Raw genomic sequence first — 55,610 nt, 5'->3', positions numbered from 1 at the left:
CTTTCGCGTCTGCGTCGACCGATTGGGCAGCGACTGGCGCGCTCGTCAACAATGCAGCCGCAACCCCAATGACTAGTCTCATGCTCGCCCCCCCGCTGCAATGTCGCATAACAGCAATACACCGGTTGCGCAGGGGCATCAATCCCGAGTGGAGGAGGCCTACGTCATAGCGCGAAAGCGATCGCGAGCCCGGCGACCACGCCGACCTGAACCATCGCGATGCGTTGAAGCCGCCCGACGAAAGGCTGCTTACGCGTCTTGTGGCGGAAGCGGTGGCGCGCCCAGAACGCCCCCGGGCTGCCGCCGAGCGCTGCGAACCAGAGCAAGCGGGATTCGGGGATGCGCCATGCGCCGGTCGACGATCGCCGCTTGTCGATCGCGAACGCGGCGATCGTGATCAGGTTGACGACCAGGAACAGGACGAATGCCGCGAAGATCGGGAGAAGCATTCTCTACCGGTGCATCAGCAGAGTTAACGCGGCGCCTCCTCGCAACCCGACGACAGATCGGGGGAGAGGCACCGCGCAAAATCAGCAGATCCTCAGATCATTCCCAGTGCCTGGAGGTACACCTCGAGGATCGCCTCTTCCTCCTGATATTCTTCCTTCTTCTTCTTACGGATCGACAGGATCTTGCGGATCGCCTTGGGGTCGTAGCCGCGGCCCTTGGCTTCGGCCATCACGTCCTTGATGTCGTCCGAGATACCCTTCTTCTCTTCTTCGAGACGCTCGGCGCGCTCGATCAGCAGACGCAGTTCGTCTGCGGCGACCGCGCCGCCGCCCATGCCGTGTTGGCGTTCGTCCGTCATGATACTCGTCCCCATTCGCTCGAAACACATACCCGCAGGCGGCGACCGGGGCCCAACGACCGCCGATGAATCACGCCGCTGCGAATGCGGCGCCGCGTCTAGGCGTTAACCGTTCGCGGCTCAAGCGACCCCGGTTCAGTCGACCGCGTTCTTCGCGACGCTCAGCCGCATCCGTTCGAGCTGCTCGGGCGTCGCGTCGCCCTGGTGGTGCGCCTTCCACTGCGCATACGGCATCCCGTACACCGTCTCGCGTGCCGCATCCTTCGACAGGTCGCCGGCGTCTTCGACCCAGTCGGACAGGCAATTGCGACAAAATCCCGCGAGACCCATCAGGTCGACATTCTGTGCATCGTCGCGGTGACGCAGGTGGCGCACGAGGCGGCGGAACGCCTGCGCCGCTACGGTATCGTCCAATGTATCGAGGCGATCGGGGGTCATTTATACGCTCCGTGGTTGATCCAGCGCAGATAGGGGCTAAGGCCCGTCGCGGCAAAGACCTTCCCCAGGAAACGCAAGCATGACCATGGCCATCGCACCCCGTTCGCGGAAAGTCCGCATCCTCGCGACGCTCGGCCCTGCCAGCAGCACGCCCGAGATGATCGCAACGCTGTTCCGCACCGGCGCCGACGCGTTCCGCGTCAACATGAGCCACGGCGACCAACAGTCGAAGATTGCCGTGATCCAGGCGATTCGCGCGCTCGAAAAGGAATATGGTCGCCCCTCGACCATCCTCGCCGATCTGCAGGGCCCGAAGCTGCGCGTCGGCAAGTTCGAGGGCGGGCGCACGGTGCTCGAAACCGGCTCGACCTTCGTGCTCGACCGCGACACGACGCCGGGCGACGCGACCCGCGTCGAGCTGCCGCATGACGAGATCTTCGCCGCGATCGAGCCGGGCGCGCGCCTGCTGCTCGACGACGGCAAGCTCGTGCTGCGCGTGGTGTCCCATAGCCCGCGCGCGATCACGACTCGCGTCGAGGTCGGCGGGGCGCTGTCGAACAGCAAGGGGCTGAACGTGCCCGACGTCGTGCTGCCGATGGCGGCACTGACCGCGAAGGACCGCAGCGACCTGGATTTCGCGGTCGACCAGGGCGTCGACTGGATCGCGCTGTCGTTCGTCCAGCGCCCCGAGGATCTGTGGGAAGCGCGCAAGCTGATCGGCGGCAAGGCGGCGCTGATGGCGAAGATCGAGAAGCCGGCGGCGATCGAGCGGCTGGAGGAGATCGTCGAGGCCTGCGACGGCGTGATGGTCGCGCGCGGCGATCTCGGCGTCGAGATGCCGCCCCAGGCGGTCCCACCGTTGCAGAAGCGGATCGTCGAGGTTTCGCGGCGGATGGGTCGCCCGGTCGTGGTGGCGACGCAGATGCTCGAATCGATGATCACCTCGCCGTCGCCGACGCGCGCCGAAGTGTCCGACGTCGCGACCGCGGTGTATGACGGTGCCGACGCGATCATGCTGTCGGCCGAAAGCGCGGCGGGCGCGTGGCCGGTCGAATCGGTGGCGATGATGGATGCGATCGGCGTGTCGGTCGAGGGCGACCCGGAGCATGGCGACCGCATGCACTTCACCGTGATGAAGCCGGATCCGACGACGGCGGATGCGCTGGCCGAGGCGGCGAAGAACATCGCGGCGACCGTGTCGGCGGTGGCGATCATCTGCTTCACGACCTCGGGCTCGACCGCGCGGCGTATTGCAAGGGAACGTCCGTCGGTGCCGCTGCTGGTGCTGACGCCGAACCAGGATACCGCGCGGCGGCTTGGGCTGCTGTGGGGCACGCATGCGGTCCACACGCGCGACGTCGAGTCGTTCGAGGACATGGTCGCGAAGTCAAAGCGGATGGCGTTGCGTCACGGCATGGCGAAGGCCGGCGATCGCGTCATCGTCCTCGCGGGCGTGCCGTTCCGGACGCCGGGCTCGACCAACGTCCTGCACGTGGTGCGGATCGTTGGCGACGAGCTGAAGGGCCATCACTCGCAGCGCTGAGGCACTGGTTCTGTCGATGTCGCCGGTGTCTTCCGGTCGGCGACGCCGACGCCTATTCGACCAGTGCGAGCTTCGTGCAGTTTCGACCGCCGGCCTTGGCCGCGTAGAGCGCCGCGTCGGCCTGCTCGATCCAGGTCGCGACCGAGGTCATAGCGGGCGCCAGCTCGGCGACACCGAAACTGGCCGTGACATTGAGCGGCGCACCATTCGATAGCTGCATCGCGTATCCGGCCATGGCTTCGCGGAGGCGCTCGGCGACGATCAGCGCCTCGTCCGCGGTGGTCTCGGGCAGCAGGATCCCGAACTCCTCGCCCCCTAGCCGGCCGAATACGTCGATCGGGCGGAGCGTGGCCTCGGCCAGCTTGGCGAGCTGGTGCAGCACCTGGTCGCCGATCGTGTGCCCATAGGTGTCGTTGACCGACTTGAAGTGATCGACATCGAGCATCACCAGCGCGCTCGGCCGCTCGTAACGACGCGACCGCGCCATCTCACGTTCGGCCTGTTCGACGAACCCGCGCCGGGTAAGCGCACCGGTCAGGTGATCGACCTGCGCAATCAGCCGCAACTCGAGTTCGTCGCAGACGATGTTGGCGAAATTCGAGAGGATGGCGATGTCCGCGGGGCTGAATCGCCGTTCGCGCGTGTCCATCGCGCAGAGCGAGCCGACGTTATAGCCCTCGGGCGTGCGCAACGGAATGCCGGCATAGCTGCGGATATGCGGCGGTCCGACGACCATCGGGCTGCCAGCGAAGCGCGGATCGAGATGCGCGTCCTCGACGACCAGCGGCTCGCGCTGCTGGATGGTGTGCGTACAGAACGAGATCGCGCGCGGAGTCTCCTGTTGGTCGAGCCCGCGTTGGGCCTTGAACCACTGTCGATCGCGATCAACCAACGTCACCGTGGCGATCGGCACGGCCAGCACCGTGCGCACGAGCGTCACGATCTTCTCGAACGGCTTCTCCGCGGCGGTATCGAGTACGTTGAGACGGTGCAGCGCCGCGATCCGCGCATCGTCGTCGTACAGCCGGGTGTCATGCATGCGGCGGTGCCTTCATCAGGCCGCGGACGGCGACGGTCAGTTCCTCGGCATAGCTGTCGACGAGCGTACGCACGCTCGCATCGACCATGTCCTCGGACAGGCCAGCGGCGCGCAGGCTCGCGACGAGGCTCGCCAGATGGCTTTGATGACGCCGCACGCTGTCGAGCAACTCTGCCGGTATATCGAGCGGTTCGGCGTCGGTAGGGGTGGGATGAAGTTCGGTAATGCGCACGGATCATCCTCTGGGTGACAGGCAATTCTAGTATAGCGCGGACTGGTTAATAGAACTCTCCGCAGACCAAGACGGCCCCGAATCTTCGACGCTCCCGGCCGAAGTTGTAAAGAGTCGTCAAGGGCAACCACGTCTCCCGCCCCCGGCGAACGCCGGAACCCGATTGGCGGACGGTGATGAAGACGCTCGGCGCTCCGTTACGACCAACCTTCCCATTGGGGCTTGGCATTCGACGGGGTGGAGCGCAGTCGAGACGCGACCGCGGGGGGGGGCTAGCGCTCACGTCGCGAATACGCGATGTCGCTCACAAGACAGCACGGGGGCAAACGCATGACATTACGCGAGAAGATCGGTTGGGGCGCACTTGCCTTGCTCGCGGCCTGCGCGCTTGCGGTCGTCGCGTTCGAGCGCGGGGAGCATGTCAACGCGCTGTGGATCGTCACCGCCGCCGTCTCGGTCCAGCTGATCGCATACCGCTTCTACGCACGGTATATCGCTCGCCACGTTATGCAGCTTGATCCGTCGCGCGTGACCCCAGCGCTGCGCCGCGCCGATGGACTCGATTACGTCGCGACCGACCGCAACGTGCTCTTCGGCCACCATTTCGCTGCGATCGCCGGTGCGGGACCACTCGTCGGGCCGGTGCTCGCCGCGCAGATGGGCTATCTTCCCGGCACGCTCTGGATACTCGCCGGCGTCGTGCTCGCCGGCGCGGTGCAGGATTTCATGATCCTGTTCATCTCGATGCGCCGCGACGGGCGGTCGCTCGGCGAACTGATCCGCATGGAAATGGGCGCGATCCCCGGCGTGATCGCGCTGATCGGTGCGTTCGCGATCATGGTCATCATCCTCGCCGTGCTCGCGCTGATCGTCGTCCGCGCGCTCGCCGGTAGCCCGTGGGGGCTGTTCACGGTCGCCGCGACGATCCCGCTGGCGTTCATGATGGGGATCTACACGCGCTGGATCCGCCCCGGTAAGGTCGGCGAGGTCTCCGCTCTCGGTGTGATCGGGCTGCTCGCGGCGATCGTCTACGGCGGCACCGTGGCCGCGTCGCCAACGCTCGCGCCACTGTTCACGCTGACCCCGGTGCAGCTCTGCGTGCTGATGGTCGGCTATGGCGCGGTCGCCTCCGTCCTCCCGGTGTGGCTGCTGCTGGCACCGCGCGATTACCTTTCGACCTTCCTCAAGATCGGCGCGATCGTCGCGCTCGCGATCGGCATCGCGGTCGTCGCGCCGCCGCTCAAGATGCCAGCGCTGACCCCGTTCATCGACGGCAGCGGCCCGGTCTGGTCCGGTGGCCTCTTCCCGTTCCTGTTCATCACGATCGCGTGCGGCGCGGTGTCCGGCTTCCACGCGCTGATCGCGAGCGGGACGACGCCGAAGCTCATCGCCAGCGAAGGCGACGCGCAGTTCATCGGTTACGGCGCGATGCTGATGGAGAGCTTCGTCGCGATCATGGCGCTGGTGGGTGCGTCGATCCTCGATCCCGGCGTGTATTTCGCGATGAACAGCCCGGCGGCGGTGGTCGGCACCGATTTCGCCTCGGCCGCCACCGCGGTCACCGCGATGGGCTTCCCGATCACCCCTGAACTGCTCGCGCAGACCGCCAGGGACGTCGGCGAGACGACGATCGTATCGCGCACCGGTGGCGCGCCGACGCTGGCGGTGGCGATGTCGGAGATCTTCAGCCACCTCGTCGGCGGGCCGGCGATGAAGGCGTTCTGGTATCATTTCGCGATCCTGTTCGAGGCGCTGTTCATCCTCACCGCGGTCGATGCGGGGACGCGTGCCGGGCGGTTCATGTTGCAGGACCTGATCGGACTGGCGGTGCCGTCGTTCCGGAATGCCTCGGCGATCGTGCCGGGGCTGATCGCGACCGCGCTATGTGTCGTTGCCTGGGGCTTCTTCTTGTATCAGGGCGTCACCGATCCGCTTGGCGGCGTGAACACGCTATGGCCGCTGTTCGGGATCTCGAACCAGATGCTCGCCGCGGTCGCACTCGTACTCGCAACCGTCGTGCTGTTCCGGATGAAGCGCCAGCGTTACGCGTGGGTGACGATCCTGCCCGCCGCATGGCTGTGCCTGTGCACGATCACCGCCGGGCTGATGAAGCTGTTCGCGAGCGACCCGAAGATCGGCTTCCTTGCGCATGCCTCGAAGTTCGCGGACGCGGCGGCGCGGGGCGAAGTGCTCGCGCCCGCCAAGACGATGGCGGAGATGCAGCGGATCGTGCTGAACGACCGGATCGACGCGGGGCTTTGTGCGCTGTTCCTGGCGGTGGTGCTGTCCATCGTGTTCTTCGGGATTCGGACGTGCCTCGCGGCGCTGAAGATCGATCGGCCGACGGTGACGGAAGTCCCGCCGCAGCTGGTGGCGGCAGAATGATCCGCGCGCTGTACGCGAAAGCGCGCGAGACCGCGTTGCTGATGGTCGGCGTGCCGTCCTACACCGCCTATTGCCAGCACATGGCAGAGCGGCATCCGGACCACCCGCCGATGGATGAGCGCACCTTCTTTCGCGATCGGCAGGAGGCGCGCTACGGCAGCAAGGGCGGGGGGCGCTGCTGTTGACCGACACCGGATCGACCGTCGCACGGCTGCGGGACGCGACGGCGAGCGATCACGACGCGGTCGATGCCGGGTTCGGCCGCTATGATTTGCGCGATGCGGACGATTACCGCGCGTTCCTGATCGCGCACGCCAGGGCGCTGCCTGCGGTCGAGGCCTGGCTGGACGGCATTCCCGGTCTTTCGGTGGTCCGATCGCGAGTCGAGGCGCTTGCCGCCGATCTCGCCGCTTTGGGTGAGGAGATGCCCGTGCCTATGAATTTTGACCTGGCGCCGAGCGAGGCGGCCGGATGGGGCGCGATGTACGTGGTCGAGGGGTCGCGCCTCGGCGGCATCATGTTGTCGCGGTCGGTGCGCGACGGGATGCCCTCGGCCTATCTCGGCGCCAGGCATTTGTCGGGCGAATGGCGTACGCTGCTGGCCGCGATCGACCGGCAGCCTGCCGACGAAGCGTGGATTGCGGATGCGGTCGCAGGCGCGAAGGCTGCGTTTGCGCTCTATCGGCGCGCGCCGGAGGCCTGATTCGCCCCCGGCGTACTGCATGGCTCAGCGCAGGAGCTTGGGCGCTTCCTTGCGGATCACGTCCTGAATCTTGCTGGCGAACAGCCCGAGGATGCCGGGCAGGTCGACGACCGCGTGGACGTTGGTTTCGAACACGGTAACGGCGCTGGCGATCGTCTGGCCCATCGCCTGGATGGTGAAGTGCAGCGTATCGCCGTCCCAGCGATGATCGGTCACCGAGCCGCCGGGGATGCTGGCGCTGATCTTGTCGATGCCGCCGTCGAGCCGCGCGCGGACTGCCGCCTTGCCGAGCTGATGGGGAACGTCGACGGTGATGGGGTTGGCCATGTGGGATCCTTGAATTGGGTGTTGGCCTTACGTGGCGAAAAGCATGTCGTCGTTGGCGAACGCCTTGAACTCGAGAGCGTTGCCGCTGGGATCGCAAAAGAACATCGTCGCCTGCTCGCCGGGCTGGCCCTTGAAGCGGACATAGGGCGCGATCCCGAATTTGACGCCGGCCGCGGTGACGCGCTCGGACAGCGTGGTCCAGTCGTCCATCGTCAGGACGACGCCGAAATGCGGCACGGGGACGGCGTGGCCATCGACCGCATTGGCGACCGCGACGGGCTTGGCCAAGGGGTCGAGATGCGCGACGATCTGGTGGCCGAACAGGTCGAAATCGATCCACTGGTCGCTGGAGCGACCTTCGCGACAGCCGAGCGTCGCGCCGTAGAAGCTGCGCGTGGCGGCGAGGTCGTGGACCGGGAAGGCGAGGTGGAAGGGGCGTAGGGTCATGCGGCAGAGGATAGGTTGGGATGGCGGGTTCGTCGACCCGGGGGATTGCGGGGGGGTTTTCACCCACCACAATAATCGAGGGTCGCCCTTCGGTGTTCTCCCGCGAAGGCGGGAGCCCAGTCTGGGTCCCCGCCTTCGCGGGGAAACAGGGCCGGGACGGCACACCTCGCCCAACCATACCGCACCGCCCCGGCGGAGGCCGGGGCCCAGGTGGAAAGGTGGTAGTAATGGAGCGCTCCGCTCAGTGAGCAACGTCCCCTAACTGGACCCCGGCCCCCGCCGGGGTGGTGCTGGAGGCTGGGGCAGCTTTTCAGGACTGGAGCCCCCCATCCCACCGAAAACATTGCCCGCCTCTCCCCGCCACGCCATAGCGCCAGCGTGACCCGTTTCCCCGCCCTCGCCTGCCTCATCCTCGGCGCGATCGCCGCCACCGGCTTCGCCCCGCTCGATCTCTGGCCGCTGACGCTGATCGCGTTCGCGGTGTGGATGAAGCTCGTCCACGATGCTCCGACCCTGCGCAATACCCTCTGGCGCGGGTGGATGTTCGGGCTCGGGCACTTCACCGTGAACAACAACTGGTTCCAGCACGCGTTCGACTTCCAGGACGCGATGCCGCCGGTACTGGGCTATTTCGCGGCGGTCGGGCTGGCGCTGTATCTGGCGCTGTTCCCGATGCTGGCGGCCGGACTCGTGTGGCGGATCGCACGGCGCCCCGGCACCCCCGATGCGACGTTCGTGCTGGTCTTCGGCGCCGCCTGGATCGCGACCGAGTGGCTGCGCGCGACGCTGTTCACGGGCTATGCCTGGGATCCGCTGAGCGTCGTCTGGTTGCCCGCGATTGGCGTCGCGCGGCTGTCGGCCTGGATCGGCACCTACGCCTTGTCGGGAGTAACGATAGTCGCCGCGGGGGCGCTGCTGATGCTGGCCGCCCGCCGTTGGAGCCTGCCGGCGGTCGCCATCCCCGCGTTGAGCCTTGCCGGACTATCCGCGTTGTGGACCAATGCCCCCCCACCCCTGCCCAACGCGCCACTGGTCCGCGTGGTCCAGCCCGATATCGGCCAGGAAGACCGCAGCGAAACGGACGGCGAACGCGTTCTCTCCGCGCTGGAGAAACTATCCGGCCAGGGCGGCGCCACGCCCCGCCTCGTCGTCTGGCCGGAAGGCGTCGTCCGCGATTACGTCGAGGATGGCTATCCGTTCTACGCCTATGGCTGGTCGAGCCCGCTCTACCTCCGCCGGCGCATGGCGCGGCTGCTGGGCCCAGAGGATATCCTGCTGATCGGCGGCACCGCACTCGAGTTCAACGCCAAGGATCAGATTTCCGGCGCGGCCAATTCGGTGTTCGCGCTCGACGCACAGGCGCGGCTGCGGGGGCGGTACGACAAGGCGCACCTCGTGCCATATGGCGAGTATCTGCCGATGCCGTGGCTGCTGAAGCCGCTCGGGCTCGCGCGCCTGGTGCCCGGCGATATCGACTTCACCTCGGGCGAGGGCCCCGCAAACCTGACGCTGCCCGGCTTCGGCTCGATCGGCATGCAGATCTGCTACGAGATCATCTTCTCAGGCGAGGTCGTCGATCGCGCACACCGGCCACGCATCCTGTTCAATCCCTCCAATGACGCGTGGTTCGGCAAGTGGGGCCCACCGCAGCACCTGGCCCAAGCCCGGATGCGCGCGATCGAGGAAGGGTTGCCGATCCTGCGCGCAACGCCGACCGGAATCTCCGCGATCATCGCCGCCGATGGCCGATTGGTCGCGACCGTACCGCATGAGACCGCCGGGGCGATCGAGCGACCGATGCCGTCCGCGCTGCCCCCCACGCTGTTCTCACGCGTCGGCAACGCGATGGCGGCGATCGTCGCTGCATTGATGCTTGCAAGCGCGGTTGCCCTGCGCCGTCGCCAACGCTAGAAGCGTCATATAAAGCTTTCCTTATATGACGCTCTACCGGCAGTTCGTCGGCGGGCATGACCAAGAGGCCTTCATGCGCAAATCCTTCCTTTTCACTTCCGAATCGGTCTCTGAAGGCCATCCCGACAAGGTCGCCGACCAGATCAGCGACACGATCGTCGACCTGTTCCTCGCCAAGGACCCGGAGGCGCGGATCGCCTGCGAGACGCTGACGACCACGCAGCTCGTCGTCCTCGCCGGTGAAATCCGCGGCAAGGGCATCTACGAGAACGACCAGTGGGCCGATGGCGTTCTGGAAGAGATCGAGGCTGCGGTGCGCAACACCGTCAAGGAAATCGGCTACGCGCAGACCGGCTTCCACTGGGAGACGTTCCGTTTCGAGAACAACCTCCACGGCCAGTCCGCGCATATCGCGATGGGCGTCGACGAGAGCGGCAACAAGGACGAGGGCGCCGGCGACCAGGGCATCATGTTCGGGTACGCGACCGACGAGACCCCGGGCCTGATGCCCGCGACGCTGTATTACAGCCACAAGATCCTCGCCAAGATGGCCGAAGACCGCCATTCGGGTGCCGCGCCGTTCCTCGAGCCCGACGCGAAGAGCCAGGTCACGCTGTCCTACGAGAACGAAGTGCCGGTCGGCGCGACCGCACTGGTCGTCTCGACGCAGCACGCACCGGGCTATTGCGAGAAGGGTGACAACGCCGATTCCGCCAAGTACGCGGTGCTGCGCGACTATGTGATGGGCGTGTTCAAGGACGTTCTGCCCGACGGCTTCATCACCGACGAGACCGCGATCTACATCAACCCGACCGGCCAGTTCGAAATTGGCGGCCCAGACGGCGACGCCGGTGTCACCGGTCGTAAGATCATCGTCGACACCTACGGCGGCGCAGCCCCGCATGGCGGCGGCGCATTCTCGGGCAAGGATCCGACGAAGGTCGATCGCTCGGCTGCGTATGTCGCCCGCTATCTGGCGAAGAACGTCGTCGCGGCCGGCCTCGCCCGTCGCTGCACGATCCAGCTGAGCTACGCGATCGGCATCGCCGAGCCGCTGTCGGTGTATGTCGACACGCATGGCACCGGTACCGTCGAGGAAGCCAAGCTCGAGGCGGTCCTGCCGAAGCTCGTTCGCCTGACGCCGAAGGGCATCCGCGAGCACCTCAAGCTCAACGCGCCGATCTACAAGAAGACTGCGGCCTATGGTCACTTCGGTCGCGAGCCACAGGGTGAAACGTTCACCTGGGAGAAGACCGATCTGGTCGATGCGCTGAAGGCTGCTGTCGCCTGATAGCGACGCCCCTTTGGGGATACGAAAAAGCCTCCCGCGGACCAGTCCGCGGGAGGCTTTTTTATGTTGTTGCGAACTGAGCTTAACCCAGTTCCTCGCCCCGTCGGGGAGAGGCGCCGCTTGGCAACGGAAGGGTGAGAGGCTTTGGGGAAAAGCACCGAGCCTCGCTCACCCTCACCCTCCCACCCGGCTTCGCCGTGCGGGTCCCTGCCTCTCCCCGAGGGGAGAGGGTTATAGAGCGAGGCTCATGTCGAAGCTGCACGACAACCCTCCTTCGATACGCCGCTTCGACAAGCTCAGCAGCTACTCAGGACGAACGGGGTCGGTGGAGTGCGAAGGAATGAGTGCCGGCTCGCTCCGCTGAGCGTGCCGCTGCTCGGTCAGGATCTGCCAGGCCGTCAGGAACAGCGCCGCGACGAGCGGGCCAACGACGATGCCGCTGAGACCGACCATCTCGATCCCGCCAAGCGTCGTCACCAGCACGACGTAATCCGGGATGCCCGTGTCGCGGCCGACCAGGATCGGACGCAGGATGTTGTCAGCGAGGCCGATCACCACCACGCCCGAGACGATCACCACCACGCCCTGCCAGATCGCACCCGTTGCCAGCAGGTACACCGCGACCGGCACCCACACGATCGCGGGGCCCAGAGCCGGCAACAGCGACGTCAGCGCCATCAGCAGGCCCCAGAGCAACGCGGCCGGTACGCCGACGAGCCAGAACGTCAGGCCGCCGAGCGCACCCTGGACGAGCCCGACGATCACCGATCCCTTGATCGTGGCGCGGACCACCGCGACGAACTTGTCGACCAGTTTCTCCGCCACCGAATGCTCGAACGGCAGCGCGCGGCGGATCGCCGGCCCCACCTTGTCACCATCACGAAGCAGGAAGAAGGTCACGTACAGACCGACGCCGAACGACAGCAAAAACGCCGCCGCATTGCGACCGATCGACAGAGCCTGCCCTGCGATCGACCGGACGCTGTTGCCAAGGATGGTCGACACGCGCGATTGCGCCTGTTCGAAACTGTTCAGCCCGGCCTTGTCGAGCGCACCCTGGATCCGGTTCGGCATCGCGTCGTGAATCTGCTGGAAATATGCGCCGAAGTTGATCTGCCCGCTCTGCAACTTGGCATAGACCGAGGCGGACTGGTCGACCACCAGGCTGCCGATGAACAACGTCGGGACGATGACTGCGACGAAGATGATCAGCAACGTCAGCGCGGCGGCGAGATTGCGGCGTTCCGGCCAGCGCTTGAGCAGCCACTGATATAGCGACTGGAACAGGATCGCCGCCAGCGCGCTCCACAGCAAGGCCGCCGCGAACGACGAGACGACGACGCACAACGCTATAGTGATCGCCACCAGGAAGGTGATGAAGCCCCCCGTTTCCAGCCGACGCCTGTCGATCATTGCCGTGTTCCTCGTCGTCGTATCGACCGGTCGAGCCGGGCCATTTAAATCCAGCCATTCCAAACGTCAAAGCCGCCCCCCGGCGTTTACCGGAAGGCGGCCCCGACGCTGGCGCGACTGTGCGCCTAGAAGATCAGCGGAGCTTTTCGCTGCCGTTGACCAGGGCGTCCTTCTGCGCCTGTGGCATCGCCTGTGCGTTCACGTCGGCATCGTCGATCGCGTCCGACTGGCGCTCCGCGTTGTCGCGGACCTCTTCGGCACGATCTTCGAGGTTGTCTGCGGTAGCTTCGAGCGCATCGGCGCGGTTCTCACCGGCGGCCTCGACCTGGCTGCCAAGCTTGTCGTCACCCTTGCCGCCGCAGGCTGCGAGCGGGAGTGCGATGGCGGCGATCAGCGTGGCGATGGCGAGTTTCTTCATGATACGGACTTCCCTGTTATGACGAGGTCGCAAACCGTCACGGCCTCGTAACGGTTCCATGCTCAACCATGTCCGACGAAAAAAATCCTGTGTAATCAGCCCCTAGCTGGAGCGTCGAGCAGGGGCAGCGTCTCCGTCGCGGCGTTTTCGATCACCGGGGCGACGCGATCGAACACCGCGCTGACCAATGCTTCGGCGATCCAGCCGACCGCCGCGCCGACGACGAGGTCCGAAAGGTAATGCTTGCCGTTGAGCGGTTGCGCCGCGGCGACCACGCCGGTGACCAACGCGGCGGGCGCCCCGGCCCCGTCGATGTCGCGCGCGGCAGCCCGGGCGACCGCGACTGCGCCGGCGGTGTGGCCCGACGGGAACGAGGTCTGCTCGTGGTCGTCGCTGTCGCCGGTCTCGAACCGCGCCTTGCCATCCTCGATCGCCTTTTCGGGGCGCGTACGATCGATCGAACTCTTGATCGCCGATTTTACGAAAGTCGCGGCCGCATGCGCCGCGAACATCCGCACGCCGCCGCGGATCATGTCGGGACGGCGCGCGACCAAGCCGATCACGACCGTGCCGAGCGAGGTTGCGACGAGCTGTGGCTGGTCGCCGATCTCGGCCAGGAAGCCGGTCGCCTTGACGATCGGCTCGTCGCGGTGCGCGGCGGCCTTGTGCGTCAGGGCGCGATCCGCCTTTTCCACGGACTTTGCCGCCTGCTTGATCTCACCCATCAGCTCTTCTCCCGCCCCGGTTTGTGGCTGCTCATTTCACCGCGCACCTGTGCATGCGCCAGCAGGGCGAACAACCCCGCACCGCCCAGCAAGTTGCCGAGGATCGCCGGTACCATGAGGCCGCCGAGCGCCTGGACGATGGCCACCTTCCCGGAAAACAGCAGCAGCCATGCCTCCACCGATCCGACGACCGAATGGCTGAACGCGCCGATCGCGACGACGTAGGTGATCGCAAAGATCACGAGGAACGACTGGTCGCGCGCATTGGGCAGCGACCAGGCGAGGATTGCGATCATGAACCCGGCGGGGATCGCATTGACGAACGTCGCGCCGGCCGAGAGTTTGGTGATGTCCATCGACACCTCGATCATCGCGGTGCGGAGCTCGCTGCCGCCGAGCAGACCCGCTGCGATCATACCCGCGGCCAGCGCCGTCCCGACCAGGTTGGCGCCCAGCACGACGCCCCATAGTCTCAGTGTCCGTCGCAATGCCCAGCCCGAGGGCTTGGTCACCAGTGGCAGCATCGCGGTGATCGTGCTCTCGGTGAACAGCTGCATCCGGCCCAGCACCACGACGAGAAATCCGATCGGATAGCCGAACGACACGATCATCGATCGCCACGGTGTGTCGGGGAGTGCTGCATGAAGCGCGCCCTCCGCGATCAACGAGCTGGCGATCGCCATGCCCGCCGCGAGCCCCGAGAAGAACAATGACGAGATCGGTCGATCGAGTTCGTCTTCGCCCTCCTCGCGGACAGCCTGGTGGAGGTCCTTGGCATCGGCGGACTTGAGCGCGTCGACGTCGTCCTCTTTGGATCCGGTGGGATCGGGCGTTGCGGAGGGGTGTGTTTGGGCCATTACGGACATGCAACGGCTCGCAAGGGACTTTGCTCCGGCGTCCCGCACCGCTAGGGCACGCGGCGATGAACGATCCTTCTGTTATCCGCCGCCTCTATGGCCGTCGCCAGGGCCACAAGCTGCGTCTGGGCCAAGCCGCGCTCGTCGAAGAAACGCTCGCCGACCTGTCCGTGCCCGAGGAAGGCCCGATCGACGCCATGACGCTGTTCGGCGAAGACCGTCCGCTGCACGTCGAGATCGGTTTTGGCGCGGGCGAGCATCTTGCAGGACAGGCCGCGGCAAACCCGGACGTCGGCTTCATCGGCTGCGAACCGTTCCTGAACGGCGTCGTGGGCGCGCTCGCGCACATCCGCGACGGCGAACTGACCAACGTGCGGCTGCACATGGGCGATGCGCTGGAAGTGATCGAGCGCCTGCCCGACTCGAGCCTCGACCGACTGTACCTGCTGCATCCCGATCCATGGCGGAAGGCGCGCCATGCCAAGCGCCGCATGGTCAACCACGGTCCGCTCGATACGATCGCCGCCAAGCTGAAACCGGGCGCCGAGTTCCGGCTAGGGACCGACGATCCGACCTATTGCCGCTGGTCGATGATGATCATGAACGCGCGCCGCGATTTCGAATGGCAGGCGCGGACCCCGCACGACTTCCTGACGCGCCCCGACGACTGGCCCGAGACGCGGTACGAACGCAAGGCAAGGCGGCAGGGCCACGAGGTCTGGTATTACCGCTATTTGCGTGTCTGATCGGAACGCGCCGCCCTCGATTGCGGTCGAGGGCGTCGCGGTTTGTTGTTATTCGGGGTTCGCCGCGGCGTTTACCTTGGCGAGCAGCGTGTCCATCTGCTCGTCGCGCTCGGCGAAGCGTAGCGGGCGAACGCGCTGGACCAGAATCTCGGCGGGGGTCGGTTCTGCCTCGAACAGCGCGAGCACCTCGTCCGCAAACTCCTCGAGCGGCTGATAGCCGGGCCGCGTCGCCTGGCCCGGCGTCAGTTCGGTCTGCACGCCCGGTGGCGCGAGTTCGATGACCTCGACCTTGCCCTTCAGCACCTCCCGCAACGAGATCGTGTAGGAATGCACCGCCGCCTTGGTTGCCGAATAGGTCGGCGCGACGGTCAACGGCACGAAGCTCAGCCCCGACGTGACGTTGACGATCACGGAATCCGGACGCGCCACGAGATGATCGACCAGCGCGTCGATCATCCGGATCGGCCCCAACACGTTGGTGACGATCATCGCCTCCGCATCCGCGAGATCGCGCGCGGTATCGACCGTCTCGCGTCGCATGATGCCGGCATTGTTGATCAGCACGTTCAGCGCGGGAAAACGCTCGGTCACCGTCCTGGCGAAGGCGGTGATCGCCGCGGGGTCCTCGACATCGACGGTCACCGCATGCATGCCGACGCGCCCTTCGATCGCCGTGTCGAGCGCGTCCTGTCGACGCCCAGCGATGATGACGGTGTTGCCGAGATCGTGGAACCGCTGGGCGAGCGCTTCGCCGATGCCCGAGCCGCCGCCGGTGATGAGAATGGTGTTACCGGTCCGCTTCATGCGCTCGCTCCTGTATCTGTCGGTGCCCATGTAGGCGGCCATGGGCCTGAGGAAAGGTGGGCGGCAAAAGATCGGCGCGTCACCGAAGGGGGCAACCCGTGCATTGTCGGCGAGACGGATTGGTGATTACCCCGCTCGCCGATCCGCCTTAAAGAACGCCGTCTGCGGGGCGAGCACCGTCCCCGTGCTGAGGAAATGCCATGCTATCGGGATTTGGCCTGCGTACGTTCTGGGCGATCGTCGTCGTCGTCGTCGCGGCCGTGGCGGTGTTCGTCATAACGCGCGACGTACAGGGGGCGATCGTGGCGCTGGTCGGCGGAATCGCGGCGGCGCTGGTCGCGGCGGGAACGGGCGATGAGGCCCCTGCCCCGACCGATACGACTACCGCGACGTCCTCGGTGCTCGACGACGTGCTCGATGCGATCGTCGCGCCGGTGCTGCTGGTCCAGGACGGGCGGGTAACGCTCGCCAACCGCGCCGCGCGGACGTTGCTCGGCGCGCATATCCTGGGTGAGGACGCCCGCGTCGCGATCCGCCATCCGGCCGCCGCCGAGCGACTCGGCACGCCCGGGCCGATCGACGGCGAGCGACCGATCGAACTGGTCGGGCTCGGCACGCGCGATCAGCGCTGGGAGATGCGGCTCGGCGAGGCGTCGGACGGCCAGCGGATCGTCCACCTGATTGACCAGACCGGCAATTACGCCGCCGAGCGGATGCGGATCGATTTCGTCGCCAATGCCAGCCACGAACTGCGCACGCCGCTGGCGTCCATCCTCGGCTTTATCGAGACGCTTCGCGAGGAGGCGGGCGAAGATGCCGAGGTCCGCGCGCGCTTCCTGAAGGTGATGGACGACGAGGCGCGGCGGATGCTGCGGCTGGTCGAGGACCTCATCTCGCTCAGCCGGATCGAGGCGGAAAAGTTCCGGTTGCCCGACAGCGCGGTCGATCTCGCGCAACTCGTCGAGGATACCTGCGAGGAGCTGGCGGAGGCGGCGGTCGTTCGCGGACGCGATCTGGCGGCGACGATCGCCGACGATCTGGCCCCGGTGTCGGGCGACCGAGTCCAGCTGTCGCAGATGCTCCACAACCTGATCGGCAACGCGATGAAATACGGGCGCGCGGGAACACCCGTGACGGTCGAGCTGAAGCGCGACGAGGCCGGGATGATCCGGCTGTCGATCCGCGACGAGGGCGACGGCATCGCCGCCGTGCATATCCCCCGCCTGACCGAGCGCTTCTACCGCGCCGACGCCGGCCGCAGCCGGTCGCTCGGCGGTACCGGGCTCGGCCTCGCGATCGTCAAGCATATCGTCGAACGCCACCGGGGCCGGCTCGACATCGCCAGCCAGGTCGGCGTCGGGACCACTGTGTCCGTCATTCTCCCCCCGAGCGGACTCGCGCCAAAAGCCGGTGTCATAAAAGGGTAACCGTACTGTCACACAGGATCGTCTTAGCGCCGCTATGGGCGGTGGATGACGGGAATTCGGGTGCAGCGTTACGCTCTTCTAGGACTGATGGTGGTGGTGCCGGGCGCGCTGGCGGGGTGCGTCGATCAGGCGAACGGCGGCGGCGCGGGCTCGCGCGACCAGATCACCGCGGTCGGATCGTCGACGGTCTATCCCTTCACGACGATGATCGCCGAGCAGCTCGTCGCGAACGACCCCGATGCGAAGGCGCCGGTGATCGAATCGACCGGCACCGGCGCGGGGATGAAGCTGTTCTGTGCCGGGATCGGCGCGGGGCATCCCGATATCGAGGACGCGTCGCGACGGATGAAGGCGAGCGAGTATAAGGATTGCGCGAAGAACGGCGTCCGCGACATCCTCGAAATCCAGGTCGGGATCGACGGCATTGCTTTTGCCGAGGCGAAGAACGGCCCCAAGATGCAGCTGACGCCGACCGATCTCTACAAGGCGCTGGCCGCCAATCCGGGCGGCAAGCCGAACACCGCGCGCGTCTGGCGCGACGTGAACCCGACGCTGCCGGCGGTGCCGATCCAGGTCTACGGCCCGCCGGCGACCAGCGGGACGCGCGACGCGCTCGCCGAGCTGATCCTGACCAAGGGATGCGAGGACAGCGATTCCACCGCGAAGCTGCTCGCCAAATCGGATCCGGATGCGCACAAGGCGCTCTGCACGCGGGTCCGCGAGGACGGGGTCTATGTCGATGCGGGCGAGAACGACAATCTGATCGTCCAGAAATTGCAGTCCAACCCGAACGCGATCGGCGTGTTCGGCTACAGCTATCTCGAAGAGAATAAGGACGACGTGAACGGCGTGTCGATCTCGGGCGTCGCGCCGACCTACGCGTCGATCGCGGACAATGCGTATCCGGGGTCCCGGCCGCTGTATATCTATGTGAAGAAGGCGCATCTGACGGCCATTCCGGGTCTGCGGAATCTGCTGAAGCTGTACGCGGCGAACTGGGGCGTGACCGGGCCGCTGGTCAAGCGCGGGCTGATTGCGGCGCCGGCTGAGATCCAGGCGCGCTCGGCGGCGATCATCGCCAACGAGACGGTGCTGGATCCGGCGGTGTTGTCGTGATGGGTTTCTCGTCCACCCTTTTCGCAGCTCCCCTGCAAACGCGGAATACCACGTATTTTGCAATGAAGTCCGCGCAGCAAATCACCACCACCCCGGCGAAGGCCGGGGCCCAATTGGGCAACGCTCCATTGGCTGATGCTGCGCTCCCCTACCTCAACCTCTCCAATTGGGCCCCGGCCTCCGCCGGGGTGGTGTTTATGGACGGACAAACGTCTTAATGTCCGCCATCGCGCTCCTCTTCCTCGTCGCCGGCCTCGGCCTCATCGGCTGGCTCACCGCACGCGTTCGCGCCACCCGTTTCCGTGCGCTCAGCACCGCGCGGTTCAGTTCGCTCCCTGCGCACCACGGCTGGCACGTCGCGCTGTGGACCGCGATCCCGCCGCTCGTGTTCCTCGTGGTGTGGTCGATGACAGCCCCCGCGCTCGTCACCGACGCGGTCCTCGCGACCCCAGCGGCGATGCAGCTCCCCCCGCCCGGCTTCGACCGCGCCTCGATCCTGTCCGAAGCGCGCAGCCTCGCCGAGGGACGCAGCTTCGGCGCGTTCCACGGGCTCGCGCGCACGCTCGCGCCGTCCTACGCCGCCGCGCAGTCACGCTACGACTGGATCGCGACCGCGCTCGCGTTGCTGCTTGCGTTCGCCGGCGGCGCGTTCGCGTTCACCCGCGTCAAACCCGGCTTCGGCGCCCGCACGCAGATCGAGCGCGTCGTGATGCTCGCGCTGCTCGGCGCGTCGCTGATCGCGATCCTCACCACGGTCGGCATCGTCGCGTCGCTGCTGTACGAGTCGGTGCGGTTCTTCTCGGTCGTGCCGATCACCGACTTCCTGTTCGGCACGCATTGGAGCCCGCAGGTGATCGACGCGCGCGATCCGGGTGCGTCGCTCGGTGCGGTGCCGCTGTTCTGGGGGACGTTCTTCATCGGCGCGGTGATCGCGATGATCGTCGCTATTCCCTTTGGTTTGATGAGCGCGATCTACCTTACGCAATATGCCAAGCCGACCACGCGTAAGTGGATGAAGCCGATCCTCGAGATGCTCGCGGGCGTGCCGACCGTCGTCTACGGCTATTTCGCCGCGCTGACGGTCGCGCCTGCAGTGCGCGACCTCGCGGTGTCGATCGGGATCAGCTGGGCGTCGTCCGAAAGCGCACTGGCCGCAGGGCTGGTGATGGGCATCATGATCATCCCGTTCGTTTCCTCGATGGCCGACGATTCGATCGCCGCGGTCCCCTCGTCGATGCGCGACGGCAGTCTGGCGATGGGGGCGACCTCGTCCGAGACGATCCGCCGCGTGCTGCTGCCCGCTGCGCTGCCCGGGGTCGTCGGCGGCGTGCTGCTCGCCGTATCGCGCGCGATCGGCGAGACGATGATCGTCGTGATGGCGGCGTCAGGTGTCGCGACGCTGACGCTCAACCCGTTCGCCAGCACCACCACCGTCACCAAGCAGATCGTCGACCTGCTGACCGGCGAGGCGGAGTTCGACAGCCCCAAGACGCTCGCCGCATTCGCGCTGGGCTTGACCCTGTTCGTCGTTACCCTGCTCCTCAACATCGTCGCGCTCCGCGTCGTCAAACGGTACCGCGAAGCCTATGACTGACACGCTCGTTCCCACATTGCCGACCAGCGGCGCGGAGCCGGTGCGCCGCGTGCCGACCGACTGGACGACGCAGGCGATGCAGTCGCGCATCCGCCGGCGTTACGCGTCCGAGCGCCGCTTCCGTTTCGCCGGTCTCGCCGCGGTATGGCTGTCCGCCGCCTTCCTCGCCTTCCTGCTGTTCTCGATGCTCAGCCAGGGCGCGAGCGGCTTTGTCGAGACGCGCGTCGCGCTCCCGGTCGATCTCGCCGCCGCGAAGCTGCCGATCGAGCCCGCGCGGCTGGCCGGACGCGGCGCCGATCTCGCGCTCGCTGGCGCCGGTCTCGAAGGCACCGTCCTGGCCGCCGCGAGCACCGCCTACGGCAAGGATGGCGCAGACCTGTTGTCCGACGGCGCCTGGGCGGTGGTGCGCGACGCGATCAAGGCCGATCCGTCGCTGCTCCAGCGCAAGACCGTGTTCGAGGTGCCCGTGTCGAGCCCGATCGACATCGCCGCCAAGGGTGTCGGCACGAACGAAGCCGAGGCGATCTATGCGCGCCTGACCGCGCGCGGCGTGCTGTCGCGCGGGTTCAACACCGGCTTCCTGACATCCGCCGATTCGACCGACGCCACCCGCGTCGGCATCTGGGGTGCGTTCAAGGGATCGTTGTTGACGATGATCGTCACGCTGTTGCTCGCCTTCCCGATCGGCGTGCTCTCGGCGCTGTATCTCGAGGAATATGCGCCGAAGAACCGCTGGACCGACCTGATCGAGGTGTCGATCAACAACCTCGCGGCGGTCCCCTCGATCATCTTCGGCCTGCTCGGGCTCGCGGTGTTCCTCGGCACGTTCGGCATGCCGCGCTCCGCCCCCATCGTCGGTGGGCTAACGCTCGCGTTGATGACGATGCCGGTGATCGTGATCGCCGGACGCAACGCGATCAAGGCAGTACCGCCGTCGATCCGCGATGCAGCCCTCGGCGTTGGCGCATCGCCGGTCCAGGTCGTGTTCCACCACGTCCTGCCGCTCGCGCTGCCCGGCATCCTCACCGGCACGATCATCGGCATGGCGCGCGCGCTGGGCGAGACCGCGCCGCTGCTGATGATCGGCATGCGCGCGTTCATCGCCGCGCCGCCCTCGGGCCTGAACGATCCGGCGACCGTGCTGCCGGTGCAGATCTTCCTATGGTCCGACCAGGTCAGCCGCGGCTTCGTCGAGAAGACGTCCGCCGCGATCATCGTCCTGCTCGTCTTCCTGCTCGCGATGAACGGCGTCGCGATCTACCTCCGTAACCGATTCGAGACACGCTGGTGATGAATTCCAAACCGAAGACGCCGGTCCTGAAAATGACCGCGCGCAACGTCTCCGTCGCGTACGGCAGCAAGCTGGCGATCGATAACGTGTCGATCGACGTCGACCAGGACGAGGTGGTCGCGTTCATCGGTCCGTCGGGCTGCGGCAAGTCGACCTTCCTGCGCACGCTCAACCGCATGAACGACACTGTTGCCAGCGCGCGCGTGACCGGCGAGATCAAGCTCGACGGCCAGGATATCTATTCCCCTGACATGGACGTGGTGCAGCTCCGCGCCCGCGTCGGCATGGTATTCCAGAAGCCGAACCCGTTCCCGAAGTCGATCTACGAGAACGTCGCCTACGGCCCGCGCATCCACGGGCTGGCGGGCGCGAAGGCCGATCTCGACCGGATCGTCGAGAAGTCGCTGCGCCGAGCGGGCCTGTGGGACGAGGTCAAGGACCGGCTGACCGACAGCGGCACCGCGTTGTCGGGCGGCCAGCAGCAGCGGCTGTGCATCGCCCGCGCGATCGCGGTCGATCCCGAAGTCATCCTGATGGACGAACCGTGTTCGGCACTCGATCCGATCGCGACCGCCAAGATCGAGGAGCTGATCCACGAACTGCGCGGCCGCTATGCGATGGTGATCGTCACGCACAACATGCAGCAGGCCGCGCGCGTCAGCCAGAAGACCGCGTTCTTCCACCTCGGCACGCTGGTCGAATACGGCAACACCTCCGACATCTTCACCAATCCCCGCGAAGAGCGGACCAAGGATTACATCACCGGCCGCTACGGCTGAGTGGAGGACCACGCATGAACACGCATACGGTCAAGGCCTTCGACAACGATATCGGCGAGCTGCGCGGGTTGATCTCGCAGATGGGCGGGCTCGCCGAGGACGCGATCGACAAGGCGATGCAGGCGCTGCAACGCAACGATCTCGCGCTCGCCGAACAGGTGCGCGCGGCCGACAAGCAGATCGACATGATCGAGGCGGAGGTCGAGCGCCTCGCGGTGCGGATCATCGCGTTGCGCGCACCGATGGCAGTCGACCTGCGCGAGGTCGTCGCCGCGCTGAAGATCGCCGGCGTCGTCGAGCGGATCGGCGATTACGCCAAGAACATCGCCAAGCGCGTGCCGATGATCGAGAGCGAACACCGGATCGAGCCGATCTCGATCCTGCCCGCGATGGGCCGGATGGCGAGCGAGATGGTCCACGACGTGCTCGACGCGTTCGCCGCGCGCGATGCCGAGGAAGCCGTCCGCGTGGTCGAGAGCGACAATGCGCTGGACGATTTCTACGACAGCATCTTCCGCACGCTCGTGACCTACATGGTCGAGAATCCGCGGACGATCGGCCAGGTCGCCCACCTGCTGTTCGTCGCCAAAAACCTCGAACGGATTGGCGATCACGCGACCAACGTCGCCGAGATGGTGTATTTCGCCGCGACCGGCACGCAGATGGTCGACCGCGAACGCGGCATCAAGCAGGAGCAAGCATAATGGCACGCGCGAAAATGCTGCTGGTCGAGGACGACGCCGCCCTCGCCGAATTGCTGGTCTGGCATTTCAAGCGCGAGGATTTCGAGATCGCGCACACTCCCGACGGCGAGGAAGCTTTGCTGCTCGCCAAGGAGAAGGTGCCCGATATCGTCCTGCTCGACTGGATGGTCGAGGGGCTGTCGGGGATCGAGGTCTGCCGTCGCCTGCGCCGCGCACCCGAGACGCAGAACGTGCCGATCATCATGCTGACCGCACGCGGTGAGGAAGAAGACCGGGTCCGCGGGCTCGAAACCGGTGCGGACGACTACGTGACCAAGCCCTTCTCGCCGCGCGAACTCGTCGCCCGCGTCGGCGCGGTGTTGCGCCGCGTCCGCCCTGCCCTCGCTGGTGAGGCGCTCAGCTACGCCGACATCGAGATGGACACGGTCGGCCACAAGGTCCGCCGCTCGGGCGAGGTCGTGTCGCTCGGACCGACCGAATTCCGCCTGCTCAAGCATTTCCTCGAGCATCCGGGCTGGGTGTTCTCGCGCGAGCGACTGCTCGACGCGGTATGGGGCCACGACTCCGATATCGAGAGCCGCACGGTCGACGTCCACATCCGGCGTCTGCGCAAGGCGATCAACGTGGGCGAGCGTCCGGACATCATCCGCACCGTCCGTTCGGCCGGCTATTCGCTCGATACGGGCGGATAAAGACTCCGTCCCGCGACAGGGCGAATGGAATCGGATGCGAAACGAAGGACCCAAGCACGACTTAGTGCGTTCAGACGTCGCGCTACCAAAATGGTGCACCCATTTAGGAGATTCGTATGAAGACCATTCTTCTCGCCGCCGCAGCTTTCCTCGCGACGCCCGTGATCGCACAGACCACGCCAGCGCCTGCTGACCCCGCGATGCAGGCGGCTCCCGCCGATCCGGCCATGCAGACTGCGCCGGCCGACCCCGCAATGCCGGCACCGCCCGCAGATCCGGCAATGGCACCCGCCGACCCGTCGGCAGCGCCGATGGCACCGCCAGCCGCACCGATGGCGGCACCCGCGGGTGGCGTGACGTTCGGTCAGCCAACGGTAACCCCGCCGACGCCAGCACCGGCCGAATATCCGGTCTGCTCGAAGACGGTCACGGACGGCTGCCGCAACCGCGGCGGCAAGTAATCTGAACGGTGCGGCGGTGGTATGATCCGCCGCTTGCACCTTCCGCTTTACGTTCTAGGAAAGGCGCTCCAACTATAAGAGAGGGGCGCCTTTTCCATGTCTGAAACCTTTGGATCTATATCCTTCGAAGGCCGCGTTGCGATCGTCACCGGCGCCGGCGGTGGCCTCGGCCGCGAATATGCGCTCGAACTCGCCCGTCGCGGCGCGAAGGTGGTCGTCAACGATCTCGGCGCCTCGCGCGATGGCACCGGCCATTCCGACGCCGCACTGAAAGTCGTCGAGGAAATCGAAGCAGCCGGCGGCGAGGCGATGGCGAACAGTGGCAGCGTCACCGATTACGACCAGATGGTCGAGATGGTCGCCCATGCCACCGAGAAATGGGGCGGCGTCCACATCCTGATCAACAATGCCGGCGTGTTGCGCGACAAAAGCTTCGCCAAGATGGAGCCCGCCGACTTCAAGTTCGTCGTCGACGTCCACCTCAATGGCTCGGCGAACGCCACCAAGGCCGTGTGGGACACGATGCGCGGGCAGAATTACGGCCGCATCCTGATGACCGCGTCGTCGACGGGGCTCTACGGCAATTTCGGCCAGGCGAACTACGGCGCCGCCAAGCTCGGCCTCGCCGGACTGACCAAGACGCTCGCGATCGAGGGTGCGAAGAACAACATCAAGGTCAACACGATCGCCCCGACCGCAGGCACGCGCATGACGCAGGACATCTTCCCCGAGGAAGCGTTCAAGGCCTTCTCCCCCGACAAGGTTGCCCCCGCCGCGGTGTTCCTCGTCTCGGAGGACGCGCCGACCAACATGATCGTCGGCGCCGGTGCCGGCGTGTTCCAGGCGGCCTATGTGACGCTGACGCAGGGCACCTTGCTGACGGGTGACGATCTGTCGGTCGAAGGCGTCGCCGCAAACTGGGACGCGATCATCGACCGCACGGGCGAGATCGTGCCACAATCGGGCTCGGAACAGTCGATGAGTATCCTGGGCAAGCTTCAGGGCCGCTGAGCCTCCCGTTCCCCCGCGAAAGCGGGGGGCTAGGACCTCGAGTGCCACCGCCCGTAACCCTGGGCTCCTGCGTCCGTAGGAGAACAGGTAAGCAACGAACACATGCCGCGCGCCGTCCTACCGCGGCTCGCGCATCTGCCACACGACGCGGCCGATCACGACGATCGCGCCCTCCGCCACCGCCGCCGCGTCCGGATTGTCGCTGGTTGCCACCAGCGCCCCATCGACCGACGCCACGCGCTTCACCATCACCGCGTCGTCGATCCGGATCACGAAAACGCAGCCCTTCGCGCGCGGCGTCCGGTTCGCGGTGTCGACCACGATGTGATCCCCGTCGAACAGCCCCGGCTCCATCGAACTGCCGCGAACGCGGATGATGGCCGCCTGCCCGTCCTTCAATCCCAACCGCCGCGCCAGACCGGGATCCAGAGTGTCGGTGCCGAGCGCGATCTCGCCGTCGACCAGTGCGCCTGGTCCTGCGGAGGCCGCGACGTCTAGCTTCGGGACCCGGAACCCCGCCGCGCGCGCCGGCGGCGCGCCAAGAACGATCTCGCTCACCCCGAGATAGTCCGACAGCAACCGCCGATCGCGTTCGCCTAGCAATCTGGGCGAGCCGCGTTGGACATATTGCTGGAGATACGCCGGATTGCGCCCGAGCATCGCCGACAGCGCGGCCAGACTGTCGCCACGCGCCGCAGCAAGCGTCGCCAGTGCGCGTCTCGGATCGGAATCGGATACGGTTCTGGACACCCCCGGACCCTAGCGTAGGAAATTTCCTAGACAAGTAGGATTTCGCAGAACAGATCAGGAACACAGGCCGAGGACTCGGGCGAAGGACTCGAGCCAGGACCCGGAAGGAGCGACCATGTCCGTTCTCATGAAGATCGATCGATATCTGCGGCAGACCGGCATGCCGATGACAAAGTTCGGGCGGCTGTCGGTCGGCGATCCGCGGCTGGTCCATGACCTGCGCCGCGGTCGCCAGCCGCGTGCGCCGATGGTCGCCAGAATCGAGTCGTTCATCGCGGCGGACAGGGCATGAGGATGGACGCGCTCCGCGGTCCCGATGCCGGCACGCTGCTGATCCGCGCGCTGCGGACCTGCGCGACCGCGGCGAACGTGACGATCCACGTCGAGTCGATCGTGTGCACGCCCTGGGCCAGCGCGACGTTCGTCGGCACGCAGCACCGGCTGACGATCGCCGCCGATCCCGTACCCGGTCTTCGAGAGTGGATCGACGCGTTGCCCGATGCCGAGTTCATGATGCGCGGTCACTTCGTGGCGGATCTGGCCGTCGATCGGGTCGAGACGGTCGACGGCCGGACGCATGTCGCGTTCGCGGTGTTGACGCTGATCGATGCGTAATCCGCGCGCGCCATGGCCGTGGGGGGTGGACTTTCGGCCCCCGAGACACGAAGTCGGCGGTCAACGAAGGAGATGACGATGGCCGGCATGGGCAAGTTCGACTGGGCGGATCCGTTTTTGCTCGACGATCAGTTGAGCGAAGACGAACGCATGATCCGTGACAGCGCGAAGGCCTATGCCGACGACAAGCTGGCGCCGCGGATCATCGACGCGTTCCAGAACGAGCATACCGATCCCGCGATTTTCCGCGAGATGGGCGAGCTTGGCCTGCTCGGGCCGACGATCCCCGAGGAATATGGCGGCGTCGGCGCCTCCTATGTCGCCTACGGTCTGGTCGCGCGCGAGGTCGAGCGGATCGACTCCGGCTATCGCTCGATGATGTCGGTGCAGTCGAGCCTCGTCATGTACCCGATCAACGCGTTCGGGTCCGAGGACCAGAAGCGCAAGTTCCTGCCCAAGCTCGCGACCGGCGAATGGATCGGCTGTTTCGGGCTGACCGAACCCGATGCCGGCTCCGATCCCGGCGGCATGACGACGCGCGCGAAGAAGACCGCCAATGGCTATGTCATCTCGGGCGCGAAGACGTGGATTTCCAATTCGCCGATCGCCGACGTGTTCGTGATCTGGGCGAAGTCCGACGAGCATGGCGGCGCCATCCGCGGCTTTATCCTGGAACGCGGGATGAAGGGGCTCGAGACGCCCAAGATCGAGGGCAAGCTTTCGCTCCGCGCGTCGATCACCGGCATGATCATGATGGACGAAGTCGAGGTCGGCGACGACGCGTTGCTGCCCGACGTGCAGGGTTTGAAGGGTCCGTTCGGCTGCCTCAACCGTGCGCGCTATGGGATTTCGTGGGGTGCGCTCGGCGCGGCGGAGTTCTGTTTCCACGCCGCGCGGCAATACGGCCTCGATCGCAACCAGTTCGGCACGCCGCTCGCCGGACGCCAGCTGTACCAGAAGAAGCTGGCCGACATGGAAACCGAGATCGCGCTCGGGCTGCAGGCGAGTCTGCGCGTCGGTCGCCTGATGGACGAGGGCCGGTTCGCGCCGGAGATGGTTTCGATCGTCAAGCGCAACAATGTCGGCAAGGCACTCGATATCGCGAGGATGAGCCGCGACATGCATGGCGGCAACGGGATTTCAGGGGAATATCAGGTGATGCGTCACATGATGAACCTCGAGACGGTCAACACCTACGAGGGCGCGCATGATGTGCATGCGCTGATCCTTGGCCGTGCGATCACGGGTATCGCTGCGTTTTGATCGACGGCAAAAGCTTGTTTCCCCGCGAAGGCGGGGACCCAGACTGGGCTCCCGCCTTCGCGGGAGAACAAGGTTGAAAGATACCCCCCTCACCGGCCTGAAGGTCGTCGAACTCGCGCGCATCCTCGCCGGCCCCTGGGCGGGGCAGGTGCTCGCCGATCTCGGCGCCGACGTCGTCAAGATCGAAAGCCCCGCCGGCGACGACACCCGCAGTTGGGGCCCGCCGTTCATCGACAACCCCGACGGCACCCGCGATGCCGCCTATTTCCACGCCGCCAACCGCGGGAAGCGATCGGTCGTCGCCGACTTCACCACTCCCGAGGGCCAAGCGACCGTCCGCGCGCTGATCGCCGATGCCGACGTCGTCATCGAGAATTTCAAGGTCGGCGGCTTAGCCAAATACGGGCTCGACTACGCCACGCTCGCGGCAACCAACCCGCGGCTGGTGTATTGCTCGATCACCGGCTTTGGTCAGGACGGACCGTACGCGCCTCGCGCCGGCTACGACTTCATCGTCCAGGGGATGAGCGGGATCATGGATCTCACCGGCGAGCCCGACGGAGCGCCGCAAAAGATCGGCGTCGCCTTCGCTGACATCATGACCGGGCTCTATGCGGTCATCGCGATCCAGGCGGCGCTGGCGATGCGCGAACGCACCGGCCGCGGTCAGCACATCGACATGGCGTTGCTCGACACGATGACCGGTGTGCTCGCGAACCAGGCGATGAACTGGTTCGCGAGCGGCGTGTCGCCGACGCGCGTCGGCAATGGCCATATGAACGTGTGTCCGTATGCGGTTTTCCCGACGAGCGATGGGTGGTTCATCCTCGCGGTCGGCAATGACGGCCAGTTCCGGCGCTTCTGCGATGCGCTGGGCTTGCCCGGGATGCGCGACGATCCGCGCTTCGCGACCAACGCCGGGCGCTTGGCGTTCAAGGACATCCTGTTCGCCGGGATCGAAGCGGCGACGTCTCTGGTGCCCAAGCTGGAGTTGCTCGCGCGGCTGGAGGCGGTGGGGGTGCCGGCAGGGCCGATCAACACCGTCGCACAGGCTTTCGAGGATCCGCAGGTCGTCGCGCGGGGGATGCAGATCGACGCGGAGAGGCCTGACGGGTCGACCGTCCCCGGCCTGCGCACGCCGATCCGCTTCTCCGATGCCGACCTGGCGACCGGCCGCGCCGCGCCGATGCTCGGGTCTACCGGCTAGGCATGTGTCCCTGCGAAGGCGGGGACCCAGTCTGGCCCCCCCGCCTTCGCGGGGGCAGCAGTCTTCTTGCTACGCGACCGCCACCACCGGCTTCCGCGCATACAAGCCATAGGCCAGGATTAGCGCATAGCAGATCGCCGGGAGCAGCAGCGCGAAGTGCAGGCTGCCCGAGCTGTCCGCCAACACGCCCGTCAGATACGGAATGATCGCGCCACCGACGATCGCCGTTGCGATCACGCCCGACCCTTCGGCCGCGCGCTTGCCGAGACCTTCGGACGCCAGCGAGAAGATCGTCGGGAACATCACCGCGTTCATCAACCCGATCGCCAGCAACGCCCAGCCCGATACCGCGCCCTCGGTATTCGCGGAGATCAGGATCAGCGCCAGCGTCCCCGTCGCGACACCCGCGAGCACCTTGCCCGGCGACACCTTGTTCAACACGTACGCACCGATGAACCGGCCAACGAGCGCGCCGCCCCAGTAGAACGGCACATGCTTGCCCGCCGCGACGTCGCTGAGGCCCATCACGCTCGGCTGCATCAGGTAATTGACGATCAGCGAACCGACCGCGACCTCGGCGCCGACGTACAGGAAGATGCACGCCGTCCCCATCGCGAAGCGCGGGCGCTTGAGCAGCGTGAACGCATGGAAGATGCTGCCGGTCTGGTCCTGCTCTTCCTGCAGGCGGTTGCGACGCGTCCACACGACCGCGGCGACGATCAGCAGTGCGATCGCGAGGCCGATATAGGTGTGCACGACCGTGCGCGAAGACTCGGTCCGGTACGCGTCGAGCGCGGCGCCGGTGAGCTTCGAGGAATCGACCGTCGCCAGCCCGCCGAGGATCAGCGCCGAGCCGACATACGGGAAGATGGTGGTGCCCAGCGAGTTGAACGCCTGCGCGAAGGTCAGCCGGCTCGACGCCGACTTCGGGTGGCCGAGCGCCGAAATCAGCGGGTTGGCGACGACCTGAACCACAGTGATGCCCGCGCCGAGCACGAACAGCGCAAACAGGAACATCTCGAAGCTCGCCTGCCCCGCCGCCGGGATGAACAACAGGCACCCAGCGGTCATCGTCACGAGGCCGATCGACGCGGTGCGCATGTAGCCCGCTTTCCGCACGATCGCCGCGGCGGGGATCGAGAACAGCGCATAAGCGAGGAAGAACGCCGACTGGACCAGCATCGACGTCGCGTGATCGAGCGTGAACAGCTCCTTCATCTTCGGGATGATGATGTCGTTCAGCGAGGTGATGCCGCCGAAGATGAAGAACAGCGCGAACACGAACACGCGCAGGTCGGGCGCGTCATAGCCGTGGCTGGCGTCGCCCCCGGCTGCTGCGGTGGATTTGGTATCGACGTGCATCGTGTAGCGCCCTCTCGCGGTATTATTGCGCGCGACATAAGCCGCCGCGCTGCTGCGTGGCAATGCTGCTTGGTGCGATCCGCGCGGACACGCTAGGACGCCGCCCATGAGCCGCTTTACCGTCAACAACGCGCCGATCGAATACAAGCTCGACAAGGAGACCCCCTTGCTCTGGGCGTTGCGCGATGCGTCGAACCTGACGGGCACCAAATATGGCTGCGGGACGGGGCATTGCGGCGCGTGCACCGTCGATATCGACGGACGCGCGGTGCGCAGCTGCCGCGTGCCGATCGGCTCGATCGAGGGCAGCTACGTCACGACGATCGAAGGCCTGTCGCGCGAACGCAACCACCCGGTGCAGTTGGCCTTCATCGCCGAGGCCGTCCCGCAATGCGGCTTCTGCATTCCCGGCATGGTGATGGCCGCCGCCGCGTTGCTGAAGCGCAATGCCGACCCGAGCGAGGCGGTGATCCGCGAACAGATCACCAATCTGTGCCGGTGCGGGGTGTATCCGCGGGTGGTGGAGGCGATCCAGCGCGCCGGGCGGGCGATGCGGGGGGAAGAGGTGATCCCTGCCGGGCCGCGTCCTGGGATCGATCCGGCGGACTCGGCACGGCTCGTGCCAGCACTGGTGCCGCCGCCGGCGCGATGATCGCGTGGTATTCTGTTCTCCCGCGAAGGCGGGAGAACAGGGAGGGGCGCGAGACGTGGACCACCGCATCCTACACCCTCTCTCACCGCCCCGGCGGAGGCCGGGGCCCAGTTGGAGAGGTGGCAATAATGACGCGCCGACTTCCGTTAGCGACGTCCCCAAACTGGGCCCCGGCCTCCGCCGGGAGGTGCCAAAATCGAGCGCGCTTGAAACCCGAGCCCCCCAATCCTGTCGGATCGCTGACGAACCCATTCAGCGTCCCCACACGCCGCACCGCCTAGACACGATCCATCATAGGAGCCGGCTCGTGCGCCGGCAGTCGAGGACCACGGCGATGACGGGCAAGTTTCTGAAACTGTTGATGGCGGCCTCGGCCTTGGTGCCGGCGACGCTCATGGCGAGCACCGCCAGCGCACAGCAGGTCGAGCGGGATCGCGGCGACCGTGGCGATCGCGGCCCGCGCGATGGCCTGCGTCAGGAGCGTGCCCCACGCCCCGATCGCGGTGACCGCGGCGATCGTGGCCCGCGTCAGAACGGCCAGGCGTTCCAGCAACAGCGTCCGGTCGCTCCCGATCAGGCCCAGCGCCCGCAGCGCGCGGACCCGGGGCAGCAGGCCCAGGTCCGCGGTGACCGTCCCGACTGGAACGGCCAGAATCGCAACGGCCAAGGCTGGAACGGCCAGAACCGGCCCGACCAGAACAGGGCCGACCAGAATCGCGGCGACTGGAACCGCGGCCAGGGTCGCCCCGGTTTCGGCCCGGGCGGCGATCGCGGTAACCAGCAGGCGGACCGCGGCCAGTTCGACCGCAACGATCGCCAGCGCGACTGGCGGAATGATGGACGCACCGACAACCGCGGCGACTGGCGTGGAGGTCGTGACGGCTACCAGAACCGCCAGCCGAACCGTACGTACGGCACCGCGCAAGGCTATGGCCGCGGCGGCTACGACAGGGGGCGCTTCAATCAGGGCCGCTTCAATCAGGGCGGGGCCTGGAACCGCGGCTGGCGCACCGACAACCGCTACGCCTGGAGCAACTACCGCGCGTCGAACCGCGGCGCCTATCGCCTCCCCCGCTATTACGCGCCGAGCGGCTGGGGGTCGGGCTATCGTCGCTTCGGAGTCGGCTTCTCGCTGAACAGCATCCTCTACAACCAGAATTACTGGATTCAGGACCCGTATACCTATCGCCTGCCCGACGCGTACGGCCCGTATCGCTGGGTGCGCTATTACAACGACGCGCTGCTGGTCGATCTCGACAGCGGGCGCGTGGTCGACACGGTGTACGACATCTTCTGGTAGACTTAACGCCAAGATCGGCGGAGCCCCGCGGCGACATCCGTCGCTGCGGGGCTCTTGCGTTTCGGGTCGAGTTCGCCAAATCCTGCGGTGTGGGTATCTTTTCAAAAACCAAGAAGGTCGATCCGGCCGCGGCGCTCCGCCAAGCCTTCGGATCGCAGGTCGCCGCGCGCCTCGACGCCAATCCCGCGGTGCAGCGCATCGCGATGGACACGGTGCAATTCTATTATCAGGCACCGTTTCTCGATCCCGCGACGTGCAAGCGGCTGATCGCGGTAATCGATTCGAAGCGGCGCCCGTCGACGCTCCTCTCCGATCGCCCGAACAGCAATTTCCGCACCTCGGAAAGCTGCGACATGGATCGCTGGTCACCCGACGTACAACCGACCGACGAGGCGATCGCGACTTTGCTCGGCATCGACTTGGTCCACGGCGAGACGATGCAGGGCCAGCGCTACGCCCCCGGTCAGCAATTCCGCGCGCACCATGATTATTTCCACGAATCCGAAAGCTATTGGGCCCGGATGCAGGAGCAGGGTGGCCAGCGCACCTGGACCGCGATGGTGTTCCTCAACGACGTCCCCGAAGGCGGGGCGACGTGGTTCCCGCAAGCGGGCATAAAGATCGCTCCGAAGCGCGGCATGCTGCTGGCGTGGAACAACATGAACCCGGACGGGTCGCCCAACGGGCTGACGCTGCACGAGGGCATGCCGGTGATGGAAGGCGTGAAGTATATTGTGACCAAGTGGTTCCGGGAGCGGCCCTGGATCAAGTGACGGCGCCCCCCGATCCTCCCCCGCCAGGGGGAGGTGGCGCCGAAGGCGACGGAGGGGGCGGATACGGAACAGAGGTGATCACTTACCGCCCCCTCCGTCAGGCTGACGCCTGCCACCTCCCCCTGGCGGGGGAGGATCGCGCCGGCGCCTCCGTGGCCCCGCGCACGCCGCCCCGCCCCCGTTCGTCCTGAGTAGCCGTCGAGTAGCTGCAAAGCAGCGTATCGAGACGGCGTATCGAAGGACAGGTTGGCGCACGGAACGCACCCCACCCACCCGGTCATCCTGACAAAAGTCAGGATCCAGAGCCACGAATGACGCCACTCGTTACTCAGCCCTCCCGTTCGTCAGGATGACAGCATGCGAGATGGCAAGCCCATCCGGGCCCACCACGCTCGACAATCCCCCCACAACCACTACCCCGGCCGCATGACAGTTCTCGGCGTAACCTCCTCGATCCTCGGCCAACCCTGGCGCTGGCGAGCCCTATCGGCTGATCAACGCGACGGCTTCGGCATCAACGGCTCGGGCGACGACCTCGTCACCCAGCTCCTCCTCGCCCGCGGCTGCCCGCGCGACGCACTCGACGCGCACCGCACGCCGTCGATCCGCGCGTTCATGCCCGACCCCTCGATCTTCCGCGACATGGACCGCGCCGCCGAGCGCCTCGCCGACGCGGTCCAAGCGGGCGAACAGGTCGCGATCTTCGGCGATTACGACGTCGACGGCGCCACCTCCGCGGCGCTGATGATCCTCACCTTACGCGATCTCGGCATCGAGGCCCGCCCCTACATCCCCGACCGCCTGCTCGAAGGCTATGGCCCCTCGGGCGAAGCGCTCGTCCGCCTCGCCGGCGAAGGCGCGACGCTGATCGTCACGGTCGATTGCGGCGCGCAAGCCTTCGACGCGCTCGACGCCGCGCGCGACGCGAAGGTCGACGTGATCGTCATCGACCACCATAAATGCTCGACCGCGCTCCCCCACGCGCTGGCGCTCGTAAACCCCAACCGCCTCGACGAGACCGAGGGCGCCGCGCATGGCCACCTCGCCGCGGTCGGCATGTGCTTCCTCGCCGCCGCCGCGCTCGTCCGCACGCTCCGCGCCCGCGGATTCTTCAAGGACCGCGCCGAGCCGAAACTGATCGACCTGCTCGACATCGTCGCGCTCGGCACCGTCGCCGACGTCGCCCAACTCCGCGGGCTCAACCGCGCGTTCGTGTCACAGGGCCTCAAAGTCATGGGCGCGCGCAAGAACATCGGCGTCGCCGCGCTAATCGAGGCGTCGCGCCTCACCCGCAACCCGACCTGCACCGACCTCGGCTTCGCGCTGGGCCCGCGCATCAACGCCGGCGGCCGCGTCGGTCGCGCCGATCTGGGCGTCCGCCTGCTCACCACGCAGGACGCCGACGAAGCGCGCACGATCGCCATCGAACTCGACCGCCTCAACGAGGAACGCCGCGCGATCGAGACCGCGGTGCAGGACGCCGCCGACCTGCTGGCGTCGCGTGATCGCGCGGTCGCGGTGGTCTCGGGGCATGGCTGGCACCCCGGCGTGATCGGCATCGTCGCCGGCCGCCTCAAGGAAAAGCTCAGCCGCCCCGCGATCGTCATCGCGATCGACGAGCACGGCGTCGGCAAGGGGTCGGGCCGCTCGATCCCCGGCGTCGATCTCGGCGCGGCGGTGATGGCCGCGCGCGAACACGGCCTGCTGGTCTCGGGCGGCGGCCATGCGATGGCTGCCGGCCTGACGATCGACGCCACCGCGATTCCCGCCTTCACCGACTTCCTCGAAGAGCGCCTCGCCGCCGCGGTCGAGCGCTCCAACGGCGACCGCGCGCTCCTGCTCGACGCCGTGCTGGCGGCGGGCGGCGTCAACCCCGGCCTCGTCGAATCGATGGAGGCCGGCGGGCCCTACGGCATGGGCTGGCCTGCCCCCCGCGTGGCGATGGGCCCGGTCCGCGTGATCAAGGCGGACGTGGTCGGCAACGGCCATGTCCGCACGATCGTGGCCGGCGACGACGGCCGCAGCATCAAGGCGATGGCCTTCCGCGCTGCGGAGAGCGCGCTTGGCCAGGCCCTGCTAGGCGCCGCCCCTCATCGCAAACTTTGGCTGGCCGGCCGCGCCAAGATCGACGACTGGTCCTCCCGCCCGTCCGCCGAATTGCACGTCGAGGATGCGGCATGGGCCGATTGAGGGGTTGACGCATCAGCGGCTTCCTTTTAGGCGCCTCCAACCACGCAGGCCCCTTCGTCTAGCGGTTAGGACGCGGCCCTTTCACGGCTGAAGCACGGGTTCGATTCCCGTAGGGGTCACCATCGTTACGTCAAGTGACAGATTTGTGCGGGTTCTGGGATCTGCAGACGCTTTTTCATCCTTGTGTTCAAAAGCCATGCGAATTGCCGGCTCTTTGAAAATTCTAGTCCTGGCAACTCCCACTTCCGCCGAATCGTCCCCGCGGTGCTCCGCCCCTTTCGCGACAACGCTGCGAGCGCGCGGCCTTCGGCAGACCAGCATGATCATCGCACCAGATCAGCCGATCATAGGCCTCTTCCAAATCCACCTTCGCAATGTCGATCGAGCCAAAGCGCGGGCGCGACGAGCGAATTGACGCCAGCCTCGGCACCTGTCCCTATGGGTATCGAAGCTGTCCACCAGCATTCTTTCGTTCTTTCAAACAGATATGGGGGTGTGCCGTCGGCCGACCTGCCCAGCTAAGATCGATCGGACACGTTGGATCGCTCAGGCGAGACAGATCGGGTGCGTCGATCAGTTCGGCGTGGCGATGCAGGGCGATACGAACAGGTTTCCGCGCCAGCCACCCGCGACCGTCTTGGCGCCTACCAGCAGCCACATCGCGGCTAGCGCGATCGTCAGGACCGTGCCGACGATCCCGAAAAAGCCGAGGTCCAGCGTCGTGCCGAGCCTGAAGGTGGCGACCGTGTAGACGCCGAGCGGGAAGGTATAGCCCCACCAGCCAAGGTTGAACGGGATGCCCGCGCGCCAGTAGCGGATCGTGATCAGCGTCGCGAGCGCCAGCCACCACAGCCCGAAGCCCCAGAGCAGCAGCCCGCCGATCGTGCCGATCCCCTGCGCGACGACGCCGATCGCGCCGAGGCCGTTGGCGGCGAGGATCGCCGGCGCGTCGCTGCCGAGTACCAGCATGCCGAGCGCACCGGTGCCGATCGGGCCGAGCGCGAGCCAGCTCGATGCGGCCATGCTCTCGTGCGGCAGCTTGTGCAGCGCCATCCGCAGGATCAGGATCGCGAGAATGCCGAACGCGACCGGCACCGAATAGGCCCACAAGACATACGACGTCGCCAGCACGACGAACTGCTGGTGCGCGTCCGCCAGATGCGGCGCGAGCAGTCCGCCGCTCGCGCCTGCCACTTCCGCCGCGACGACCGGGAGCAGCCACACCGCGGTCATACCGTCGAGGGTATGCTCGTGGCGCGTGAACATGAGGTAGGGGATCGCCACCCCGCAGACGAGCGACATCGCGACGTCGACCCACCAAAGGGTCTCGGCGACCGGGATCACGCCCGCGCCGAACCGCGGCAGGCCGAACGCCAGACAGCCGTTGACGATCGTCGCAAGGCCCATCGGGATCGTGCCGATAAACATCGACACGGTGTTGTGGCCGAAGATCCGCCGCGCCTCATGCCCGAACATCGCCCAGCGCGCAGCATAGAGCCCGGTGAACAGCGTGAAGAGTGCGATGTTGAAAAACCAGAGCGCCTCGCCGACCGGGTGCAGCGACGCGCCGATCCCGGGCACCTGCGGCAAGGCGAGCGCTAGGATGCCAGTGCCCATCGTCGCCGCGAACCAGTTGGGCGTGAACTGGCGGATCATCTCGCGCGGGGAGTCGAGCCGGCTGAGCGGCTTGAGCCCGTCGAGGACGGGCTTCAGATCGGCGGTCACTTGCCATTCTCCCTGATGAGATCGGTCAGCGCGTCGGCTGCGCGGGTTCGGTAGCGTTCCATGTGACGGAGCGCGTGAAAGGGCCGTTCGGGCAATTCGAGCGGCAGCGCGTGAAGATCGCCCGCCGCCACCGCGCGCGCGACGACGAGCGCCGAAAGGACGGCGACGCCGGCCCCGGCCTCGACCGCGGTCCGAACAGCCTCGTTCGATGGCAGCGTCATCGCGATGGCGAGTGCGGCCGGATCGATGCAGCGGTGGCGCAACGTGTCCTCGAAGGTGGAGCGCGTCCCCGACCCCTGCTCGCGCACGATCCAGCGGGCGTTGAGAATCCAGTCCTCGTCGATGATGTCGCCGGGCGCCGCCCCCGGCTTCGCGCTGACCAGCAGCATGCGGTCGCGCGCTACGGTCCACTGCGCCAGCGCCGGCTCGTCGACGGCGCCCTCGACGAACCCAAGTTCGGCCGCGCCGTCGCGCACGCGGGCGGCGGCGCCTTCGGTGTTGTCGATCGCGAGTTCGACCGCGATCTCCGGAAAGCGCGCATGAAACGCCGCCAGCCGTGCGGGCAGCCAGTAACTCGCGATCGTCTGGCTCGCGACCAGCTTCAGCGTGCCGCGCTTGAGACCGCCATATTCGGCGAGCGCGAGTTCGGCATGCGCCGCGCGGCCGAGCACCGCGCGCGCCTCGTCGAGGAACATGCGACCCGCCTCGGTCAGCTCGATCCCGCGTCCGACGCGGTTGAACAACGGCACGCCGTGACGCGCCTCCAGTGCCGCGATCGCTGCGCTGGCCGCGGACTGCGTGACGTTCACCGCCTCCGCTGCGCGCGTCATGTGTTCGCGTTCCGCCACGGCGACGAAGATGCGAAGTTGTTCGAGCGTCACGATATCTTCTCCTTGGAGCAGGAGATGGGACATCTCGACCGATCAAACCAACGGTATGTTGTTCTAGAACCGATCTTCAAATGCGATCGATCGGCAATGTAGGAGCCACCCATCTGATCGGTGCATTGGACGATGGCTGTCGGATCTTGCAGAACTGGCGGTTCGGGCGAATTCCGACCGAGACGATGAAGGCCGCCATTCTGGGCGCGGTGACACCCGCGCGGTCGACGGCGGCGTTCGCGCAGGCCGATGGCTTTGCGGCGGCGATGACGCGCATGCACGGCGCGATGATGACCGGCCAGTCGGGCGATCCGGACCGCGACTTCGCGACGATGATGATCCCGCACCATCAGGGCGCGATCGACATGGCGGAGATCGAATTGCGCTACGGCAAGGACGAACGGCTGCGTCGGCTCGCGCAGGCCATCATCGTCGAACAGCGGCAGGAGATCGCGGTCATGCAACGCATCCTGGACTCCGGTGGTGCGTTACCACCGCGAAACGAACCGACGGCGAACGGTTACCCCATCACGGGGAATGTCCATGAAACGATCCCGCGTATTCCCGACGATGGACAAGCACGGCATCAAGATGTCGTCGTTCATGATCGGGCACGCGATCGAGAAGGCGCCGGATCTGGCAAAAGAGATCGTGCGACGCGGCCATGAGGTGGCGGCGCACGGCCGAACCTGGCAGAACAGCTATGCGATGACGCCGGACGAGGAACGCCGCTTCATCGCCGACCGTGCCGCCTCGATCGAACGGATCACTGGCACCAGGCCGCTCGGCTGGAATGCCTATTGGCTGCGTAATTCAGCTTACACGCTCGACATCCTCCAGGACCTCGGCTTCCTCTATCATATCGACCAGCCCTACAAGGAGGGCGCGACGCAGGGGCGGATGATGGTGGTGTCGCTGCACGATCGCATCTCCGGCCACGCCAACCGCGGGGCGCGTTCTCGTCATCGGCGCGAGCGGAGGCATTGGCGGGGCGGCCGCTGATGCATTCGAGCGCGCGGGAGCCACGGTATCGCGCCCTGATCGATGACGCGCGGGCGGCGATGAACAGCAAGTTCTTCGATGCCTACCGCGTCGCGCGCGCGGTGAAGGTCAACGACGGCGGCTCGATCACCTTCGTCTCGGGCTTCTTGTCGCAGCGCCCCAGCGCCGCGTCGGTTCTGCAAGGTGCGATCAACGCGGCACTCGAGGCGCTGGCCCGCGGCCTGGCACTCGAACGCGCATCGGTTCGCGTCAATACGGAGTCGCCGGGGCTGGTCGACACGCCGCTCCATGCCGCGATGGTCGACGCCGACCGCCAGGCGATGTTCGACAAGGCTGACCGCCCGGCTGGCCGATTTTCATGATGACCGCATCCGGCTGTTCGGCGGCATCGATCTCCTTTTGCTTCGCGACCTGGGCCTTGCGACGGTAATCCTCGTCGTCTGCGATAGTCCCGGCGGCGGCCCGCACCGAATTGGCGCGGAGGTTAGTCTTGAGCCAGACCGGCTCGACCATGCTGACCTTGATGTTGATGTCGTTCAATTCGAACCGCAGCGACTTGAAAATAGCCCTCCACGGTATGCTTCGATGCGGCGTGACAGCAGAGGTTCGGCGGCCCGATCAGGGCGATGATCTTGCCGGACCGCTGGCGCCGGAGATGCGGCAGGATCGCGTTGGTGACCTTCATGGTCCCCCAGAAATTGGTCTCGAACGGCTGGCGGACGGCGTCTAGCGGCGCTTCCTCGGCGACGCCGGTCAGCACGTCGCCAGCACGTCGCCAGCACGTCGAGTGTATCGGCCGTCGCGAACACCTCCGCCGCAAAGGCCGAAATCTAGTCATCGTACCCGATATCCAGCCGCAGCAGCTTGAACGGGAAACGACCGGCATAGCGCTCGTGATTGCGGCTGGTGCCGATCACGGTGTGGCCCTGGCGGTGCAATGTGTTCGCGAGCATCAGGCCGAAGCCCGACGACGCGCCGGTAATCAGATGGTCTTCTTCCTGGTGCAGCACTTTGGCGCGATCCGTCATTGAAGTGGCATGTCTCGCAAACTCGACCTGACGGATCTGCCAGGATGGACAAAACAGGACCAGTCCGAGCCGACCCAAATTCGGACGCTCGGGAGGCGTTGCCATTTCTCCAAACTCGGACGCTTGTTCAAATCCGTAGTGCAACGCCAAACTCCCGGCATCGTGGCGGCGACTGCACAGATTTCCTAGCAAGATCTGACAGGTTCGGCAGGGACTTACCCCAAAACGAGGGGCTACCCAGACCCGTCTTCGATAACTCCGCCCATCAATAGTTGCGATGACGCATCGTTCAACCGTCAGGTCGTACGGGAGGAAGGCGCGTCACTATGCAAGATCAAGCTGCTTTACATCGGCAATACACCTGTTAGCTTGCTCCTAACGGGGGACTATCGATGCTCGAACTTACCAATGTCACGCATGTCTATGCCAACGGCACGCGCGCGCTCGACGATGTGACGCTAAGCGTGCCGAATGGCATGTTCGGGCTGCTCGGGCCCAACGGCGCGGGCAAGTCGACGCTGATGCGGACGATCGCCACATTGCAGACGCCGACGACCGGCAAAATCCGCTTCGGCGATATCGACGTGATCGCGAACCCCGAAGCGCTGCGCGAGACGCTTGGGTATCTACCGCAGGATTTCGGCGTGTACCCGCGCGTGTCCGCCTATGACATGCTCGACCACATGGCCGTTCTGAAGGGAATCGCCTCGGCGCGCGAGCGCAAGGAGACGGTCGAGACGCTGCTCAACCAGACCAATCTCTGGAACGTGCGCAAAAAGGCGATTGCGGGTTTTTCGGGCGGCATGCGGCAGCGTTTCGGCATCGCGCAGGCGCTGATCGGCAACCCCGCGCTGATCATCGTCGACGAACCGACCGCGGGGCTCGATCCCGAGGAGCGCAATCGTTTCCTCAACCTCCTCGCGGAGATCGGCGAGAACGTCGTCGTGATCCTGTCGACGCATATCGTCGAGGACGTTGCCGACCTGTGTCCGCGCATGGCCGTGCTCGCGGCGGGACGGATCCAGCTCGAAGGCGCGCCGCTCGACCTGATCGACCGGACGCGCGGCAATGTCTGGGCAAAGACGATCGATCGTGACGAACTCGACGAGAGCCGGCTGCGCTACGAGGTTATCTCGACGCGACTGTTCGCCGGCCGGACGATCATCCACATCCTGTCCCCGGACGATCCCGGTGAGGGCTTCACGGCTGCCCGCGGTGGTCTGGAAGACGTGTATTTTTCCACGCTCGCGCGCTCCAGGCGCGTGCCGGCGGCGGACGCCCCCTCCTCCACCGTCGCGGCCTGAGCACCATGTTCGGCCAGATCGCCCGCTTCGAACTCCGCTATCAGTTGCGCAACCCGGTCTTCTGGACCGTCGCGATCCTGTTCTTCCTGCTGACCTTCGGGTCGATGACGATCGACCAGATCAAGATCGGCAGCGGCGCCAACATTCACAAGAATGCGCCGGTCGCGATCGCGCAGGTCCACCAGATCATGTCGATCTTCTTCATGTTCGTGACGACCGCGTTCGTCGCCAACGTGATCGTGCGCGACGACGAAAGCGGGTTCGGACCGATGGTGCGATCGACGCGCGTCGCCAAGTTCGACTATCTGATGGCGCGCTTCCTCGGTGCGTTCGCGGCGGCGGCGCTGGCCTTTGCCGCGATCCCGCTGGCGATCTGGCTCGGGTCACTGATGCCGTGGGTCGATCACGAGACGCTGGGGCCGAACCGGCTGCGCGACTTCGCCTATGCCTATTTCCTGCTGGCGCTGCCCAACGTCTTCCTGACCTCGGGGATCTTCTTCGCGGTGGCGACGATGACGCGGTCGATGATGTATTCCTATCTCGGCGTCGTCGTGTTCCTGATGCTGTATCTGGCGCTGACCTCGATCCTGCGGGTAAAGCCGGAATGGCGTCCGACCGGCAGCTATGTCGAGCTGTTCGGCGTCGGCGCGTTCAGCACGACGACGCGGTACTGGACCGCGAGCGAGGCCAATGCCGGGATGCCCGCCTTTACCGGCGTGCTGCTGTGGAACCGCGTGATCACGATCGGCGTCGGGCTGGTGGCGATCGCCGTCGCCTATGCCCGCTTCTCCTTTACCGAGCGGGGCATGTCCAAGCGCAGGCTGCGCAAACAGCAGCGCGCCACCACGAAGCTGGCGGCAACTGCACCTCTGATCGTCGATCGCCTGCCTGCCGCTCGGTCCGCCGAGGCGAACTGGACGCGAATGATCGCACGCTGCCGGTTCGAAATGGCGCTGGTGTTCCGCAGCCCCGCGTTCGTCGTGCTGTTGCTGATCGGGGTGTTCAACACGCTGGGCGGGCTGCTGTTCGCCAACGAGATGTTCGGCGCTCCGATCCGGCAGCTGACGTTCGCGGTGATCGCCACGCTGGAGGGGACGTTCAGCATCATCCCGTTGATCATCGCGATCTATTATTCGGGCGAACTCGTCTGGCGCGACCGCGAACGCGGCATGCACGAGATCGTCGATGCGACCTCGCTGCCGAACTGGGCCTATCTGGTGCCCAAGGTGCTGGCCATTACCGGCGTCCTGTTCGCAACCGCGGTGATCGCAGTGATCACCGCCTGCGTCGTACAGCTCGCACGCGGGCAGACCGATCTCGCGCTCGGCCATTATTTCGCCTGGTGGGTCCTGCCGATGACGGCGGACGCGGTGATCCTGGCGGTCCTCGCGGTGTTCGTGCAGGCGCTGAGCCCCAACAAATATGTCGGCTGGGCGATCATGGTCGTCTATCTCGTCGGCACGATCACGCTGACCAGCATGGGCTTCGAACACCCGCTCTATCAATATGGCAGCACGGGCACCGTCCAGCTATCGGACATGAACGGCGCGCAGATCGGCGGCACGCGCGCGTGGTGGCTCAGGCTCTATTGGGGCTCGGTCGCGCTGGCACTCTGCGTGTTTGCGCACCTGCTCTGGCGGCGCGGTACGGAGACACGGCTCAGGGTCCGTCTCGCGCAGCTTCCCCGCCGGTTGCTCGGCGCACCCGGCGCGGTGCTGGCCGGCGCGTTGATCGCGACGGCAGCGAGCGGCGCCTATCTGTATCACGACATGAACGTCATCAACCGCTATCGCACCACGCAGGAGGGCGAGGCGCGGCTGGCTGCCTATGAGAGGAAATATCTGAGATACGCCACGCTGAAACAGCCGGCGGTCACCGACATGCGGCTGAACGTCGCGCTCTATCCTGACCAGCGTCGGATGGAGTCGAGCGGTACTTATGTCTTCGTCAACGATACCGGCGCGCCGGTGTCCGACCTGCACGTCCGGTTGATGAACGACCAGACGCATCTGGGCAAGATCGTCATTCCCGGCGCCCGGCTGGTGATGGACGACGCCGACCTGCAATACCGCATCTACCGGTTCGCGACGCCGCTCGCGCCGGGCGCACGCGGCACGATGGCGTTCCAGGCGACGCGGTGGCAGCGTGGGCTGGTCGCCAACAACGACGACACGCGCGTCGTCGGCAACGGGACGTTCCTGGAAAACAGCGAGTTCGCGCCACAGTTCGGCATGAGCCAGAACGGCCTGCTGCAGGACCGTGCCAAGCGCCGCAAATACGGCCTGACCCCGGAACTGCGCCCCGCCAAGCTAGAGGACCGTTCGGCCCAGTCGCGGAACCTGATCAACAACGCACCGTGGGTCCGATCCGACATCACCGTCTCGACGATCGCCGGCCAGGTCCCGGTGGCGCCCGGTCGCAAGGTCGCCGACATGACGGCGAGCGGGCGCCGCACCGCACGGTTCGTATCGACCACGCCGATCCTCGCCTTCTTCTCGGTCCAGTCCGCGGCCTATGCCGAGCGATCGCGGACCGTCGACGGCACCCACCTGACGGTGTTCTACGATCCGCAACACGCGTTCAACGTCGATCGCATGCTCGACGCGATGCAGCGCTCGCTCGCCTATTACCGAGCCAATTTCGGGCCCTACCAGTTCGACTATGCGCGCATCCTCGAATATCCGGGCTATGCGAGCTATGCGCAGGCCCTCGCCGGGACGATCCCCTATTCGGAACGCATCGGTTTCCTCGCGGACAACCGCGACCCCGACAAGATCGATTATGTCAGCTACGTCACCGCACACGAGCTGGGCCATCAATATTGGGGCCATCAACTGGTCAGCGCCGACATGCAGGGCGGATCGATGCTGGTCGAGACCATGGCGCAATATTCCGCGCTGATGGTGATGAAGCACCAATATGGCGACGACAAGATCCGCCGCTTCCTGAAATACGAACTCGACAGCTACCTGCGCTCGCGCGGCGGGGACGTCGTCGAGGAAGTGCCGCTCGATCGGGTCGAGAACCAGGGCTATATCCACTACCGCAAGGGGTCGCTGGTCATGTACCTGTTGCAGGACCGACTGGGCGAGGCGCGCGTCAACGCGATGCTGCGCGACCTGCTCGCCCGCTATCGGTTCAAGGGGAAGCCGTTCCCGCGCTCGCTCGATCTCGTCGCCGGCTTCCTGTCGCTGGCCCGCACGCCCGCCGAACGGCAGCTCGTACTCGACCTGCTCGATCGCATCACCGTCTACGACCTGAAGACGACCGGTGCGAGCACACGCAAGCTGCCGGACGGTACGTATGAAACGATGCTGACGATCGATGCCGCCAAATTCTACGCGAACGGCACCGGCGCCGAGAAGGCCGCGCCGCTTGCCGACACGATCGACGTCGGCGTGTTCGACCAGCGCCCGGGTCTCGGCAGCTTCGCCGCCCGCGACGTGATCCTCAAGGAACGCCGACCGATCGTCTCGGGCGTGCAGACGATCCGCATCGTCACGCGCCGCAAGCCGGCCTTTGCCGGGATCGACCCTTACAACATGTATGTGGATCGTAACGGCGACGACAACGTGGTGGCCGTTACATCTTCGTGATGCGCGGCTCGACCGGATCGATCATGAACAGTCGGGAATAGCCGGAATGACGGCGGGCGGTCATTCGTTCATGTCGAGACAAGGCGCGTAGCAGTCACCACGGGCGCTCGCGCCGATGTCGCGAAAGACGAGCGGCGGTTTCTAGATCGGCTGCCGGTCACCGTATTTGCATGAAGAGCGCGAGTGCGTTGCGGACGCTATCCGCAAAGCGGTCGTAGATCACGCGGGCGACCTCGGCGATGACGGGCTGGCGATCGCGGCCACCGCGCGCGAAGATGGCGACGGCCACGCGGCGGCCATCGGGCATGGTGATGAACCCGACATCGTTGGTGATACCGTCCAGCGTGCCGGTCTTGTCCTCTACCCGAGTCCCTGCGGGGAGCAGCGCGCGAATCCGCCGGGTTCCCGTCGCGCACCGGCTCATCAGTTCGAGCAGAAAGGCACGGCTTTGCGCCGTCAGAACGGTGCCGTTGTCGAGCTTGTTCAACAGCGTGACCATCGCAACCGGCGTGGCAACATCCTTGCTGTCGGCAAGGTGGCCGCGCTCGCGCAGCAACTGGGCAATAGTCCGGTCCATCCGGATGCCGGGTATCTGGTGGGACGACAGCCATTGCTGGATCGCGACGGGGCCGCCAAGCGTGGCGAGCAACTGGTCGGTTGCCTGGTTGTCGCTGCGGATGATCATCAGCTCCATGACTTTCGCCGCGGGTCGGCCAACAATCATGTCGCGGAGGCTGCGTCGCCCTTGATCGACGTCGGCGAGATAGGCAGCCGCGATGGCGAGCTTGACCGTGCTCGCCATCGGGAACGGGGTGTCGCCGTTGATGGAGACCGTCGAGCCATCGCGAAGGTCGAGCGCCGCAATGCCGTAGTCTCCCGGGCGTTCCGCGACCAGCTTGCTCAGCGCGCGCTCAAGCCCGATGAGTTCGGGCGAACTTGCAGCCGCCGGTGCCGGTACGAGGATGCTGGCGCCGATACCGGAGAGAAGCAGGCGGAAAAGCAGGGGCGCGCGCATCGATCGTCCTCGAATGTTGTCCTTCAGCGACATACTGATGGTAAACCGAAAGCCTGAACAGTTCGTGTCACATCCCGGGGAAGTCCGGACAACGGCAGGCCGCGAGGCCCGCCCATTGCGCCTACGGCCCGGCGGCTTTTCGGGCAAGGCGCGCTGAGCCGACCCGGGCCAAGATCGGGGCACTGCCGTCCTGCCGCTTCGAGGCGGGCAGGCGTCGATATCTGCCGCTCCCGGACTGCCGCCGCCTCGCCCCCTTCGTGACCACGCAACCCGCCCTTTCCCGCGTTGCGACCTGCAACCCTGAACGTCGTGGATTGACGACGCTCACGGCATGGGCTTCGTACGAGGACACGCGGCTTTGCGAGGACAGGATGACGCAGCAAATCGACCGACGTTCGCTGCTTGCGGGCGCTGCCTTGGGTGGCGCGACCCTTGCGGGTGCCGACGCGCGAGCCCAGCTCGGGACTGCGCCAGCATCCCGCGAGATCTACGAACTTCGGACCTACCATCTGGTCAACGGCCCGATGAAGAAGCGCCTGGACGCTTATCTTCAAAACGCCTTCATCCCAGCCGCGCGCCGCGCAGGCTGTGGGCCGGTAGGAGTATTTACGGTGACCATCGGACCTGGAAGCCCGAGCGTCCATGTTCTCGTCCCTCATCCCTCGATCGCGGACTTCATCGCCCTGCCCGACAGGCTGGCCACCGACCCGAGCTACGCAAAGGCGGCCGCACCGTTCTCCAACGCCACGCCGGACGGGCCGCCTTACGCCTCGCTGGACGTGAAGTTGATGCGTGCGTTCCCGCACTTTCCTCGCGTCGAGCTTCCAGACGCGTCAGGGGGCAACAAGGCTCGCATTTTCGAACTTCGGACGTATTTCAGCCATAGCGACAAGGCGGGAACGACGAAGATTGGAATGTTCGACACCGGAGGCGAGATCGAGATATTCCGCCGCACTGGCCTGAAGCCGGTCTTCTTCGCGCAGGATCTGACCGGGTCTCGTCTGCCAAGCCTGACGTACCTGCTGACCTTTCCAGATCTTGCGACACGCGAACGAAACTGGAGCACGTTTGCCGCCGATCCGGCCTGGCGCCAGCTGATCGCGACACCGGGGCTTACCGACCCCGAAATCACCACAGGGATAGAAAATCAGATACTCAGTCCAACAGCCTATTCGCAGATCTGAACTTTTGAGAAACCAATCGGGCGATTACCGCGGGCGGCCGACGGCGTGATTGCCCAGGGCAGCGGCTGTCGCTGGCCCTTCCACCAAAAGACCCAATCCCAGCCATTCGCGGCGCCGTCTCCGCTCTCCAACTCCGGCCATTCGTTTATCGTGAACCGCCCCGGGGTTTGCCGGAGGCGATGGGTCGTAGGTCACGCCGCCATATCGGTGTTATCCACGGCGGCATGATATTGCTCCCCGGGCTCGGCGGGCGCGATCCCGGTGGTCGTGAGCAGATCACGCGCCGGTACAGAGCCCAACCTAACCGCCCTAGGACCGTGGCCGCTTCACCTCTACCGCCGCTCCGCGATACGTCACCGTCGCATCCACCGCGCTGTCCAGATCGATCGGACGGCCCGCTGTCATCCACTTCACCCGCACCGACCGGCTCGCGGGCATCGTCTTGTACCCCTGCCCTTCCCGCGCACCGAGCGTCACCACGCCGGTCGCGTCGTCGTACGTCACCGGGATACGGCTATACGCGCCGCCGCGATATTGCTCGCTGGTGCCGTCGTCCTCGTAGAGACCGAAGCTGCCGTTCGCGCCCGGATAGATCGCCAGCGTCAGCGGTGCGTCGGGCTTCTGGTCGACATATTGCGTGACCAGACCCATCGGCACGATCGCCCCGGCCTTCACGAACAACGGCATCCGTTCGTACGGCGCCGCGACCGTCACGCTCTGGCCACCGCGATACGCCTGTCCGGTGTTGAAGTCGTACCAGACGGTCGCGCCGGGCAGGTACACGCTCCGCGAGCGCGCCTTGTATTCGGTGACCGGCGCGACGAGGAAGCTGTCGCCGAACAGATATTCGTCGTTCACCTTCCGCGCATGGACGTCGTTCGGATAATCCATGACGAGGCCGCGCATGATGCTGCCGTCCTTGAACCACGTGTCTGCCGCGACCGTGTAGATATACGGCATCAGGCGGTAGCGAAGCTGGTCGTACCACACCATCGCGTTGCGCATCGGCGACCCGTCGGGCGAAATCTCGTAGATCTCGCGGTACGGGCTTTCGCCGTGGCTGCGGAACAGCGGGCTGAACGCGCCGAACTGGAACCAGCGCAGGTTCAATTCGCGCCACTCGTCCAGATTGGCCGCGGTCGGCGTCTTGCTCGCATAGCGATCCTCCAGCGCGAACCCGCCGATATCGTGCGTCCAGTTGGGGATGCCCGACATCGAGATGTTCACGCCCGCCGAGATCTGCGCGCGCAGATCGTACCAGCGGCTCGCCACGTCGCCGGACCACACCGCGGCACCTTCGCGCTGCAACCCGCCAAAGCCCGACCGCGTCAGGATGAAGGGCCGGACGTCCGGTTTGAACTGACGCCAGCCGTCATAGACCGCGCCGACATGCACCAGCGGATAGCTGTTGAAATACTGCGCGCCCGGCCCCGCCGCGGTCGGCCCCATCGTCGCGATCCGCTCGGGGATCGACAGGTTCGAGTGGATATCCGGCTCGCTCGCATCGAGCCACCATGCATCCGTCCCGATTTTCGCAAGGCTGTCCTTGATCTGCCGCCAGTAGATCGTCCGCGCTTCGGGCGCATAGGGATCATAGTCGGTGTTGAGGTAGCCCGGCCCGACCCAGTCCTTGTTTCCGTAATCGAGATTGCCACGATAGGTGTAGCCCTTGGCCGTCAGTTCCTTGTAATTCTCCGTCGTCGGATAGAATTTCGGCCAGACCGAGATCATGAAGCGCGCATTCATGTCGTGGATCTTGTCGATCATCTTCTCCGGCTCGGGGAAGCGCGCCTTGTCGAACTGGTGGCTGCCCCACGCATTCTCGGGCCAGTAGAACCAGTCCTGGACGATATTATCGAGCGGGATCTTCAGGTCGCGGTACTTCTTGACGACGTCGACGACCTCGTCCTGCGTATTGTAACGCTGGCGCGACTGCCAGAAGCCGTACGCCCATTTCGGCATCATCACGGCCTTGCCGGTCAGCGAGCGATAGCCGGCGACGACCTCGTCCATGCTCTTACCCGGCACGTACCAATAATTGACCGACTTCGCGATGTCGCTGGTGAACCACACCGAATGGCGATCGGGCGCGGCGAGCGGGTTATTGTGGAGCAGCGCGATGTAACCCGCATTGGGCTCCCACTCGATCCGCACCGCCACGCGCTTGCCCTTGGTCATCGGCAGGTCGAAGTTCGCGTACCAGGGGTTCCAGTTCTGGCGCCAGCGGTTCAGCACCTCCTTGCCGTCCGCGAACACCTTGAAATAGCTCGAGCCATAGAGCTGGAACTTGTGCACGCCGCTCACGTCCGGGATCACGTCGCCGGTCCACACGACCTTCTGAGTCTCGACCGCATTGCCCGCGGTGTTCTGGCCACCCGTCGCGGCGACCGTCTGCGCCTTGGCTGCGGCGGGCCACTTCGCCTGATCCTTGATATACTGGTAGTTGATCGACGCTTCCTGCTGCGTCACCGCCAGCCGGTCGCCCAGATAATATTGCGCGGTGAAGCCCGGCTTGCCACCACTGGTGACCTTCAAGCCATCGGTGCCGACCAGCGAATAGGGTCGCGGATTGCCGAAGCGGGTGATGCCGTCATTGTCCCACAACAACCCGTAGTTCTTCGTCGAGACGACGAACGGCACGGCGATGTCCATGTTGTGCTGCGCGAGTTCGACATCCTCGCCGTTGTAATCCATCTGCGCATTCTGGTGCTGGCCGAGGCCGTACAGCCCCTCGTCCGTCCCGCGATTGAACTGCTGCGAGGCGACGACGAACAGCTTGCCGTCCGCGGTGGTGGGCGAGAATGCGGGCGCAGCCGCCTGACCGAGCACGACCTTGCCCGCCGTGTCGAGGAAGCGGACGCGGCCGGTCTTCAGATCGACCTCGGCGGTGTCGCGTGCGGTCGCGATTAGCGCCCTCTTGCCCTGCTGCGTGACGGTGTACTGGCCCGCGATCGGCGGGGTCGGCACCATCAGGCTCGGCGCCGTCGTCACGCGCGTCGGGCTGGCGACGACGTGGATGATCCCGTCGCGTTCAAATACCTCGCAAACCTCGGCGATCGCGAGTTGCCGACATCGGACAATCAGAGCATCGCTGCGTTGAAGGACGGAACGGTGCAGGTGCTGGCTTGGCGAGAGGCATTGCCGGATCAGCCCGTCAGCAACCGGCCATTCTTTACCAAGTTGCGGCAACCAGCTCAAACCACGCCGCTCACCCTCGACCTGGCCGGTCTGAAGCCCGGATAATACCAGCTACGGGTGCGGCGTACGGGATTTAAGCAGAACGACGCGTATTCCACCTATCTGGAAATGGGCCGACCCGCGAAATTGACCGATAAGCAGCTGCAAACGCTGCAAGATGTTACGACCGACACTCCGGTGGTCAGCACGATCAACGTACGAGCAGGAAAGCCCTATCGACTGACCCTTCCGATGCGCGAGCAAGACGTTGTGATGGTCGAACTCCGCCACCGGTGATCATACTCTGAGGATGCAAGCCGCGGTGCCGATGGTCGGAAATCGGGGTATGCGACCGCCCCCGGTCCCAGGGTGGAAACGATGACAAATACCCGACACGATCGCCCTTTTGCAGCAACGGCTAGGTCGAGGGTCTCGCCAACCGCTCGACCTTACTTTCCAGCGACGACGATTCTTGGAAGCGTTCTGATCGATTCGACCGTGATCGCCCGAAACCATGTCTCGGCGCCTTCGGATTGGAGCTGGATATGGCCGTGTGTCAGCGGTTGCCGGGTGCCGTTGGAGGCGATCGTCGCCAAGCCGTGGACTTCGCCAACCGGTACGCCGTTGACGACATGCACCGCGCGATCGCCGACGACGTACAGGTCGAGCGTGTTCCATTCGCCGATCGGGCGCTCGGCGTCGGTCGCTGCCTCGACGTTCCAGGTCGGCGTGCCGTTGACGATCTCGATGTCGCGGCCCCCCACGCGGAAGCGAAGATGGGGTTCGACCAACGACGGATCGGACGTCACGCTGGTGCGTCCCCGCAGCTTGCCACCCACCGCGACGATCATGCCGGTCGATCCGGTCATGATCTCGAACTCGACCGATGGCCGCCAGGTGCCGAAGACTTCGCCAGCCGCGCCGTGGGTATGATACAGCAGTCCATTGTTGCGCGGCATCGTGGCGCGCGGCGCCCAGGTCCTTGCTCCCCATTTGAACTGCAACCGCAAGTGATAGTCGCGCAGGTCGGCACGGTTGACCAGGCTGCCCCAGGTTTGGCCCTTCACCCAGATCGCCGGCGCGCCGTCCACGGTGCGCACCGCAAAGTCGCCGCTGGTGTTCCGGCTGGTACCGATCGGCGGCGTGCCCGGATTCGATTTGTACGTGATCGCGGGGTCGGCATAACCGAGCCAAGGCGCCCAGCCCGTCAGGCTGCGTCCGTCGAACAACGCGGTCGGCTTGCTCGTCGGCACCGGTATGTCCGTCAGCGTGAGCCGCTGCGGGGTGGCCGCCGGCTCGCCCGCAATCGCGCGTGCCCGTTCCTTTGACATCTGCGCGGTCGCGGGGGCGGACAGCACCAGTAGCGCCACCAATGCTCGATCAAACCACATAAACATTCGCCCTGAACCATCGCCCGACCAGCGTTCATCGACGAGCCTAGCGCTTTATCGGTACCAGTTGAACGTCGGTTTACGGGCACTCGGACCATAGCGGCGCTCGCCGCGGTCTTGACCCGCCTTGCACCGTTACCGGTGTTTGCTCGCATAGCCCGATCATTCGGACTAACGATCGCGCGGGAGATTGAACGATGCACAAGATGCTGGCGCTGCTCGCACTACTGACGATGGCGCAAGCCGCGCCCAATCCGCATATGCCGTCGGCCACGTACGACACCGTCGCTCCCGTGCTTCCCAAGGGATTGCGCCACGCGGTCCTGATCGTTTCGAAGACCAATGGCTGGCGACACATCGAGCACATTCCGCACTCGAACATCGTGCTCGCCGATATCGCGCAAAGCTTGGGCCGCGCGAGCTATGCCACCGAGAACGCAGCAGTCTTCAACGACGAACAGTTACGGCACTTCTCCGTCGTCGTGCTCAACAGCGCCAGTGGCGATTTCCTCACGCGCGACCAACGCGCTGCATTCGCTCGGTTCGTGGCGCGAGGCGGCGGCGTCGTGGCCTTGCATGCTGCCGGTGACGATAGTCATACCGATGCCTGGTATACCGACACGGTGATCGGCACCACGTTCATCGGGCATCCGGGCGGGGACGATCAGTTTCAGCCGGCGCGGGTCATCGTCGATCGACCGGACCATCCCGTCATGGCCGGCGTGACGTCGCCTTGGTCGCCGGTCGATGAATGGTATTCCTTCGACGCGAACCCAGCGGCCCGCGGCATGACCGTACTCGCGCGGATCGACGAGACCAGTTACCGCTCCGGTGCGAAGCTGGCGATGGGCGATCACCCCGTCATCTGGAGCAACCCATCGACGAAAGGCCGGGTCGTCTATTCCGCATTGGGCCATGCGCCGGAGGCCTATGACGATCCGAACTATCGGCGCATTCTCGTCAATGCGATCCGCTGGGCGGGGAGCCGGTAGAACGGGGCCGGGCGGACGGGCGACGCGCAGGGTTCTCCATGATTGCCGCCTACCGCAACGTCGCTGGAGCATTCCTGCTCGGGTTCGCGCCGGTGTTGGTGTAGCGGACCGGTCAGGCTGCCCGGATGGCAGTGCAGATCAGGGAAGTCGACGCGTGGCCCGTAAACATTCGAAACATGGTCCCTATGAAGACCCGCAGCAGGACGAAGAGGCTCCGGTCGCGATCGTGGCCTGCTGGCTCTGCGGCCGTCCCACCGGCAAGACGATCGTCTGGCATCATCCGGTCCCCAAGAGCCGGGGCGGACGCGATGTCGTGCCGATGCATCCGATCTGCCAGCAGACGCTCACCGCGAATTTCACCAATTCCGAACTGCAACGCCACGGGATGGATGTCGAAGGCCTGCTCGCCAACCCCGCCGTGCGCAAGTTCGTCGATTGGGTCGCGAACAAGGATCCGGATTTCACCGCGACCACCACAAAGAAGCAACGCTGACCCCGCGCGCTCGTTCGGGGAGCCCGAACGACGCTGCCGTCGATGCCTAACCGGCGCCGTCGGCGGCTCAGTCGCCGCACGCCGGCAGCGCGGTCATCGACTGTTCGCGGCGACGATCGCGCGGGTCACGTCGCCCATCAACCGCATCCGTACCGGGATGGGCTGGCGGGTACTGGCGATCATGACGGCGACGGCATAGCGATGGCCGCTCGGTGCGACGAGCAGTCCGACATCGTTATAGCCGGTCGAGAGGCTGCCGAGATCCTGGCCGGTTCCGGTCTTGTGCGCGAGGGTCCATCCAGGCCGGAGCCCGGATTTGAGACGCAGCGGACCGGTCTTGCTGGACCGCATCAACGTGAGCAGCGACGCGGTCGACCGTGTGCTCAGCAGCTTGCCCTGCGACAGCAACGACAGCCCGAGCGTGATTCCGTTGGCCGACGCCCCATCGATCGGCGCAGCGAGATAACGGGTGAGCGCCCGATCGCGCGCTTCGTAACTCATCGCTGCCCGGGCTTTCAGGAAGCCCCAGCCCCCCGCCCATTCCGGGCGCCATTCCAGTCCTGCGGTACGCGCCTGCAACTGCCGCTCGCCGGGGCCGAACTTGACGCCGACAACGCCCTTGTCCGCGAGCATCCGGTTGACCGCAGCCGGCCCCCCGACCCGCCAGAGAAGCACGTCGTTGCACGTATTGTCGCTGCGCGTCATCGCGCCGCGCAGCAGTTCCCCGATGGTTGCCTTGTAACCGTCCTTTCCGACCAGCGCCCGAATGGGCTGATGGAAGAGGGTGAGATCGGCGCGGGTGATCGTCACGGGATCGGTCAGCGACAGCCGGCCTCGATCCACTGCATCCATGACGGTGATCGCGACCCATAGCTTGCTGACGCTCTGCTGCGGTCGGGGACGGTCGCCGTCCCATGCCACGACCCAACCCTCGTCGATATCGCGCACGCTGATACCGACCTGCCCCTTGAACCCCGCCCCCAGGGCCTGCACCGCGTTGAGCAGGTCGGCCGATGGCTGAGGCCGCCCCACTGGTCGTATCGGCGGTCGTATCGGCGACCGCGGGGCCGGCGCCGTGGTCTGCACGGTGATCGGCACCGACGACGGCGGCAGCGGCTGGCGTCCGGCGGGCACACAGGCAGCGAGGGCGGACACACCGGCAACGGCGCCAATGCCACGGTAAAACGATACAACCGACAACTATACTTCCCTTTTCCACTGTGTAGCGCCCCGACCACCGGGCGAAACCCGTGGCTGGGGTCTTCGACGCGATTAGAGGTCGATCCGACGCAAGCGCCGCAGTTTCCCAATGCCCGCGTTTTGGCCATGCCCGCGTTTTGCAGTCAGGGATGCCGACGGCGCCCCGCCCGCTCCGCCCGCTCCGCGCGCGCCTCCCGCAACGTCGCGTTCGGCATGAGGCCGTCCGTCGGCGTCTTCGCCACGGCAACGCGCTGCGAGAGGTAGATGCCGCTGTGCCCGGAGCAGAGATACGCCACGAAACACGCGACTGCCATCGGGACTGCATAGGTCGCGCCGAACAGTTCGATGCCCATGAAGGTGCAGGCGAGCGGCGTATTGGCAGCACCGGCGAACAGCGCGACGAACCCGATCGCCGCGAACACCCCGGTCGGCACGCCGAACAGCGGCGCCAGCGCGCTACCGAGGGCCGCGCCGATGAAGAATAGCGGCGTCACTTCCCCGCCCTTGAAGCCGGCACTCAGCGTGACAACGGTGAACACGAACTTGAGCGCCCAACTCCACGGATGCGGGTCCGGCCCGAAAAAGCTGGCGATGGTGAGGCCATCCGGCGTGGCTGCCAGCGTCCCGAGCCCCAGATAGTCGCGTGTGCCGACGAGGAAGACGAGCGCGATCACGGCGATCCCGCCGATCACCGGGCGAAGCGGACCATAGGGCACGATCCGCTTGAGCCACCCGCCGAGCAGATGGTTGGCCTCGGCGAAGGCGAGCCCCACCAATCCGAACGCGACGCCGGCGATGCCCGCCTTGACGACGAGCAGCGCATCCACGGCGACCACCGCATCGATCCGGTAGATGCCGTGATGGATGCCCCAGGCAAGGCACGTCCAGTCGCCAACGAGCGCGGCGCCGAGGCACGGCACCAGCGCACGATATTCGACGCGCCCGATCGCCAGCACCTCGAGCGCGAACACCGCGCCAGCGATCGGCGTACCGAACACCGCCCCGAACCCGGCCGCGATCCCGGTCATCAACAGGATGCGCGTGCCGTCCGCATCGAGCCGGAGCGCGCGGCCGAAACCGCTGGCGAGGCTGCCGCCCAGCTGGACGGCGGTGCCTTCACGACCGGCCGACCCACCGAACAGATGCGTCACCACCGTGCCCAAGAAGATCAGCGGCGCCATCCGCAGCGGCACCCCGCCGCCCGGTTCGTGGATCTGCTCGACGATGAGGTTGTTGCCGCCCTCCACCGAGCGCCCCGCGAGATGGTAGAGCAACCCGACCCCGAAGCCGCCGAGCGGCAGGCCATAGAGCAGCCAGGGCTCGGCGAAACGCAGCCTCGTCACCGCGT

General features: G+C 66.0%; 59 protein-coding genes and 1 tRNA gene (2 of these 60 only partly in view). 35 read left to right on the top strand and 25 right to left on the bottom strand.

Features of this window, described 5'->3' with window-relative positions:
* The 4 genes from EQZ23_RS16230 to EQZ23_RS16215 all read right to left on the bottom strand — a co-directional run.
* A protein-coding gene (locus EQZ23_RS16230; protein WP_164913471.1) for a nuclear transport factor 2 family protein crosses the window boundary here: on the bottom strand, nt 1-82 show its 5' end (the start). 362 nt of this gene lie to the left of the window's left edge; only the first 82 of its 444 coding nucleotides appear in the window; it begins with the start codon at nt 80-82; the stop codon falls past the left edge of the window.
* Between the two features lie 82 nt (nt 83-164).
* Entirely contained in the window at nt 165-449 is a 285-nt protein-coding gene (locus EQZ23_RS16225) for a DUF1294 domain-containing protein (protein WP_128455424.1), read from the bottom strand.
* A gap of 92 nt (nt 450-541) precedes the next feature.
* Nucleotides 542-784, bottom strand: a complete 243-nt coding sequence (locus EQZ23_RS16220; protein WP_197942503.1) for a DUF2312 domain-containing protein — start codon at nt 782-784, stop codon at nt 542-544.
* A 159-nt stretch (nt 785-943) separates the two neighbouring features.
* Nucleotides 944-1,246: a DUF1244 domain-containing protein gene (locus tag EQZ23_RS16215; RefSeq protein ID WP_128455422.1), complete on the bottom strand. Its 303-nt coding sequence runs from the start codon at nt 1,244-1,246 to the stop codon at nt 944-946.
* A 79-nt stretch (nt 1,247-1,325) separates the two neighbouring features.
* Here EQZ23_RS16215 and pyk point away from each other — a divergent pair, with 79 nt between their 5' ends.
* Complete coding sequence (pyk, locus tag EQZ23_RS16210; RefSeq protein ID WP_128455421.1) at nt 1,326-2,789, top strand: pyruvate kinase; 1,464 nt, start codon at nt 1,326-1,328, stop codon at nt 2,787-2,789.
* A 52-nt stretch (nt 2,790-2,841) separates the two neighbouring features.
* On the opposite strand, the gene EQZ23_RS16205 is transcribed toward pyk, so the two are convergent.
* A complete protein-coding gene (locus EQZ23_RS16205) occupies nt 2,842-3,828 on the bottom strand; it encodes a sensor domain-containing diguanylate cyclase (RefSeq protein ID WP_128455420.1) in 987 nt (328 codons plus the stop codon).
* The gene (locus EQZ23_RS16200; protein ID WP_128455419.1) at nt 3,821-4,060 is read right to left on the bottom strand and encodes a hypothetical protein; all 240 of its coding nucleotides are present in this window, start codon (nt 4,058-4,060) and stop codon (nt 3,821-3,823) included. Before EQZ23_RS16200 ends, EQZ23_RS16205 begins: the two co-directional genes overlap by 8 nt.
* A gap of 330 nt (nt 4,061-4,390) precedes the next feature.
* Here EQZ23_RS16200 and EQZ23_RS16195 point away from each other — a divergent pair, with 330 nt between their 5' ends.
* The 3 genes from EQZ23_RS16195 to EQZ23_RS16185 are packed head-to-tail and all read left to right on the top strand — an operon-like array spanning nt 4,391 to nt 7,148.
* Nucleotides 4,391-6,445, top strand: coding sequence for a carbon starvation CstA family protein (locus EQZ23_RS16195; protein ID WP_128455418.1), 2,055 nt, complete (start codon nt 4,391-4,393; stop codon nt 6,443-6,445).
* Entirely contained in the window at nt 6,442-6,630 is a 189-nt protein-coding gene (locus EQZ23_RS16190) for a CstA-like transporter-associated (seleno)protein (protein WP_128455417.1), read from the top strand. Before EQZ23_RS16195 ends, EQZ23_RS16190 begins: the two co-directional genes overlap by 4 nt.
* On the top strand, nt 6,627-7,148 hold the full coding sequence (locus tag EQZ23_RS16185; RefSeq protein ID WP_128455416.1) for a biliverdin-producing heme oxygenase: 522 nt from the start codon (nt 6,627-6,629) through the stop codon (nt 7,146-7,148). Before EQZ23_RS16190 ends, EQZ23_RS16185 begins: the two co-directional genes overlap by 4 nt.
* Before the next feature lie 24 nt (nt 7,149-7,172).
* Here EQZ23_RS16185 and EQZ23_RS16180 read toward each other — a convergent pair whose 3' ends face one another.
* The gene (locus EQZ23_RS16180) at nt 7,173-7,475 is read right to left on the bottom strand and encodes a polyhydroxyalkanoic acid system family protein (protein ID WP_128455415.1); all 303 of its coding nucleotides are present in this window, start codon (nt 7,473-7,475) and stop codon (nt 7,173-7,175) included.
* Nucleotides 7,476-7,502: 27 nt separating this feature from the next.
* Nucleotides 7,503-7,922, bottom strand: coding sequence for a VOC family protein (locus tag EQZ23_RS16175; RefSeq protein ID WP_128455414.1), 420 nt, complete (start codon nt 7,920-7,922; stop codon nt 7,503-7,505).
* Nucleotides 7,923-8,300: 378 nt separating this feature from the next.
* Between EQZ23_RS16175 and lnt the strand changes: the two genes are divergently transcribed.
* Nucleotides 8,301-9,833 carry an apolipoprotein N-acyltransferase gene (gene lnt, locus EQZ23_RS16170; protein WP_128455413.1) on the top strand — a complete coding sequence of 511 codons (1,533 nt, stop codon included), beginning with the start codon at nt 8,301-8,303 and terminating at the stop codon, nt 9,831-9,833.
* A gap of 73 nt (nt 9,834-9,906) precedes the next feature.
* Entirely contained in the window at nt 9,907-11,124 is a 1,218-nt protein-coding gene (gene metK / locus EQZ23_RS16165; RefSeq protein ID WP_128455643.1) for a methionine adenosyltransferase, read from the top strand.
* 303 nt (nt 11,125-11,427) lie between these two features.
* Here metK and EQZ23_RS16160 read toward each other — a convergent pair whose 3' ends face one another.
* The 4 genes from EQZ23_RS16160 to EQZ23_RS16145 all read right to left on the bottom strand — a co-directional run bounded on the left by EQZ23_RS16160 (nt 11,428) and on the right by EQZ23_RS16145 (nt 14,537).
* Complete coding sequence (locus EQZ23_RS16160) at nt 11,428-12,537, bottom strand: AI-2E family transporter (RefSeq protein WP_128455412.1); 1,110 nt, start codon at nt 12,535-12,537, stop codon at nt 11,428-11,430.
* A 133-nt stretch (nt 12,538-12,670) separates the two neighbouring features.
* A complete protein-coding gene (locus tag EQZ23_RS16155; protein WP_128455411.1) occupies nt 12,671-12,955 on the bottom strand; it encodes a hypothetical protein in 285 nt (94 codons plus the stop codon).
* 95 nt (nt 12,956-13,050) lie between these two features.
* Nucleotides 13,051-13,680, bottom strand: a complete 630-nt coding sequence (locus EQZ23_RS16150) for a phosphatase PAP2 family protein (RefSeq protein WP_128455410.1) — start codon at nt 13,678-13,680, stop codon at nt 13,051-13,053.
* On the bottom strand, nt 13,680-14,537 hold the full coding sequence (locus EQZ23_RS16145) for a formate/nitrite transporter family protein (RefSeq protein WP_128455409.1): 858 nt from the start codon (nt 14,535-14,537) through the stop codon (nt 13,680-13,682). Before EQZ23_RS16145 ends, EQZ23_RS16150 begins: the two co-directional genes overlap by 1 nt.
* Before the next feature lie 65 nt (nt 14,538-14,602).
* Between EQZ23_RS16145 and trmB the strand changes: the two genes are divergently transcribed.
* Nucleotides 14,603-15,283: a tRNA (guanosine(46)-N7)-methyltransferase TrmB gene (gene trmB / locus EQZ23_RS16140; RefSeq protein WP_128455408.1), complete on the top strand. Its 681-nt coding sequence runs from the start codon at nt 14,603-14,605 to the stop codon at nt 15,281-15,283.
* 48 nt (nt 15,284-15,331) lie between these two features.
* Here the strand turns inward: trmB and EQZ23_RS16135 are convergent, their stop codons facing one another.
* Nucleotides 15,332-16,087, bottom strand: a complete 756-nt coding sequence (locus EQZ23_RS16135; RefSeq protein ID WP_128455407.1) for an SDR family oxidoreductase — start codon at nt 16,085-16,087, stop codon at nt 15,332-15,334.
* Between the two features lie 200 nt (nt 16,088-16,287).
* Here EQZ23_RS16135 and EQZ23_RS16130 point away from each other — a divergent pair, with 200 nt between their 5' ends.
* From EQZ23_RS16130 to EQZ23_RS16090, 9 genes are all read left to right on the top strand, one after another.
* Nucleotides 16,288-17,514 carry an ATP-binding protein gene (locus EQZ23_RS16130; protein ID WP_128455406.1) on the top strand — a complete coding sequence of 409 codons (1,227 nt, stop codon included), beginning with the start codon at nt 16,288-16,290 and terminating at the stop codon, nt 17,512-17,514.
* Nucleotides 17,515-17,601: 87 nt separating this feature from the next.
* Complete coding sequence (locus EQZ23_RS16125; protein WP_206364300.1) at nt 17,602-18,630, top strand: substrate-binding domain-containing protein; 1,029 nt, start codon at nt 17,602-17,604, stop codon at nt 18,628-18,630.
* Between the two features lie 217 nt (nt 18,631-18,847).
* Nucleotides 18,848-20,224, top strand: coding sequence for a phosphate ABC transporter permease subunit PstC (gene pstC, locus EQZ23_RS16120; protein WP_128455404.1), 1,377 nt, complete (start codon nt 18,848-18,850; stop codon nt 20,222-20,224).
* Complete coding sequence (gene pstA / locus EQZ23_RS16115) at nt 20,217-21,515, top strand: phosphate ABC transporter permease PstA (protein ID WP_128455403.1); 1,299 nt, start codon at nt 20,217-20,219, stop codon at nt 21,513-21,515. Before pstC ends, pstA begins: the two co-directional genes overlap by 8 nt.
* Nucleotides 21,515-22,294 carry a phosphate ABC transporter ATP-binding protein PstB gene (gene pstB / locus EQZ23_RS16110; protein WP_128455402.1) on the top strand — a complete coding sequence of 260 codons (780 nt, stop codon included), beginning with the start codon at nt 21,515-21,517 and terminating at the stop codon, nt 22,292-22,294. The genes pstA and pstB overlap by 1 nt, the downstream gene beginning before the upstream one ends.
* Nucleotides 22,295-22,308: 14 nt before the next feature.
* Nucleotides 22,309-22,998, top strand: a complete 690-nt coding sequence (gene phoU, locus EQZ23_RS16105; protein ID WP_128455401.1) for a phosphate signaling complex protein PhoU — start codon at nt 22,309-22,311, stop codon at nt 22,996-22,998.
* Nucleotides 22,998-23,690, top strand: coding sequence for a phosphate regulon transcriptional regulator PhoB (gene phoB / locus EQZ23_RS16100; protein ID WP_055873047.1), 693 nt, complete (start codon nt 22,998-23,000; stop codon nt 23,688-23,690). The genes phoU and phoB overlap by 1 nt, the downstream gene beginning before the upstream one ends.
* A gap of 116 nt (nt 23,691-23,806) precedes the next feature.
* Nucleotides 23,807-24,151 (top strand): hypothetical protein, encoded by a 345-nt coding sequence (locus EQZ23_RS16095; protein ID WP_128455400.1) that lies wholly within the window; start codon nt 23,807-23,809, stop codon nt 24,149-24,151.
* Nucleotides 24,152-24,247: 96 nt separating this feature from the next.
* The gene (locus EQZ23_RS16090) at nt 24,248-25,162 is read left to right on the top strand and encodes an SDR family NAD(P)-dependent oxidoreductase (RefSeq protein WP_128455399.1); all 915 of its coding nucleotides are present in this window, start codon (nt 24,248-24,250) and stop codon (nt 25,160-25,162) included.
* A gap of 117 nt (nt 25,163-25,279) precedes the next feature.
* On the opposite strand, the gene EQZ23_RS16085 is transcribed toward EQZ23_RS16090, so the two are convergent.
* Nucleotides 25,280-25,912, bottom strand: a complete 633-nt coding sequence (locus EQZ23_RS16085) for a S24 family peptidase (protein ID WP_240663622.1) — start codon at nt 25,910-25,912, stop codon at nt 25,280-25,282.
* A gap of 115 nt (nt 25,913-26,027) precedes the next feature.
* On the opposite strand from EQZ23_RS16085, the gene EQZ23_RS19885 reads away from it, so the two are divergent.
* From EQZ23_RS19885 to EQZ23_RS16070, 4 genes are all read left to right on the top strand, one after another.
* Nucleotides 26,028-26,204, top strand: a complete 177-nt coding sequence (locus tag EQZ23_RS19885) for a hypothetical protein (protein ID WP_164913470.1) — start codon at nt 26,028-26,030, stop codon at nt 26,202-26,204.
* Nucleotides 26,201-26,527, top strand: a complete 327-nt coding sequence (locus EQZ23_RS16080) for a hypothetical protein (protein WP_240663621.1) — start codon at nt 26,201-26,203, stop codon at nt 26,525-26,527. The genes EQZ23_RS19885 and EQZ23_RS16080 overlap by 4 nt, the downstream gene beginning before the upstream one ends.
* A 78-nt stretch (nt 26,528-26,605) precedes the next feature.
* On the top strand, nt 26,606-27,790 hold the full coding sequence (locus EQZ23_RS16075; RefSeq protein WP_128455398.1) for an acyl-CoA dehydrogenase: 1,185 nt from the start codon (nt 26,606-26,608) through the stop codon (nt 27,788-27,790).
* A 73-nt stretch (nt 27,791-27,863) separates the two neighbouring features.
* Nucleotides 27,864-28,997 (top strand): CaiB/BaiF CoA-transferase family protein, encoded by a 1,134-nt coding sequence (locus tag EQZ23_RS16070; protein ID WP_128455397.1) that lies wholly within the window; start codon nt 27,864-27,866, stop codon nt 28,995-28,997.
* Nucleotides 28,998-29,066: 69 nt separating this feature from the next.
* Here the strand turns inward: EQZ23_RS16070 and EQZ23_RS16065 are convergent, their stop codons facing one another.
* Entirely contained in the window at nt 29,067-30,359 is a 1,293-nt protein-coding gene (locus EQZ23_RS16065) for a sugar MFS transporter (protein WP_128455396.1), read from the bottom strand.
* 106 nt (nt 30,360-30,465) lie between these two features.
* Here EQZ23_RS16065 and EQZ23_RS16060 point away from each other — a divergent pair, with 106 nt between their 5' ends.
* The 5 genes from EQZ23_RS16060 to EQZ23_RS16040 all read left to right on the top strand — a co-directional run bounded on the left by EQZ23_RS16060 (nt 30,466) and on the right by EQZ23_RS16040 (nt 35,396).
* Nucleotides 30,466-31,011 (top strand): (2Fe-2S)-binding protein, encoded by a 546-nt coding sequence (locus EQZ23_RS16060; RefSeq protein ID WP_128455395.1) that lies wholly within the window; start codon nt 30,466-30,468, stop codon nt 31,009-31,011.
* Nucleotides 31,012-31,345: 334 nt separating this feature from the next.
* Nucleotides 31,346-32,311: an RcnB family protein gene (locus EQZ23_RS16055; RefSeq protein WP_240663620.1), complete on the top strand. Its 966-nt coding sequence runs from the start codon at nt 31,346-31,348 to the stop codon at nt 32,309-32,311.
* 89 nt (nt 32,312-32,400) lie between these two features.
* Nucleotides 32,401-33,084 carry a 2OG-Fe(II) oxygenase gene (locus tag EQZ23_RS16050; protein WP_128455394.1) on the top strand — a complete coding sequence of 228 codons (684 nt, stop codon included), beginning with the start codon at nt 32,401-32,403 and terminating at the stop codon, nt 33,082-33,084.
* A 426-nt stretch (nt 33,085-33,510) separates the two neighbouring features.
* A complete protein-coding gene (recJ, locus tag EQZ23_RS16045) occupies nt 33,511-35,274 on the top strand; it encodes a single-stranded-DNA-specific exonuclease RecJ (protein ID WP_128455393.1) in 1,764 nt (587 codons plus the stop codon).
* 47 nt (nt 35,275-35,321) lie between these two features.
* Nucleotides 35,322-35,396 (top strand) — tRNA-Glu (locus EQZ23_RS16040).
* 451 nt (nt 35,397-35,847) lie between these two features.
* Here the strand turns inward: EQZ23_RS16040 and EQZ23_RS16030 are convergent.
* The 3 genes from EQZ23_RS16030 to EQZ23_RS19880 all read right to left on the bottom strand — a co-directional run bounded on the left by EQZ23_RS16030 (nt 35,848) and on the right by EQZ23_RS19880 (nt 38,157).
* Nucleotides 35,848-36,999: a TDT family transporter gene (locus tag EQZ23_RS16030; RefSeq protein ID WP_128455391.1), complete on the bottom strand. Its 1,152-nt coding sequence runs from the start codon at nt 36,997-36,999 to the stop codon at nt 35,848-35,850.
* Entirely contained in the window at nt 36,996-37,880 is an 885-nt protein-coding gene (locus EQZ23_RS16025; RefSeq protein ID WP_128455390.1) for a LysR family transcriptional regulator, read from the bottom strand. The genes EQZ23_RS16030 and EQZ23_RS16025 overlap by 4 nt, the downstream gene beginning before the upstream one ends.
* A gap of 76 nt (nt 37,881-37,956) precedes the next feature.
* Entirely contained in the window at nt 37,957-38,157 is a 201-nt protein-coding gene (locus EQZ23_RS19880) for a hypothetical protein (RefSeq protein ID WP_164913446.1), read from the bottom strand.
* On the opposite strand from EQZ23_RS19880, the gene EQZ23_RS20360 reads away from it, so the two are divergent.
* From EQZ23_RS20360 to EQZ23_RS16010, 3 genes are read left to right on the top strand one after another with little or no spacing between them, the layout of a single operon-like run.
* Nucleotides 38,156-38,548: a DUF305 domain-containing protein gene (locus EQZ23_RS20360; protein WP_240663619.1), complete on the top strand. Its 393-nt coding sequence runs from the start codon at nt 38,156-38,158 to the stop codon at nt 38,546-38,548. The two genes, EQZ23_RS19880 and EQZ23_RS20360, sit on opposite strands and share 2 nt — an antisense overlap.
* Nucleotides 38,451-38,882 (top strand): polysaccharide deacetylase family protein, encoded by a 432-nt coding sequence (locus EQZ23_RS16015; RefSeq protein ID WP_206364280.1) that lies wholly within the window; start codon nt 38,451-38,453, stop codon nt 38,880-38,882. The genes EQZ23_RS20360 and EQZ23_RS16015 overlap by 98 nt, the downstream gene beginning before the upstream one ends.
* Complete coding sequence (locus EQZ23_RS16010) at nt 38,882-39,244, top strand: SDR family oxidoreductase (RefSeq protein ID WP_128455388.1); 363 nt, start codon at nt 38,882-38,884, stop codon at nt 39,242-39,244. Before EQZ23_RS16015 ends, EQZ23_RS16010 begins: the two co-directional genes overlap by 1 nt.
* Nucleotides 39,245-39,366: 122 nt before the next feature.
* On the opposite strand, the gene EQZ23_RS20065 is transcribed toward EQZ23_RS16010, so the two are convergent.
* Both EQZ23_RS20065 and EQZ23_RS20060 read right to left on the bottom strand, forming a co-directional pair.
* Nucleotides 39,367-39,642 (bottom strand): SDR family NAD(P)-dependent oxidoreductase, encoded by a 276-nt coding sequence (locus EQZ23_RS20065; protein WP_206364279.1) that lies wholly within the window; start codon nt 39,640-39,642, stop codon nt 39,367-39,369.
* Nucleotides 39,643-39,712: 70 nt separating this feature from the next.
* Nucleotides 39,713-40,015, bottom strand: a complete 303-nt coding sequence (locus tag EQZ23_RS20060) for a hypothetical protein (RefSeq protein ID WP_206364278.1) — start codon at nt 40,013-40,015, stop codon at nt 39,713-39,715.
* A gap of 287 nt (nt 40,016-40,302) precedes the next feature.
* On the opposite strand from EQZ23_RS20060, the gene EQZ23_RS16000 reads away from it, so the two are divergent.
* Nucleotides 40,303-41,214: an ABC transporter ATP-binding protein gene (locus EQZ23_RS16000; protein ID WP_128455387.1), complete on the top strand. Its 912-nt coding sequence runs from the start codon at nt 40,303-40,305 to the stop codon at nt 41,212-41,214.
* A 5-nt stretch (nt 41,215-41,219) separates the two neighbouring features.
* Complete coding sequence (locus EQZ23_RS15995; protein ID WP_128455386.1) at nt 41,220-44,810, top strand: M1 family aminopeptidase; 3,591 nt, start codon at nt 41,220-41,222, stop codon at nt 44,808-44,810.
* 157 nt (nt 44,811-44,967) lie between these two features.
* Here the strand turns inward: EQZ23_RS15995 and EQZ23_RS15990 are convergent, their stop codons facing one another.
* Nucleotides 44,968-45,825 (bottom strand): serine hydrolase, encoded by an 858-nt coding sequence (locus tag EQZ23_RS15990; RefSeq protein WP_128455385.1) that lies wholly within the window; start codon nt 45,823-45,825, stop codon nt 44,968-44,970.
* A 314-nt stretch (nt 45,826-46,139) separates the two neighbouring features.
* Between EQZ23_RS15990 and EQZ23_RS15985 the strand changes: the two genes are divergently transcribed.
* Nucleotides 46,140-47,009 (top strand): NIPSNAP family protein, encoded by an 870-nt coding sequence (locus tag EQZ23_RS15985; RefSeq protein WP_206364277.1) that lies wholly within the window; start codon nt 46,140-46,142, stop codon nt 47,007-47,009.
* Nucleotides 47,010-47,318: 309 nt separating this feature from the next.
* Here the strand turns inward: EQZ23_RS15985 and EQZ23_RS15980 are convergent, their stop codons facing one another.
* Complete coding sequence (locus EQZ23_RS15980) at nt 47,319-50,000, bottom strand: TIM-barrel domain-containing protein (RefSeq protein ID WP_240663617.1); 2,682 nt, start codon at nt 49,998-50,000, stop codon at nt 47,319-47,321.
* Between the two features lie 21 nt (nt 50,001-50,021).
* Between EQZ23_RS15980 and EQZ23_RS15975 the strand changes: the two genes are divergently transcribed.
* Nucleotides 50,022-50,252, top strand: a complete 231-nt coding sequence (locus tag EQZ23_RS15975; RefSeq protein ID WP_128455384.1) for a hypothetical protein — start codon at nt 50,022-50,024, stop codon at nt 50,250-50,252.
* Between the two features lie 12 nt (nt 50,253-50,264).
* Complete coding sequence (locus tag EQZ23_RS19875; RefSeq protein WP_164913469.1) at nt 50,265-50,483, top strand: hypothetical protein; 219 nt, start codon at nt 50,265-50,267, stop codon at nt 50,481-50,483.
* Nucleotides 50,484-50,635: 152 nt separating this feature from the next.
* On the opposite strand, the gene EQZ23_RS15970 is transcribed toward EQZ23_RS19875, so the two are convergent.
* On the bottom strand, nt 50,636-51,577 hold the full coding sequence (locus tag EQZ23_RS15970) for a DUF1080 domain-containing protein (protein ID WP_240663616.1): 942 nt from the start codon (nt 51,575-51,577) through the stop codon (nt 50,636-50,638).
* Nucleotides 51,578-51,774: 197 nt separating this feature from the next.
* On the opposite strand from EQZ23_RS15970, the gene EQZ23_RS15965 reads away from it, so the two are divergent.
* Nucleotides 51,775-52,569, top strand: a complete 795-nt coding sequence (locus EQZ23_RS15965; protein ID WP_128455383.1) for a ThuA domain-containing protein — start codon at nt 51,775-51,777, stop codon at nt 52,567-52,569.
* 154 nt (nt 52,570-52,723) lie between these two features.
* Nucleotides 52,724-53,062, top strand: a complete 339-nt coding sequence (locus EQZ23_RS15960) for a hypothetical protein (RefSeq protein ID WP_128455382.1) — start codon at nt 52,724-52,726, stop codon at nt 53,060-53,062.
* A 93-nt stretch (nt 53,063-53,155) separates the two neighbouring features.
* Here EQZ23_RS15960 and EQZ23_RS15955 read toward each other — a convergent pair whose 3' ends face one another.
* Together EQZ23_RS15955 and EQZ23_RS15950 are read right to left on the bottom strand one after the other, a co-directional pair.
* Nucleotides 53,156-54,094, bottom strand: coding sequence for a serine hydrolase (locus tag EQZ23_RS15955; protein WP_240663615.1), 939 nt, complete (start codon nt 54,092-54,094; stop codon nt 53,156-53,158).
* A gap of 311 nt (nt 54,095-54,405) precedes the next feature.
* A protein-coding gene (locus EQZ23_RS15950) for a voltage-gated chloride channel family protein (RefSeq protein ID WP_206364276.1) crosses the window boundary here: on the bottom strand, nt 54,406-55,610 show its 3' portion. Its footprint extends 160 nt past the window's final position; the window shows 1,205 of its 1,365 coding nt (coding positions 161-1,365); its start codon lies off the right edge, out of view; it ends in the stop codon at nt 54,406-54,408.

This window comes from Sphingomonas sp. UV9 (genome assembly GCF_004101245.1).
Classification (GTDB): domain Bacteria; phylum Pseudomonadota; class Alphaproteobacteria; order Sphingomonadales; family Sphingomonadaceae; genus Sphingomonas.
Note: the sequence above shows the minus strand (reverse complement) of the source record. Positions and strands in the feature narration are given on the sequence as shown.

Bases quoted from the DNA above. Each gene is read 5' to 3' on its own strand.
- EQZ23_RS16225 (WP_128455424.1), bottom strand. From the start codon at position 449: ATGCTTCTCCCGATCTTCGCGGCATTCGTCCTGTTCCTGGTCGTCAAC.
- EQZ23_RS16220 (WP_197942503.1), bottom strand. From the start codon at position 784: ATGGGCGGCGGCGCGGTCGCCGCAGACGAACTGCGTCTGCTGATCGAG.
- EQZ23_RS16215 (WP_128455422.1), bottom strand. From the start codon at position 1,246: ATGACCCCCGATCGCCTCGATACATTGGACGATACCGTAGCGGCGCAG.
- pyk (WP_128455421.1), top strand. From the start codon at position 1,326: ATGACCATGGCCATCGCACCCCGTTCGCGGAAAGTCCGCATCCTCGCG.
- EQZ23_RS16205 (WP_128455420.1), bottom strand. From the start codon at position 3,828: ATGCATGACACCCGGCTGTACGACGACGATGCGCGGATCGCGGCGCTG.
- EQZ23_RS16195 (WP_128455418.1), top strand. From the start codon at position 4,391: ATGACATTACGCGAGAAGATCGGTTGGGGCGCACTTGCCTTGCTCGCG.
- EQZ23_RS16190 (WP_128455417.1), top strand. From the start codon at position 6,442: ATGATCCGCGCGCTGTACGCGAAAGCGCGCGAGACCGCGTTGCTGATG.
- EQZ23_RS16180 (WP_128455415.1), bottom strand. From the start codon at position 7,475: ATGGCCAACCCCATCACCGTCGACGTTCCCCATCAGCTCGGCAAGGCG.
- EQZ23_RS16175 (WP_128455414.1), bottom strand. From the start codon at position 7,922: ATGACCCTACGCCCCTTCCACCTCGCCTTCCCGGTCCACGACCTCGCC.
- metK (WP_128455643.1), top strand. From the start codon at position 9,907: ATGCGCAAATCCTTCCTTTTCACTTCCGAATCGGTCTCTGAAGGCCAT.
- EQZ23_RS16160 (WP_128455412.1), bottom strand. From the start codon at position 12,537: ATGATCGACAGGCGTCGGCTGGAAACGGGGGGCTTCATCACCTTCCTG.
- EQZ23_RS16155 (WP_128455411.1), bottom strand. From the start codon at position 12,955: ATGAAGAAACTCGCCATCGCCACGCTGATCGCCGCCATCGCACTCCCG.
- EQZ23_RS16150 (WP_128455410.1), bottom strand. From the start codon at position 13,680: ATGGGTGAGATCAAGCAGGCGGCAAAGTCCGTGGAAAAGGCGGATCGC.
- EQZ23_RS16145 (WP_128455409.1), bottom strand. From the start codon at position 14,537: ATGGCCCAAACACACCCCTCCGCAACGCCCGATCCCACCGGATCCAAA.
- trmB (WP_128455408.1), top strand. From the start codon at position 14,603: ATGAACGATCCTTCTGTTATCCGCCGCCTCTATGGCCGTCGCCAGGGC.
- EQZ23_RS16135 (WP_128455407.1), bottom strand. From the start codon at position 16,087: ATGAAGCGGACCGGTAACACCATTCTCATCACCGGCGGCGGCTCGGGC.
- EQZ23_RS16130 (WP_128455406.1), top strand. From the start codon at position 16,288: ATGCTATCGGGATTTGGCCTGCGTACGTTCTGGGCGATCGTCGTCGTC.
- EQZ23_RS16125 (WP_206364300.1), top strand. From the start codon at position 17,602: ATGGTGGTGGTGCCGGGCGCGCTGGCGGGGTGCGTCGATCAGGCGAAC.
- pstC (WP_128455404.1), top strand. From the start codon at position 18,848: ATGTCCGCCATCGCGCTCCTCTTCCTCGTCGCCGGCCTCGGCCTCATC.
- pstA (WP_128455403.1), top strand. From the start codon at position 20,217: ATGACTGACACGCTCGTTCCCACATTGCCGACCAGCGGCGCGGAGCCG.
- pstB (WP_128455402.1), top strand. From the start codon at position 21,515: ATGAATTCCAAACCGAAGACGCCGGTCCTGAAAATGACCGCGCGCAAC.
- phoU (WP_128455401.1), top strand. From the start codon at position 22,309: ATGAACACGCATACGGTCAAGGCCTTCGACAACGATATCGGCGAGCTG.
- phoB (WP_055873047.1), top strand. From the start codon at position 22,998: ATGGCACGCGCGAAAATGCTGCTGGTCGAGGACGACGCCGCCCTCGCC.
- EQZ23_RS16095 (WP_128455400.1), top strand. From the start codon at position 23,807: ATGAAGACCATTCTTCTCGCCGCCGCAGCTTTCCTCGCGACGCCCGTG.
- EQZ23_RS16090 (WP_128455399.1), top strand. From the start codon at position 24,248: ATGTCTGAAACCTTTGGATCTATATCCTTCGAAGGCCGCGTTGCGATC.
- EQZ23_RS19885 (WP_164913470.1), top strand. From the start codon at position 26,028: ATGTCCGTTCTCATGAAGATCGATCGATATCTGCGGCAGACCGGCATG.
- EQZ23_RS16080 (WP_240663621.1), top strand. From the start codon at position 26,201: ATGAGGATGGACGCGCTCCGCGGTCCCGATGCCGGCACGCTGCTGATC.
- EQZ23_RS16075 (WP_128455398.1), top strand. From the start codon at position 26,606: ATGGCCGGCATGGGCAAGTTCGACTGGGCGGATCCGTTTTTGCTCGAC.
- EQZ23_RS16065 (WP_128455396.1), bottom strand. From the start codon at position 30,359: ATGCACGTCGATACCAAATCCACCGCAGCAGCCGGGGGCGACGCCAGC.
- EQZ23_RS16060 (WP_128455395.1), top strand. From the start codon at position 30,466: ATGAGCCGCTTTACCGTCAACAACGCGCCGATCGAATACAAGCTCGAC.
- EQZ23_RS16055 (WP_240663620.1), top strand. From the start codon at position 31,346: ATGACGGGCAAGTTTCTGAAACTGTTGATGGCGGCCTCGGCCTTGGTG.
- recJ (WP_128455393.1), top strand. From the start codon at position 33,511: ATGACAGTTCTCGGCGTAACCTCCTCGATCCTCGGCCAACCCTGGCGC.
- EQZ23_RS20360 (WP_240663619.1), top strand. From the start codon at position 38,156: ATGCACGGCGCGATGATGACCGGCCAGTCGGGCGATCCGGACCGCGAC.
- EQZ23_RS19880 (WP_164913446.1), bottom strand. From the start codon at position 38,157: ATGCGCGTCATCGCCGCCGCAAAGCCATCGGCCTGCGCGAACGCCGCC.
- EQZ23_RS16015 (WP_206364280.1), top strand. From the start codon at position 38,451: ATGGACAAGCACGGCATCAAGATGTCGTCGTTCATGATCGGGCACGCG.
- EQZ23_RS16010 (WP_128455388.1), top strand. From the start codon at position 38,882: ATGCATTCGAGCGCGCGGGAGCCACGGTATCGCGCCCTGATCGATGAC.
- EQZ23_RS20060 (WP_206364278.1), bottom strand. From the start codon at position 40,015: ATGGCAACGCCTCCCGAGCGTCCGAATTTGGGTCGGCTCGGACTGGTC.
- EQZ23_RS16000 (WP_128455387.1), top strand. From the start codon at position 40,303: ATGCTCGAACTTACCAATGTCACGCATGTCTATGCCAACGGCACGCGC.
- EQZ23_RS15995 (WP_128455386.1), top strand. From the start codon at position 41,220: ATGTTCGGCCAGATCGCCCGCTTCGAACTCCGCTATCAGTTGCGCAAC.
- EQZ23_RS15990 (WP_128455385.1), bottom strand. From the start codon at position 45,825: ATGCGCGCGCCCCTGCTTTTCCGCCTGCTTCTCTCCGGTATCGGCGCC.
- EQZ23_RS15970 (WP_240663616.1), bottom strand. From the start codon at position 51,577: ATGTGGTTTGATCGAGCATTGGTGGCGCTACTGGTGCTGTCCGCCCCC.
- EQZ23_RS15965 (WP_128455383.1), top strand. From the start codon at position 51,775: ATGCACAAGATGCTGGCGCTGCTCGCACTACTGACGATGGCGCAAGCC.